Source organism: Paracidovorax citrulli (assembly GCF_900100305.1).
GTDB lineage: Bacteria > Pseudomonadota > Gammaproteobacteria > Burkholderiales > Burkholderiaceae_C > Paracidovorax > Paracidovorax citrulli.
Map to the genome: position 1 here is coordinate 1 of NZ_FNEY01000037.1, position 43,822 is coordinate 43,822.

Consider the following 43,822-nt stretch of genomic DNA (forward strand, 5'->3'; position numbering starts at 1 on the left):
AACATCGGCGTACGCATCGAGCGCGTCATGACCGACAACGGCTCTGGCTACAAAAACGCCTTCCGCGCGGCCTGCGAGGAATTGGGCATCCGCCACATCCGCACGCGGCCCTATACGCCCAAGACCAACGGCAAGGCCGAGCGATTCGTACAGACCAGCCTGCGGGAGTGGGCCTATGCCAGACCCTACGAAAGCTCAGCCCAACGCACGGCTGCCCTGCAGCCCTTCATTGACGGCTACAACTGGTGCCGGCCACACTCCGCGCTCGGCCATCAGCCTCCCATCACACGCATTCCGGGTGTGAACAACCTCGTGAGACTCAACATCTAGGCCTGCCTGGTCGAACGCGATGGACGCGCCGGCATCACGCGACCATGCCGCCATCGACATGCACGTCGGCGCCGACGCCATCGAACATCGGCGTGTCGGTCGGTCCCGGGCTGAGCGTGTTCCGCAGCCCGGGCAGGCTGAGATGCACGGTACTCAGCGTGCCATTGCGGACAGCCGAGTGGGCGCAGTGTGGCTCAGGGTCTGCAGGCCTTCAGGCTACATGTAGCGCCCATCACTCCCACTCCATCATCAACAGGCCTCCTAAGCCCGCATGGTTAAAGGGATTGGCTGTGATCGACATAGGGCATTACCGTCGCTTTTTACCGTCAGAAGCGCACATTTTTTGCTGGCGCGGGAGATGGAGCGATTTGCGAGGCGTCGACTCTTTCGACTCTATTGTCAATCACCCCTCATCCTAATTTAGGAACCGGTAGCCCACCAAGCACATGCTCACTCAACGGCACATTTAGCTCTGCGGTGCCCTATCCGAAAGACGAGCGTAAACTTGGCTACCCAACCACTTGGACACCAGCTCCCGCATCTCTGGCTTGCCCATGTAATCAGTGAACAGCTCCTCATTCAACTCCATGCGCTCGATAAATAGTGACTCAAGGACCTGCCGAAATACGAGCTGGAACTTGTCCAGAGAGTTGACCTCTGCTGCCTTCTGTAGGGACTCGTTCTGGCTTGCAGCTTCGGTGATCTGATCGAAAAACAATTGATCTGCCTCATTTAACTCGCCGCCGAAGCGCTGATTGATGATGTCGATCAGGCGTGACAGCGAAACGGGCTCCTCACGCACCATGCCTGAGCCCACCTCTCGCGGGCCGTCAAGCGGTTTGGCATAGCCCTCATTGAGGCTAATCGAGCCTTCGCTGATTTTCTGCAAGCGGTAGTAATCGAGTTCGACTTCCTCGTCGAACTGATAGCCCGGCCCGCTCTTGCGCTTGGGCAACTTCAGCGCGAGATGGCGCAGGTAGGTGAAGAGTTTTTCCAGATCGCTGTCCTGATAGGGAATCACCTGGCTCAGGAAACCGTACAGATTGCGAAAGGCCTGCAACTTGCTGCGCCACAACTCCGCTTCGTCTTCTTCGGTGTTCTGCAACCGCACAAAGCGCGCGACCGCCAGATCAAGAGTCGCATTCATCAGCTTATGGTCACCAGGGCTCTGGCGGCGCTTAGGCGCAAAGAACACATGCGCAAACTCGACAATCTCCGTTTGCAGGTAAATGCCCGAGGCATCCAGTTCGGCCTTCACCTCGTAGAGCTTGTCTGGATCTACCTGCTCGCCCATCACCGAGCCGTCGTAGTATTGACGGAAGGCCTCCTGGATTTCGTCGGGATCGTTGACGAAATCGAGCACGAAGGTATCGTCCTTGAGTGGGTGGGTTCGGTTCAAGCGCGACAAGGTCTGAACGGCTTGAATGCCCGCCAACCGTTTGTCCACGTACATGGTGTGCAACAACGGCTGGTCGAAGCCGGTCTGGTATTTCTCGGCCACCAGCAGCACGCGGAATTCCGGTTTGGCGAAGGTGTCTGGCAGTTCCTTCTCCTTCAGGCCGCCATTCATCTCGACTTCCGTGTATGACTTCTCCGGAATCTTGTCGTCTTCCACCGTGCCCGAGAACGCCACCAGGCTCTTGATGGGGTAGCCCTTCTCCTGAATGTAGCGGTCGAACTCCTGCTTGTAGCGCACCGCTTCCAGTCGCGAGCCGGTCACCACCATCGCCTTGGCATGGCCGCCGATCTTGTGCCGCGTGAAGTGTTGGAAATGCTCGACCATCACCTCGGTCTTCTGGCCAATGTTGTGCGGATGCAGCCGCATGAAACGGGCCAACGCCTTGGCCGCCTTCTTGCGCTCGACGTTGGGGTCGTCCTCGGCCTTCTTGATCAGCTTGTAGTAGGTCTTGTAGGTGACGTAGCTCTTGAGCACATCCTCGATAAAGCCCTCCTCGATGGCCTGGCGCATGGTGTAGCGGTGGAAGGGCTCGCCGCCCCGGCCAAAGATCGCCAATGTCTTGTGTTTGGGCGTGGCGGTGAAAGCGAAAAAGCTCATGTTCGGTTGATGGCCCCTCTTGGCCATGGAACGGAACAGTCGCTCCAGTTCGACTTCGCCTTCCTCCTCGGCCATCTCTTGTGCCTTGCGGCGCAGCTCGGCACCGCCCAGCACACCTTTCAACTCCGAGGCCGTCTCGCCCGATTGCGAACTGTGCGCCTCGTCGATGATTACAGCGTACTTGCGCGTGGGCAGATGGCTCTTGCTGCCTTCGCCACGCTCCTCACTAAGCTTGGCTAGTTGCCCGGACACGAACGGAAATTTTTGCAGCGTGGTGATGATGATTGGCACGCCGGCTTCCAGCGCTTCGGCGAGCTGGCGCGAGTCCTCATCGATCTTCTGCACAACGCCCTGGCGGTGGTCAAACTGGTAGATGGTGTTCTGCAACTGGCGGTCGAGCACCACCCGGTCGGTGATGACCACCACGCTGTCAAACAGTCGCTCGTCGCGCTCGTTGTGCAGGCTGGACAGACGGTGCGCCAGCCAGGCAATCGTGTTGCTCTTGCCGCTGCCGGCCGAATGCTCGACCAAGTAGTTATGCCCCGCGCCCTCGCTGGCGGCGGCCGCCACCATCCGGCGCACAGCCTGCAACTGGTGATAACGCGGAAAGATCAGGCTTTCCTTGCGCACCTTCTTACCGACGTTAGTGGTCTTTTCTTCCACATCGAGATGCAGGAAACGGGCGAGCAGGTCGAGCAGGCTGTCGCGCTGTAGCACCTCTTCCCACAGGTAGGCTGTCTTGTAGTTGCGCCCTTCACGATCGGGCGGGTTACCGGCGCCACCGTCCATGCCCCGGTTGAACGGCAGGAAGTAAGTGGACGAACCGGCCAGGCGAGTGGCCATGTGTGCTTCTTCAGTATCTACAGCGAAGTGCACCAGCGCGCGCTTGGTGAACTCGAAGATTGGTTCACGCGGATCGCGGTCGTGGCGATACTGGTGGATGGCATTCGCTGCCGTCTGGCCGCTCAAGGGGTTCTTGAGTTCCAGCGTCACCACCGGAATGCCGTTGACCGACAACACTACATCCAGAGACTTCTCAGACTTCGGGCTGAAATGCAATTGGCGGGTCAGACCCAGCCGGTTGGCCTGGTAGCGCGCCTCCAGTTCCGGGTTCAGGCCGTGGGCGGGGCGAAAGAAGGCTATCCGCAGCGTGCGCCCGAAGCATTTGAAACCGTGGCGCAGCGTGGCCAGGGCGCCATGGGTATCCAGCCACTTGCATAGCGACTCCAGCACGCGCGCACCGGTCTGCTCGCCGTGCAGGGCTTCTAGCTTCTCCCACACCTTGCCCTGGGTGGCACGGATGAAGGCCAGTGCCTCATCGAGGAAAATCGCGCGCTCGCGGTCGAAGCCTTTGACGTCGACCCGCGTATATCCTTCACTCAGCAAGACCGCCTCGATGGCGGTTTCGAATGCGACTTCACTGGTGCGCTTCATACGGCGGTCCTCGCTTGTTTCTTTCGTAGCCAATAGACGACCACCTGTGCGAACTCGGGCAGGTCGCCGGATTCGCTGCCATCCCACTTGGGTAGCTCACGCGCCGGATCAACGCGACGGCCGTCTTGCAGGCGCTGCTGAAACGCAGCGAGCACCGCCTTGCGATTGCTCACCAGGCGCGGCAGGTTCGGGTTGAGCACCGCGGTGAGGGCTTCTTCGATGGCGGCATCGTCTGCCTTGATGGTGCCATCGCCTAAAAAGCGAATCTTGTACTCGATGGGGTGCGCCGGGTCGCATACGCTGAAGCAAAGGCCGTCATTGCCCTTGCGCGTATCGCAATGCTGCTCGCGCTCGGGACGGCCGTGCCCGCCCAGACAGGCGCCGTGCAGATTGCCAAAATCGAGCTGCCGCCCGGGGTGGCTGGCCTGACATTGCCAGTGCTCGATCTTCATGCCCTCGGGCGTGGCCCGGATGCGCGACTGGCAGTAGCAGCACAGGCCGCGCTGCTCGGCCACCAGCGCCTGCTGCAAAGTCGCCTTGTCGGCGTAATTGTCGTAGTCGGCATGCGGCTGCTGGCGATGCTGTGTCAAGGTCGCGGGCTCCGGCCCCTTCTGGATGGTCCGCATCTACTCGGCGCCCTCCAGAAAGCGGATCAGCGAACTGGCCCGGGTCAGCTCGGGCTCGTCCTCGCCCAGCTTGCGTTCGAGGGCCGCAATGGCGGCACGCGCCGCGTCGAAACGCTCCTGGTCGATCAGTTCGAAAAGCGCCTTCAGCTCACCGTCCACCTGCCGGTTTCGCACCGGGGCGCCCATGAACTCCTGCAGGATGCGGTTGGCGTCCATGCCATAGGCCTCGGCGGGCACGGTTACACCCACTTTGCCGTTCACGAATTCGAGGAAGCGCACACAGCGCGCCGGCACCTCGCCCAGCACCAGGGGCGAATGGGTCGTCACCACGAGCTGGCAGGCCTTGAAGATGTCTCGCAGGCGCTGCAGGACATCGCGCTGCCACTTGGGATGCAGGTGCAGCTCGATCTCGTCGATCAACACCAGCCCCACGCCCTCGGCGATGGGGTTGTCACTCTCTGGGTTGGCGATGGCCAAGCGTCGGGTGAGATCGAACACCAGGGCCAGCAGGCCGCGTTCGCCATCGGAAAGCTGGTGCAGATAGAAGGGCTGGCCGCGTTTGTCCACCACGAAGCCAAGTCGCGGTTGTTCCTGGATGCGCAGGTTGCCGAACTCGGGCAGGAGTTCAACCACCACGGCGCGCAATGCGTCCAGCACCTTGAACCGGCGCGGTTCATTGGCCGCGCCCAGCTTCTCCTGGGTGCGAAACCAGTGCATGAACTCGCGCAGCTCTACTTCGCGGTCGTGCAGGGCGCGGCCATAGGCGATGGACGGGTAGAAGGGCGTGGCCTCCGGCAGGCTGCGCGGCTGGCCGGGCAACTGGCGCTTGGGCGAGAAATACACCGCCAATGGCGGATGGGAAGCATTCTTCAGGATCGCTAGCGCGGCGCGGGTTTCCTTGATGCCAACCTCCAGCTCACCGGTCAGCGTGCGGGTGCTCAGCGCGTGGGCGAAATCGGTGTCGTCGGTGGCAGCTTTGGCCTGCCGCAGCAGCATGAAGCGGTCGCCCTTATCGTCCGTCGCGCGCAAGCGCTGCACGCCGGCATTGATGATCTGCCCGTCGATCTGGATGCGTGCGGACACCTCCAGCGAGCCCTTGTCACCGTGGATGTCGTCATCGGTGAAGTACAGCGGCGCCGAACGCGAGGGCGTGAACTCCGGCATTGCCCGTGACAGCAGCACCGTCAGCGCATGCAGCACGGTGGACTTTCCTACGCCGTTGACACCCGCGATCAGCGTCACATCCGGCTCGAAAGCGATGTCGAGCTGCTCGAAGCCGCCGCAGTGCGCGAGGGATAGGGATTCCAGCTTCATCCGGCTAGCTCCTCCAGCGGAATCTGGCCGGTAACTCCGGCCGTGATCAGCGCCGCGCGGCGTTCGATAAGCAGGCGCAGCGAGTCTCGCAGTTCGCCGCGGAGCGTCTCAAGCCGCGAATGCCTGACTGCCAGGAAATTTTGGATTGCGAGCTGCTCGCTTACCGGTGGCAAGGGAACGGGAAGCTCCTTGATGTTCGATCCAGATATGGATGCAAGATTGGTCGACCGCTTAGCGCGGCTCTCGAAATAGCGCTTTGCCTGGATCGTCGATGTCCAAAGCGCGAGCCAATCGGAATCAACAGAATGTGGCCGGACAGCAAAGACGTGGTTCTGATGGAGGCAAGGCGAAATCTCGTCTCGCCAAACACAGCCCCTGCCGAGCTTGTCGATGTCACCCCCCTCGTTCATCAACACATCGCCATATACCAGAAGGTTCGATGCGGCCTCTGAGGCGGGCACCTCAACTGTCAGTACGTCGTCCAGCTTAAGGTACCCATCCTGTACGTTTGCGACACGTAGGTAGGGGTACTCCAACAATTCGCCGGAGTACTGCTTGCCCAGTGTCAATCCACCTCGAACCTCGGCAAGCTGCTTTAGGCGTTGCAAACCCCAATGCACCGGAATCTCGCCCAACCATTCCTGGCCGGAGGGTTTGAGCGGGGCGTTGGGGTCAAGGCCGCGGGTGACGACACGGCTGATGAGAGCGGCGCGCTTTTCTTCCAGTAGCGCCAGCATACGCTCCTTCTCGGCGATCAGTCCGTCGATGCCGGCGGTTTCGCGGTCGAGGTAGTTGGCGATGAGGCGCTGTTCTTCGAGTGGTGGAACTTTGACTTCCAGCGATCCGATGAAATCCCAGTTGGCACGCGGCATTTTGGCGCCGAAGGTTGACGCATCAACGGCACCAACGAAATCTGGCGTCAAGATGGAGTAGAGCAGGAAGCGTGGTTCGAGAAGCTCCGAAGGCCGCATGACGAGCAACTCGGTCGAGCCGACACCATCACGCGGTGCGTGACACGCCTTGGCCAAATAAGGGCGAAGTTTGCAAAACAGCACATCGCCTTCCCTGAATATATTGGCAAGCCCCGCGCTTTGGTCGGCGGGCTCGTCATCCCGCTTCGATTCGACCTCGATGATCCTGCCCGTCCACGATTCGATGTTTTCAAGGCCAAGGTAGCCGGGATGGTCGGAACCGGCGGACATGCGTTCGTTTCGTAAAGGTGCAACGAATTTCAAGCGTGCCAATCGCCACACTTCAGGATCGACTCGCACAGTCGATGTGTTCACTCCGTCACCTCCCGCAGCAAATCGAGAATCCGCTTCTCAACTTCCGCAAGCTCCGCATCGATCTCATGCAGCGGGCGTGGCGGCTGGTACTGGAAGAACACGCGGTTGAAGTTAATCTCGTAGCCCACCTTGCCGATGCCGCCGTCCTGCTCGTCCAGCGTGGCGCGGTCGATCCAGGCATCCGGCACGTAGGTCCGCACCTCGCGCAGCACGTAGCTGACGATGTCCTCTTTCAGCGGGATGTTCTCGGCATCCTTGAGCGCCGGGTCAGGCACGTACTCGATGTGTTTTCCCTTGCCGTCGGCGTGCAGGCCCAGCAACTCGTACAGATCATCCTTGCAGAGGTCGGCGGGGAGCGTCTGCCCGGGGAACAGAGCGGCACAGTCGAGCGGCTCGATCTTGTGGTGCTTGTCGACGACGGGCGCGGCCTCGGGATCGACCACGGTGAAGCAGTCGCGGAAGATCTTCTTTTGCGCGGTGCCCTTGGCGCCCTTGGCCCAGCCATCGATGTTGTCGGGCAGGGCCTTAAATACCTGCTGCACGGCGCCCCAGGCCTGGTTCCAGTCCAGCAGCGGCTCGGTGCCGAGGTCTTCCTGCACAGCCTGCAGCGCGTCGAACAGCTCGGGGCAGACATTGAGGAAGCGCTCGCGCGTCTCATCGGTGATCTGGAAGCGCAGGCGCAGCGGGCGCAGCACTGTGATGCGGCGGTACCCGAAGTCGGCGTTGTCGAAGACGCGGCTGGTCTTGCTGTCTTCCAGCGCGCCGTGTTCGCGGGTGACGTCATCAAGCGCAGCCTGGTCGAGGTAGCGGCGCTTGTCGCCCAGGCTGCGCTTCATTGGTGTGTAGCGTTCGCGGGCGTCGATGAGCTGGATCTTGCTCTTGCGGTGCGAGGCCTTGCGATTGGTGACCACCCAGATGAAGGTGCCGATACCCGTGTTGTAGAACATCTGCTCGGGCAAGGCGACGATGGCCTCCAACTGGTCACGCTCGATGATCCAGCGGCGGATGTCGCTCTCGCCGCTGCCCGCACCGCCGGTGAACAGCGGCGAGCCATTGAAGACGACGGCCGTTCGCGAGCCAGGCTTGTCGCGGCTTCCAGGCTTGTACTCCTGGAACTTGCTCATCATGTAGAGCAGGAACAACAGGGCGCCGTCGTTGATGCGTGGCAGCTTGCCGCTGTAGCCACGGAAGTTAGGCCAGCGGTCGATGACCTTCTTCTCAGCCTTCCAGTCCACGCCGAAGGGCGGGTTGGCCAGCAGGTAGTCGAAGCGCTGCTCCGGAAAGGGGTCGTCGGTGAGGGTGTTGCCCAGCACCACTTGGCCGTCCTTGTGGCCTTTGATCAAGAGATCGGAGGCGGCCACGGCATAGGAGCGTGGGTTGTAGTCCTGCCCGAAGACCTTGACCGTGGCCTGCTCGTTGTGGGCGCGAATCCAGTTCTGCGCCTCGGCCAGCATGCCGCCGGTACCGCAGGCCGGGTCGCAGATGGTGACGATGACGCCGGCCTGGGTGAGCACGCTAGTGTCGGGCTCCAGCAGCAGGTTGACCATGAGCTGGATCACTTCGCGCGGAGTGAAGTGATCGCCCGCCGTTTCGTTGGCGGCTTCGTTGAAGCGCCGGATCAGGTCTTCGAACACCAGCCCCATGGTGATGTTGTCCACCCGCTTGGGGTGCAGGTCGATCTCGGCGAACTGGGACACCACCTGGTAGAGACGGTTGGACTCTTCGAGCTTCTCGATCTCCTTGTCGAACTCGAAGCGTTCGAAGATCTTGCGGACGTTCTCTGAGAAGCCGGCGATGTAGTCGGCCAAGTGGCGACCGATGTTATCGGGGTCGCCCTTGAGCTTTTGGAAGTCAAGCTGGCTGTGGTTATGAAAACCCAGCGGGGTGCCGCCCTCATCCTTGGCCAGGTTGTTGAGGATGGCGTCGATGTTCGGGATGTTCTTCGCCCTGAGCGGCTCGTAGCGCTTGAGCACGGCCTCCTTGCTCGGTGCCAGTACGGCATCGAAGCGACGCAGCACCGTGAGCGGCAGCATGACGCGCTCGTACTGCGGCGGACGATAGGGGCCACGCAGCAGGTCGGCTACCGACCAGATGAAATTGGCGAGTTGCTGAAAGTTAACGCTCATTGTTATTGAACCATCTTCTTTTTTGGTTAGGCCGGCCAGTACAGCCGCTTCAACGGCACGATCCGTTTGGTTTCAGCGTCGGTCCCGTCGTAGTGCTCAATCAGCGCCCGCACTACGTGGTCCAGCGTCCACATCGCCAACGGAATGGAGGCGCGGTCAGCTTCGTACAGAGCGTCCTTACTGAAACCGCCCGTGCTGACATACAGCCCGCGATCATCCTTGTGGCGGCCGCCGAGGAAGCTACGAATCTCCTGGCTACCCATCTGTCCCTTGCGATGCTTGACCTCTACGACGATGCGCGGGTGCTCGAAGCCGAAGCCATCCGGGGAGGCCACGATGTCCTTCCCACGGTCGGAGCCGGGCGGCGAGACCTGGGTCTTGTAGCCCATGGCGCGCAGGATGCCGGCGACCAATTGCTGCATGTCGTCCCAGTCCAGTTCGTTGACCCGGTCCTTGATGCGTTCCAGCGCCTGAGACTCGATGTCGGCCAGCGGATCGGCGATGACTTCCTCGGCCTCCTCTTCCACTGTTGGTGCCGGTTTACCCTTCAGTGCGGCCAGCACTTCGGCTGCCGCGCTGGGCGGTACCTCAAAGAGGGTCAGGGTCGAACCCAGGCTGTTTTTGCTGCTCGTGCCCAAGTTATCGCGCGGCAGTTCCTGCGCTTGCCACTGCACCTTGCGCACCAGGGGCATGCCTTGCTCGGCCCACTCAGGGTGGTACTCGGCTGGTCCAGTGACATTGCCGATTGAGTACAGGCGATTGGCGGGCGAATAGGTGATGACCCAGTCACCCTCCTCAATGTCGTTGACGAAGCGCCAGACCTGGGATGCGCCCGAAACCACCGTGCCTTGTTTTGCCAGGGGCTCGGCGGACTGGTACAGGGCGATCAACTGCTTGCGCCCGACACCGGGCTTGGCATGTGCCGCCAACTGGTTCCAGCCCACGGCAGCTACGCCGCGTTCCCGAAAAGCGTCGTACAGGCTGCCGCCTTCACCGCGCACCATCCACATTCTGGTCATCGTGTTCCCTCTAATATTCACCCCCATCAATCCAACACGACCATGAATTCAGTCGCCAGTGCAGTCGGTTGGACATCTCTGACATTGCGCTGCAACGAGACCAGACCGTAATCCGCCATCAGACGCAAGGTACGGGACAAATTTGGAACCTTTCGACCGCTGAGCTCCGCCAATTCTGTTAGTGACTTCGGCTGCTTCTCGTGAATTAGGCGCAGCAAGCGTCGGTTGTCATCTGAGAGCACGGCAGCAAGAGACGCCAACGAACTGAACCAAATCTGCGGCGTTTCGTCCCTTGGTCGATGAGGATGCGCGCCATCTGGTCGTTGAATGCCGACGATGCACCGTTTCATGATGAGTCCCGAGATATGCGTCCAGTTCATTGTATCAGTATGTGATAATCATCGTCGACTTCAAGAATCCCCCTGCCCTGCCCTCGCCAGGCTTCACTTGCCCGGCAGTCTTTTGAATCCCCGATCCCCCGCGATGAACGCCTCCAGCATGTGCGGAATCAACGCCATTGCATCGACAGCCTCGCCATACGCCTGCGCGTGCAGCGAGGCGTAGCGGTCGAGGTCGGCTTTCAGGCTGGCCGGGCAGGCAAAGGTCAGCTTGACGTTTTCGGTGTTGGGCAGCGGCCCGAGCCGTAGCGCAAGCAGTCAAGGGTCAACGACGGCCGCCAGGACGCAAGCGCCATCGGCGCGCTGCCCTTGACGGCGAGCCGTGGCACCATGAAGGGAACAGCAAGGCCGCCTCCCCTCGCCCCTCCAAATACGTCGGCTTTTGGGCAAGTGCGCAGCACGCGCAGGCCCGCGAGGGCCGGAGAGGTCAGGGTTCAAAGTCGGATGGCCGCGATTCGGCACGAAGCACGGGACGCAGCCTGCGGGCCCGGCGGCGGAACGCCGCGACGAGAGAAGGCCGCGGAGATTCACTGCACAGCGAATAAGGCCAGCAGAGCGAATGTGCGTACCAGAACACGACCGGCTTCGCCCCAACAGGTTGTACCGATCACCCGCGATAGCCACCATGGGCACCAACGCATCCGATCAAGGTCACTGCCATGCCGCCCTCTTCGCTTCCCGCCTCGGACAGACTTTCATCCTTGCCCCATCCGTGCGTGCCCGGCTACGACAACGTCCCCCAGTTCCCGGTGAAGGCGCCCTTGCCTTTCCGCCGTACCATTCGCCGTCACGAGCTGCACCAAATCGTGCCCCTGGCCGAGACGACGATCTACGAAATGGAACAGCGCGGCGAATTCCCACGCCGCTTCCGCCTCACCGCCCGTTGCGTCGTCTGGGACCTGGAAGAAGTCGAAGCCTGGATCGAAGACCGCAAGCAAGCCTCTCGATCAGCGAAGACCAACTCGTCCAGCGGACCGGACGTGAGGCTGCGCCGGCACCGCCCTGTTCGATGATGAAGTCACCATCAAATGCCTACAGCGGCTACGCGGTATCCACTCGGATCAGCACAGCCCCGGGCAGCGCTTGTGCCAGCTGCGCCGTTGCAAGCGTGACCGCAGCATCGCGGTCGCTCGCCTCCCTGCTGAAAGCCAGACCGACATGACCTGGCCGTCCCCAGCCGCCCGTGGCATCGGCGCAGTCGCTGCCCGCCACTTGGCGAAGGACATCCTCCTGCGACCCCATGCCCGAGCCCAGTGCATAGACCAGTGTGAAATCGTGAACCATCGCGTCAGCTTCCTTCGTTATCTGGCACCGGCGATCCGCGCCAGCGTCTCGTCAAGCTGCTGGCGATCTGCCGCGCTCTTGGCCTCCGTGCGCTGAGCCAAGTTGTGAAGCTTGCGTCGCACACCTGGCAACTCGGCCGCATGAGCCAGTCCGATCAAACTGAAATCCGGCTTCTCATCCTCGACGGATTGCAGGAAGGCTCGCGACGGTCCATCCAGCCACTGCGCTACGCGCGCCAACAGGCGTTCGCGGCTCTCCAGCAGGGCCGCCACGCTGACAGGCTCGGACGTCATGCCCTTGAAATGGGCCTCGAAGGTGGCCTCGAAATCCCCCGTGACGCGCGGCGCCAGCATCTCCCAGGCTGGCTTGGGGCTGCACGTCAGGTACACGAGGAAGGTGCGCCAGAGCACTTCGTCCGCTCGTTCGTCTTGCAGCAGCAGGCCCACATCGAAAAGATCGCGCGGATGCTGGCGCGACAGCGCAGCCGCCAGCTTGCCCGCATAGAGGTCGGCGAACGCCAGCACCTGCACCTCGGCAAAGCCGAAGGCCTCTTCGACCCGTGGCCGCACGACCATGGTTCGCACCGGATGCACCGTGCCACGCATGACCGGCGTCGTTTCGATCTGCACGCGCGCGCGGCCGCGACTGGCCACCAAGCGATTCACCGCCCCACCCTCGCCCGCCGAGGTCTGCACCTGCAATTGCAGAGGCCGGGCGCGCAACGCGTCGGCCAGACGTCCGAGTGCTTCGGCGATCAGCTTCGCATCCTCGGCGTAGTCGTGCACCGGCAACCAGGCCAGATCAATGTCTACCGACAGGCGCGGCAGATCGTGCTCGAACAGGTTGATGGCCGTACCTCCCTTGAGCGCGAAGCGCGGCTCCTGCGCCAGCACCGGCAGGATCTCGACCAGCAGCCGCACCCTGTCCGTGTAGCGCCCGTCCCAATGGTCAAGCCAAGTGCTCATCGAGGTCTCCCGGCAAGGTGATCTGATAGGTCGGATGCAGGCGCCCGCCGGGCACCAGCGCGCGTTTGCCACGGCCGAGATCAACGCCCTCCAGGGGCACGTGCGACAGCCACGCATGCCGATGGCGCTCGGCCAGGGCCAGGAACAGCCGCTTCGCCTTGATGCTGCGACAGTGGCGCAACAGCAGGCCGACCCGCTGCGGCCGCAGCGTGGTCATGGCCTGCATCAGCGCATCGGCCTCGTAGACCCCTGCCGCATCCGACACGCTGTCGCACAGTTCCAGCATGGCCCGCTCGGGCGTCGAGCAGACCAGCGCATTGGTCCCAGGTGCTGCTGAATGCCAAGCTAGGCCCGCTTCCGACAACGCCTTCTCGGAGACTTCCGCAGTGACAGGCACGGCCGGGAGATCGAGCGGACCCTTGCCCTGGTACTCGAAGCGTTGCTCCAGCGAAAGCTTGTCCACCCAGCCCGGCAGTTGCTGTGGCCCATACAGCGTGATCGTCCCGGCATCGCCCAGGCGCAGGTAGTGCTCGTGGCCCTGCAGGCCGAGCGCGAAGCGTCCCCCGACGTGCAGCGGCATGCCCTCGCCGACCTGCAGGCTGCGGACCACACCATCCCATTGCAGCCGCCCGCCTCTGCGCATGTAGACACCACGCGCCGGCGACACCAGCCAGCCGCTGCCCACATAGCGCGCCACAAGGCTATTGGAGTAGCCGTGCGCCCGGAGCCAGCGGCTGGACACTAGGTGAGTATCGCCCAGCTCGGCCAGCAAACGGTTCAGCTTTCCTGAATTTTGAGCATCCATAGTGCTCAAAATAACAGATTTATAAACCTTCACCAAGATAGGCCAGTTTGACAAGGGCCACAAAGAATCACTCAGAGTGATCTTTTCGCCATGCCAGCAAACCTTGCACTCGTCGCCGACAGGAGTCTCGATACGGTCATCATGCGGCCCTCCCTTCACAAAGCCGCGCTGAGAACCGGGACCGATGTGTTCTCCGGCAGCAGCTTCGGCACATGGGTGCGCCCGTCGATCCAGGCATCGACCATGTCCGCCCACTCCTGCAGCATGTGCCGCCGCTGCTCAGCGTACTCGGCCTTGTTGTAGATCGAGCGCGAGGAGCGCCCTTCCTCGTGTGCCAGGCACTTCTCGATCCAGTCGCCGTTGAAGCCCACTTCGTTGAGCAGCGTCGAGCCCGTGCGGCGAAGGTCATGCACCGTGAAAGGCCCCAACGGCAGGCCTGCAGCCTGGGCTCGCGACACGATGAGCTGGGTCACGCGGTTCAAGGTCGCATGCGACATGCAACGGGTCGGCTCGTAGCGCGAGGGCAACACGAACTTCGAGCCCGCCGCGCAGGTGTGCAACGCCACCAGGATGTCCATGGCCTGCCGTGACAGATAGACCACATGTGGATTGCGCCCCTTCATCCGCTGCTTCGGAATCGTCCAGGTCGCGTTCTCGAAGTCGATCTCGCTCCAGGTGGCCTCGATCAGTTCGCTCTTGCGCACCAAGGTCAGCAGGACCATGCGCAGTGCCAAGCGGATCGTCGGGTATGTCGCAATGGACTCCAACTGTTGGAACGCCAAGCGGATCTCGGTCGGCGACAGCGCCCGGTCTTTCGGCACGAAGGTGGCGATCAAGGCGGCCGCCACGTCGTTGGCCGGGTTGTCCACCCTCTCCCCATGCAGGATGGCAAAGGCATAGACCTGCTTCACGATGTCGCGGACATGCCATAGCGACCAATGGTCAGGGTCTCACGGCGCCCGTTGAGACGGTAATCGTAGCGGAAGGTGACGGTACCGGCGGGCGATACCGTCACGTACATCCCATCCCGATCAGAAGCCTTATAAGTCAAGGACTTAGGCTTCAGGTTGCGCAGTGCTGTGTCGAGGTTTTCCTCCTGTTTCGTGACGGCTTTTACCGTCAGGGGTCAGGAGACCCGTCGATGCCCGGAAAGCCGCATGAACCAAGCTTTCCAGGGGAGTGTTTTACGTCAAAGACCGGTTTGGTCTCAATAGTAAACGGGAGGGTCTTAATCAGACCCCCGGTTCTTACCGTCAGCTCTACCGTCAACCCGTTTTGCTGGCCGTCGATAGCCACCGATAGCTGTCGTGACGTATTTTCTTTTAAATCAACACGTTACGTCGGCTTTTCGATAACTGGCGATAGTCCCCGAAGGACCCGATTTCACTCCCACTCGATCGTCGCCGGCGGCTTGCTCGACACGTCGTACGTCACCCGGTTGATCCCGCGGACTTCATTGATGATCCTTCCCGACACCTTCTTGAGCAGCGCGTATGGCAGCTCGGCCCAGTCGGCGGTCATGAAATCGCTGGTCTGCACGGCGCGCAGGGCGACGACGTAGTCGTAGGTGCGGCCGTCGCCCATCACGCCGACGCTCTTCACGGGCAGGAAGACGGTGAAGGCCTGGCTGGTGAGGTCATACCAGGTCTTGCCGGTTTCGGCGTCCACGTGGTTGCGCAGTTCCTCGATGAAGATCGCGTCGGCGCGGCGCAGCAGGTCGGCGTATTCCTTCTTCACCTCACCCAGGATGCGCACGCCCAGGCCGGGGCCGGGGAAGGGATGGCGATAGACCATGTCGTGCGGCAGGCCGAGGGCCACGCCCAGTTCGCGCACTTCGTCCTTGAACAGGTCGCGCAGGGGCTCCAGCAGCTTGAGACCGAGCTGTTCCGGCAGGCCGCCGACGTTGTGGTGGCTCTTGATGGTGACGGCCTTCTTGCTCTTGGCGCCGCCGGATTCGATCACGTCCGGGTAGATGGTGCCCTGGGCCAGGAAGGTGGCGCCCTTCTCCTTCCTCGATGCGCCCGAGGCGGTGAGCTTGGCGGCCTCGGCCTTGAAGACGTCCACGAACAGGCGGCCGATGATCTTGCGCTTCTGCTCGGGGTCGCTCACGCCGGCCAGTTCGCGCAGGAAGAGCTCGCTCGCATCCACCCGCACGACCTTGGCGTGCAGCTTGCCCACGAACATGTCCATCACCATGTCGCCCTCGTTCAGGCGCAGCAGGCCGTGATCGACGAACACGCAGGTGAGCTGGTCGCCGATGGCGCGGTGGATGAGCGCGGCGGCCACGCTGGAATCCACGCCACCCGAGAGGCCGAGGATGACTTCCTCGTCGCCCACCTGGGCGCGGATGGATTCCACGGCCTCGGCGATGTGGTCCTTCATGACCCAGTCCGGCTGCACGCCGCAGATGCCGAGCACGAAGCGGTCGAGCAGCGCGCGGCCCTGCACGGTGTGCGTCACCTCCGGGTGGAACTGCACGGCGTAGAAGCGGCGCGCCTCGTCGGCCATGCCGGCGATCGGGCAGCTGGGCGTGGAGGCCATGAGTTTGAAGCCGGGCGGCATCTCGGCGACCTTGTCGCCATGGCTCATCCAGACCTTGAGCATGCCGTGGCCTTCGGCGGTGGTGAAGTCGGCGATGTCTTTCAGCAGCGCCGTGTGGCCGTGGGCACGCACTTCGGCGTAACCGAATTCGCGCTTGTGGCCGCCCTCGACCTTGCCGCCGAGCTGCTGCGCCATGGTCTGCATGCCATAGCAGATGCCCAGCACGGGCACGCCCAGTTCGAACACGGCCTGCGGCGCGCGGTCGGTGGTCTCCTCGTACACGCTGGCGTGGCTGCCCGAGAGGATCACGCCCTTGAGCGAGCCGTCGGCGGCGTATTCGCGCACCCAGGCGTCGCTCACGTCGCAGGGATGCACCTCGCAGTACACATGGGCCTCGCGCACGCGGCGCGCGATGAGCTGGGTGACCTGGGAGCCGAAGTCGAGGATGAGGATCTTCTGGTGTTGCATGGTGGTCGGGAGAGAACGGTGAGCGGAAAGAGAAAGGGTGGGAAATCGCGAGGGATCAGAACGTGGACAGGTCGAGCAGCGCCACGCCGGTCCGCGCGGCGGCCCCGGCCTGCGCGGCATCGAACGTGGCAAGCGGCAGACGCAGCGAGCGCGCGAGCCAGACATAGGCGGCGTCATAGACCGGCAGGCCGGTATCGAGCGCGACATCCAGCACGGCCTTGTGCTGCGCCGGAGCCAGCTCGTGCAGTTCCACGCGGTGGCGGATGGCTTCGAGCACGGACCAGAGACCTTCGACGGAGCCTGCGGGAATGCGGCCGGCATGCACGCCGCTCGCGATCAGGTTGCCGCATTCCCACTGCCAGAGATTGGGCGCCTGGGGCTCGACCTCGTCGCGGCGGATGCGGGCATAGAGGCGCCGCGTGTGATCGCTGGCTGCATCGGGCAGGAGCCAGGCGGCGGTCACGGAAGCATCGAGCACGAAGGCGGTGGTCATGCGGTGCTCCGTCCGCTGCGGCGCAGGGCCGGCGCCGCCGTGTCCTGGGTCGCGGCACGGATGCTGGCATGCAGCGCATCGATCTGCCCCAGCTCGCGTGCGATCTGCTCGTCCGTGATCACGGGCCGGCGCCGCACCGGCAGCATGCGCACCACCTCCTTGCCATGGCGGGTGATGCGCACCTCCTCGCCCTGCTCCACCGCCTCGATGAGCGCGGAAAAGCGGGTCTTGGCTTCGTAGATGCCGACGGTCTGCATGCGCAAAGGGTTCCGGAAAAAGAAAAGTCTGGCCTGAACAAGAATTCAGACCAGACTTTATCAAACAGACCAGACCCTGGCAATCAGACCAGAATAGCGACGACCTCAGAATTCGTCATGGCGCCCAAAGCCCCCGCGGCCCCATGCGCAGGCAGCCGTGCAAGGGCCGCCCCGCCGCACCGGCTGCGTCAGCGCCTCAGGGGTTGTACTTAATCAGCCCGGTAGTTCGGCGCTTCCTTGGTGATCTGCACGTCGTGCACGTGGCTTTCGCGGATGCCGGCCGTGGTGATCTCGACGAACTCCGCCTTGTTGTTCATCTCCTCGATGGTGGCGCAGCCGCAGTAGCCCATGGAAGCACGCACGCCGCCGGCCATCTGGAACACGATCGAGACCATCGAGCCCTTGTAGGGCACGCGGCCTTCGATACCTTCGGGCACCAGCTTGTCGGCGTTCGGATTGCCGGTGCTGGATTCCTGGAAGTAGCGGTCGGCCGAGCCCTGCTGCATGGCACCGATGGAGCCCATGCCGCGGTAGCTCTTGTAGCTGCGGCCCTGGAACAGGATGACCTCGCCTGGCGCCTCTTCGGTGCCGGCGAACATGCCGCCCATCATCACGGTGCTCGCGCCCGCGGCCAGCGCCTTGGCGATGTCGCCCGAATAGCGGATGCCGCCGTCGGCGATCAGCGGCACGCCCGTGCCCTGGAGGGCCGTGGCCACGCTGTCGATGGCCATGATCTGCGGCACGCCCACGCCCGCGACGATGCGGGTGGTGCAGATGGAGCCGGGGCCGATGCCGACCTTGACGCCGTCGGCACCGGCCTCGACCAGCGCGAGCGCCGCCGCGCCGGTGGCGATGTTGCCGCCGATCACGTCCACCTGCGGGTAGTTCTGCTTGACCCAGCGCACGCGGTCGATCACGCCCTTGCTGTGGCCGTGGGCCGTGTCCACCACGATCGCATCGACGCCGGCCTTCACCAGCGCCTCGACACGCTCCTCGGTGCCCTCGCCCACGCCGACGGCCGCGCCCACGCGCAGGCGGCCGTTGCTGTCGCGCGCCGCGTTGGGGAAGCTGGTCTGCTTGGTGATGTCCTTGACGGTGATCAGGCCCTTGAGCTCGAAGGCGTCGTTGATAACGAGCAGGCGCTCGAGCTTGTGCTTGTTGAGCAGCGCCTTGGCCTCGGAGGCGGTCGCGCCCTCCTTCACCGTGATGAGCTTCTCGCGCGGCGTCATGATGTCGCGCACCTTGACGTCGTAGCGGGTCTCGAAGCGCAGGTCGCGGCCGGTGACGATGCCGACCACCTTGCCCGCGTCGCACACCGGGAAGCCCGAGATGCCGAGCTGCTCGGACAGCTGGAGCACCTGCAGCACCGTGTGCTCGGGGGTGATGACGACGGGGTCGCGCACCACGCCGGATTCATAGCGCTTGACCTTGGCGACATGGGCCGCCTGCTCCTGCGCCGTGAGGTTCTTGTGCACGATGCCGATGCCGCCCTCCTGCGCGATGGCGATGGCCAGGCGCGCCTCGGTGACGGTGTCCATGGCGGCGGACACGAGGGGAAGGTTCAGGGAGATATTGCGGGAGAGTCGCGTCGCGAGGGACGTGTCCTTGGGCAGGACCTGGGAGTACGCCGGCACCAGCAACACATCGTCGAAGGTGAGCGCTTTTCCTAGAAGGCGCATGAGATTCGCTCCAAAAAAACGATTGTACCCGCCGGGCCGCTTCCACCGCCGCGCCGGGTCTTGCCGGTCCCATGGCGCGGCCGGGGGGCGGGCGCTACACTGGCCGCATGAAACTCCACCGGCTTCTCGTGCTCGCCTGCGCCTGCTCCTGGGCGCTGGGGGCTTCGGCGCAATGGCAATGGATCGACAAGGACGGCCGCAAGGTGTTCAGCGACCGTCCGCCCCCGACCGACGTGCCCGCGAATAACATCCTCAAGCAGCCGGGGGGCGCCCCGCCGCCGCCCCGCGCGCAGGCGGCCAATGCCGCAGCCGACGCGCCCGGCACACCGGCATCCGCCGCGGGCGCGCCGCGGCTGCCGGCCTCCGACCCGGAACTGCAGCAGCGCAAGGCGCAGGCAGAGGCCGCCGAGGCCGCCCGCAAGAAGGCCGGCGAGGAACGCCAGGCCAAGGCCCGTGCCGAGAACTGCCAGCGCGCGCGCCAGCAGCAGGCCATGCTGTCGTCGGGCCAGCTCGTGAGCCAGGTGAATGCCCAGGGTGAGCGCGCCTTCATGGACGATGCGACCCGCGCCGCGGAATTGCGCCGGGCTGAAACGGTCATCGCCTCCGACTGCGCACGCTGAAGCCGGCCTTCGTGCCTGCGGCAACTCCGGGTTCTCAATACCCGGCCTTGGCACCCGGGCGGCGCGCGGCGAACAGCCCCGTGGCCCGTGTCCCCTGGCGCGCGAAGCGCTCGCGCCGCGCCTTCTTGGGATCGACCCGCAGCGGGCGGTACCACTCCACGCGGTCGCCGTCCTGCAGCACGCGGTCCAACGCGACGGGGCGGCCCCAGATGCCGCAGGTGACCGATCCATCCTCCGGGCCGCCGCAGGCCGCGAGCGCATCGCGCACCGTGGCGCCGGCAGGCAATTCCATGGCCGCCTCCTGCACCTCGCGCGGCCCGGGCGACCACGCGACGGTCACCGCCACGCGGCCTGCGCCGGTGCCGGCAGCGCCGCCGGTCTCAGCCATAGACCTGCTCCGCGCGCTGGATGAAGGCGTCCACCATGCTGCCCGCGATGCGGTCGAACACCGGGCCCACCAGGGCGGCCAGCGCGATGTTGTCGAAACCGTAGTTGAGCTGCAGCTCCACCTTGCAGGCCCGCTGGCTGCCGTCGCCCACGGGGTGGAAGCGCCAGTCGCCGTCGAGCTGCGAGAAAGGCCCTTTCACCAGCCGCATCTGCACGCGCCGGCCGGGCTCGTGCAGGTTTCGCGTGACGAAGGACTTGCGCAGGCCGCTGAAGGCGATGCCCACTTCGGCGGTCATGCCGTGCTCGTCCTGCTCCAGCACCCGAGCATGGTCGCACCAGGGCAGGAATTGGGGGTACTGGGCCACGTCGGTGACGAGGGCGAACATCTCTTCGGGGCTGTACCAGATCAGGACGGACTTGTTGACGTTTTTCATGGGCGGACGGGCATGGCGGGCCGTGGCGGGACGGAGCACTAGAATCCCCGGATAGCGCACGGCCGATCGTCCGATTGTAGGGAGGGCTTTCAAACGCCTCCATGTGCCGCATCTGATTCCCCATGGCCAAGAAACCCGAGACCCTGTCCCGCATCGCCGACAACAAGAAGGCGGCCTTCAACTATTTCTTCGAGGAACGCCACGAGGCGGGCATGGTGCTGCACGGCTGGGAGGTCAAGGCCCTGCGCGAGGGCAAGGTGCAGCTCACCGACGGCTACGTGGTGATCCGCGAAGGCGAGCTCTACCTGATCGGCTGCCAGATCAATCCCCTGAAGACGGCCTCCACCCACGTGAGTCCGGATGCGGTCCGCACCAAGAAGCTGCTGCTGCACAAGGACGAGATCAAGCGCCTTACGGCCAAGGTGGAGCAGAAGGGCTACACGCTGGTGCCGTTGAACCTGCACTGGACCAATGGCCGCGCCAAGTGCGAGATCGCGCTCGCCAAGGGCAAGGCCGAGCACGACAAGCGCGACACCATCAAGGAGCGCGAGGGCAAGCGCGAGGTGGAGCGCGCCATGAAGAGCCGCCACCGCTGACGCGGCAGGAAATTTTTTCGGGCGGCGCGGAATAAATCCGCCGCGCCCGGTGTTCATTCCATCACGGGCCCGGCATGTCGCCGCCGCCCGTGCCTACAGGAGCAATCACCGATGACCCGAATCTCCACTCTCTTGGCCGCCTCCGCCCTGGCCCTGGCGCTCGCCGGCTGCGCCTCCATGTCGCCCATGCCCGGCGGCGTCGCCGAGAAGAACGGCGCCCTCGTGGGCCCGAACGGCATGACTCTCTACACGTTCGACCGCGATCCGGCCGGCGGCGGCAAGTCGGTCTGCAACGGCCCCTGCGCGAAGAACTGGCCTCCGCTGCTGGCCGGCAGCGAGACGCCCACGGGCGAATTCAGCGTGGTGCAGCGCGACGACGGCGCCCGCCAGCTGGCCTACAAGGGCAAGCCGCTCTACTACTGGGTCAAGGACGTCCAGCCCGGCGACCGTACCGGCGACGGCGTGAACCAGGTCTGGCGCACCGCCAAGCCCTGACCCGCCCCCGAAGCCGCCCGCATGGACGACATCGCGCCGCACCTGCCGGGCCTGCGGCGCTACGCGCGGGCGCTGACGGGCAATGCCTGGGCGGCGGACGATCTGGTACAGGACACGCTCGAACGCGCCTGCCGGAAATGGCTGCTGTGGCGCCCGGGCAGCGACCTGCGCGCATGGCTGTTCACGCTCATGCATCGGGTGTACCTGAACCAGTTGCGCGCGATGCCGGCGCAGCCCCCGCTGGATCTGGAAACGGTACAGGACCACCTGCAGGCGCCGCCCGCGCGCACGGACGAGGCGCTGGACCTGGACCGCTGCCTGCAGCGCCTGCCTGCCGACCAGCGCGCGGTGCTGCTGCTGGTGACGCTCGAAGACATGGATTACGCCGCCGCCGCGAAGGTGCTGGACGTGCCGGTGGGCACGGTGATGTCACGGCTTTCGCGCGCCCGGCAGCGGCTGCGCGAACTGATGGAACCGCAGGCCCGCGCACCCGGCGCGGCGCCGGAGACACGGCAGCCGCCTTCCCCGCCTGGAGCGCCGCGGCTGCGGCGGCTGAAATGACGATGGACCGCAGGCCATGACCGACCCGCGCACCCCCTGCCCCGACGGCGCTCTGCATCGCGCCCCATCCGGTGCCCCGGATACCGGTCTGGATGACGACCGCCTGCACGCGCTGGTGGATGGCCGTCTCCCGGACGACGAAGCACAGGCGCTGCGCCGCCGGCTGGCGGACGACCCTTGCACCCGGGAGCGCGTGCGAGCCTGGGAAGCCCAGCGTGCGCAGCTGCGCGCGCTGCATGCGGACTGGACGCAGGCGCCGGTTCCACCGCCGCTCCTGCAGGCGGCGCGGGCCTTGCGCAACCGCCGCCTGCAGGTGGCGCGGGCCTGGCGCATGGCCGGTCTTGCGGCCTCGCTGGCGCTCGCCTTCGGGCTGGGGTGGACGCTGCACGGCACGGTTTCGCCCGGCGATCCGGCCTCCGCCACGCTGGCACGCTCGGCACCCTCGCCATTGCCGCCGACCCAGCGTTTCGCGCTGCAGGCCGCCGCGGCCCACGCGGTGTACCAGCCCGAGCAGCGCCATCCGGTGGAGGTCGGCGCAGCACAGCAGGAACATCTGGTGCAGTGGCTCTCCAAACGCCTGGGCAAGCCGCTGCGCATTCCCGACCTGCAGCCCCAGGGCTATGAACTGGTGGGCGGGCGCCTGCTGCCGGGCGATGCGGGACCGGGCGGCGCCACCGGCGCGCGGGCGCAGTTCATGTACCAGAACGCCGCGGGGCAGCGCGTCACGCTGTACCTCGGCGCGCTGCCCGCGGCCCCCGCGGAAACCGCCTTCCGTTACGAAGGCGACGGCCCCGTGCCCAGCTTCTACTGGGTGGAGGACGGCTTCGGCTACGCGTTGAGCGGCCCGCTGCCCCGCGAGGCGCTGCTGGCCATCGCCACGGCCGTCCATCCGCAGTTGTGATTCACCGCAGGCCGGCCAGCGGATGGGAATGCGCGGGCCAGGGACTGTCGAAGAAAGGCTGCCACATCGCGGGCGTGACGTCCTCGATGCGCGCCGGGTTCCAGCGGGGCGCATGGTCTTTGTCCACCGCGAGCGCGCGGATGCCCTCCACCGTCTCGCTCTGGCCGGGCCGCAGGTAAAAGCAGTGGCGCACCATGTCGCGCTCCATGCGCAGGTCGGCGGCCAGGTCCATGTCCCGCGCGCGCCGGATCTGCTCCAGCACCACGTGCAGCATCAGCGGTGACCGCTTGCGCAGCGTGGTCACCGTGGCGCGTGCCCAGTCGCTGCCGTCGGCCTCCAGCGCCGCGACAATGGCCGGCACGCTCTCCCGGCCGAAGGCCGCGTCGATGCGCGCGCGGTCGGCCGTGGCGGCGGGCGTGGGCGGGGTGAAATGCGTGGCCACCCAGCGTTCGATGGCGGCGCCATCGTCGAAACGCTGCGTGGCCAGCCCGTCCCAGACGCCGTGCTGGGCCTCGGCGGGCATGCAGCCGTCGGCCAGGCCCAGCGCCACCGCATCGCCCGCGCCAATGGTGTCGCCCGTCAGCGCCAGCCACTCGCCCGTGCGGCCGGGGCAGCGCGACAGGAAGTAGCCGCCGCCCACGTCCGGGAACAGGCCGATGGCCGTCTCGGGCATCGCCATCTTCGTGCGCTCCGTGACGATGCGCAGGCTGCCGCCCTGGCTGATGCCCATGCCGCCGCCCATGACGATGCCGTCCATGAAGGCGATGTAGGGCTTGCCGAAGGTGTGGATCAGGTGGTTGAGGGCGTATTCCTCGGTGAAGAAGTCTTCCAGCTGCGGGTTGCCGGTGCTGCCGGCCTGGTGCAGGAAACGGATGTCCCCGCCCGCGCAGAACGCGCCGAAGGCGCCTTCCTTGTTCGTGCCGCGGATCGCCACGGCGTGCACGGCCGGGTCCGACCGCCAGCGCAGCAGCGCCTCCATCAGGTCGCGCACCATGCCCAGCGACAGGGCGTTGAGCGCGCGCGGGCGGTTCAGCGTGATGAAGCCCACCTGTCCGCGCACCTCGGCCAGCACGTCGCGTTGCGTTGCATCCATTCGATAGTCTCCTTGGAATCCTGTGTTGGAACGTGCCGGAAATTGTGCCGCAGGCCGCGCGGTGTGCCCGGTCTCCTACAGGACCTGCCCGGAGCGCTGCCTAGAATTTCCCGGCATGCCCCATCCCGCCGCGGCACCGCGGCCCTCCCCTTCCATCACGCTGCCCTGCACGCCCTCGGCCGCTGAGGGCTGCTTCGCGGCGATGCAGGCGCCGCCGCGCACCGGCCCGCAGGGAGCCCCGCCATGGAATGGCTGAGCGATCCTTCAGCCTGGGCGGGCCTGGCGACGCTGGTGGTGCTGGAGATCGTCCTCGGCATCGACAACCTCGTCTTCATCGCCATCCTGGCCGACAAGCTGCCGCCGGAGCAGCGCGACCGCGCCCGGCTGATCGGCCTGTCCCTCGCGCTCGTGCTGCGGCTGTGCCTGCTGGCCGCCGTCGCGCACCTGGTGCGCCTCACCACGCCGGTCCTGGAATGGGGCTGGCTGTCGCTGTCGTGGCGGGACATCGTCCTGCTGGCCGGCGGCGTCTTCCTGCTGTGGAAGGCCACGACCGAGTTGCACGAGCGCCTGGAAGGCGTGGACGCGACCGGGCCGGAGCGCCGCGAACATGCGGCTTTCGGGGTCGTGCTGGTGCAGATCGTGGCGCTGGATGCGGTCTTCTCGCTCGACTCGATCATCACCGCCGTGGGCATGGTGCAGCACCTGCCGGTGATGATGGCCGCCGTCGTGATCGCGATGGGCGTCATGATGGTGGCGTCGCGCGCGCTCACCGCCTTCGTCAACCGCCATCCCACGGTGGTGGTGCTGTGCCTGAGCTTCCTGCTCATGATCGGGCTCAGCCTGGTGTCCGAGGGCATGGGCTTTCACCTGCCCAAGGGCTACCTGTACGCGGCGATCGGTTTCTCCATCCTCATCGAGTTCTTCAACCAGTGGCGGCTGCGCAATATCGCGCGCCATGCCGCGCGGCTGCCGCTGCGCGAGCGCACGGCGCGCACGGTGCTGCGCCTGCTGGGGGGGCAGGATGCGGGTGCATCCGGCGGCAATTCCGCCGCCGCCAGCGCGGACGCGGCGCTCAAGGGCGCCTTCCGCCAGGAAGAGCGCAGCATGGTGCGGGGCGTGCTCTCGCTGGCCGAACGCTCCGTGCTCTCCATCATGACGCCTCGCGCCGATGTGGACTGGATCGACATCAGCCAGGACAAGCCGTCGCTCTACCGCCAGCTGCAGGCGCAGCCGCACGGGCTGTTCCCGGTCTGCGACCGGGGCGGGCTGGACGCGGTGCTCGGCGTCGGCCGCGCCAAGGACCTCATGGCCGACCTCGTCGAACGCGGCACCATCGACCGCCAGCGGAGCCTGCAGCCGCCGCTGATCGTGCCGGAAACAGTGAGCATCTTGCGCCTCATGGAGAACCTGCGCCGCTCGCGCAACCACCTGGCGCTGGTGAGCGATGAATACGGCACGATCCTGGGTCTCGTCACGCCGATGGACGTGCTGGAGGCCATCGCGGGCGAGTTCCCCGCCGCAGGGGAAGACCTGCTGGTGCAGCCAGCAGGGCCGGACCACTGGCTGGCGGACGGACTGGTGGATCTGCACACGCTCGCGCGCACGGTGCGGGTGGAGCGGCTCGCGCACAGCGCGCACGATGCCAGCACGCTGGCCGGGCTGCTGCTGGAGACTTTCGGGGAGCTGCCCGCGCCCGGCCGCGCCACGGTGCTGCACGGCCTGCGCTTCGAGGTGGTGGCCGTGCAGGGCCGGCGCATCGCTCGCGTGGACGTGCGCCGCGCAGGCAGCGCCGATCCGGCCGCTGCGGGCGCGGCATCGCCGCCCGCAGGCACCTGAGGCCCGCTCGCCGCAGGTTTTATTTCACCGCCCTGCCACTTCGCTGCAGCGGCAACACTGCGCTCCCAACGGCTCCGGAAATGAAAAACGCGCCCTGCAGGGCGCGTCGTTCCATGCGTGAAGCAAGGCCCCGGCCGGGGCCCCGATCACATGCCGCGGGCAGCGCGCTTGCGCTCGTTTTCCGTCAGGTGGCGCTTGCGCAGGCGGATGCTCTTGGGCGTGATCTCGACCAGTTCGTCGTCCTCGATGAACTCCACGCCGTATTCCAGCGTGAGGTCGATCGGGGGCGTGATCTTGATCGCATCTTCCTTGCCGGAGACGCGGAAGTTGGTCAGCTGCTTCGTGCGCGTGGCGTTCACGACGAGGTCGTTGTCGCGGCTGTGGATGCCGACGATCATGCCTTCGTACACCGGATCGTTCGCCTTCACGAACATGCGGCCGCGGTCGTCGAGCTTGCCCAGGGCGTAGGTGAAGATTTCACCGTCGTCCATGGAGATCAGCACGCCGTTCTTGCGGCCGCCGATGTCGCCCTTGTGCGGCTCGTAGCTGTCGAAGATGTTGGAGATCAGGCCCGAGCCGCGGGTCAGGTTCAGGAACTCGTTGGTGAAGCCGATCAGGCCCCGCGCCGGAATGCGGTATTCCAGGCGCACGCGGCCGCGGCCGTCCGATTCCATGTTGACCAGCTCGCCCTTGCGCTCGCCCAGCGCCTGCATCACGCCGCCCTGGTGGCCTTCCTCGATGTCGGCCGTCACCAGCTCGATCGGCTCGTGCTTCACGCCGTCGATGTCCTTGAACACCACGCGCGGCTTGGAGACGGCCAGCTCGTAGCCTTCGCGGCGCATGTTCTCCAGCAGGATGGTCAGGTGCAGTTCGCCCCGGCCCATCACTTCGAAGATGCCTTCCTCGTCGGTTTCCTTCACGCGCAGGGCCACGTTGTGCTGCAGTTCCTTCTGCAAGCGGTCCCAGAGCTGGCGGCTCGTCACGAACTTGCCTTCTCGGCCTGCCAGCGGCGAGGTGTTCACGCAGAAGTTCATGGTCAGCGTGGGCTCGTCCACCTTCAGCATGGGCAGCGGCGCGGGATTGGCCGGGTCGGTCACGGTCACGCCGATGCCGATGTCCTCGATGCCGTTGATCAGCACGATGTCGCCGGGGCCGGCGAGCGGGGTCTGCATGCGGTCCAGGCCCTGGAAGGTCAGCACCTGGTTCACACGGCCCTTCACGCTCTTGCCGTTGGGGCCTTCCATGACCAGCACGTCCTGGCCGGGCTTGAGCGTGCCCTGGCTGATGCGGCCCACGCCGATGCGGCCCACGAAGGTGGAGAAGTCCAGCGCCGAGATCTGCAGCTGCAGCGGGGCAGCCGGGTCACCCGAGTTCGGGGGCACGTGCTTCAGGATGGTGTTGAACAGGGCCGACATGTCGGGGCCCCACTGCTCGCCCGGCGCGCCCTCTTCCAGCGACGACCAGCCGTTGATGCCCGAGGCGTACACCACGGGGAAGTCGAGCTGCTCGTCGGTGGCGCCCAGCTTGTCGAACAGGTCGAACGCGGCGTTCACGACCTTGTCGGGGTTGGCGCCCGGCTTGTCCACCTTGTTCACCACCAGGATGGGCCGCAGGCCGAGGGCCAGGGCCTTCTTGGTCACGAAGCGCGTCTGGGGCATGGGGCCTTCCTGCGCGTCGATCAGCAGCACCACGCTGTCCACCATCGAGAGTGCACGCTCCACTTCGCCGCCGAAGTCCGCGTGGCCCGGGGTGTCCACGATGTTGATGTGCGTGCCTTCCCAGCTCACGGCGCAGTTCTTGGCCAGGATGGTGATGCCGCGCTCTTTTTCGATCGCGTTGTTGTCCATCACGGTATCGACGACCTTCTCGTGGTCGGCGAAGGTGCCGGACTGGCGCAGCAGCTGGTCCACCATGGTGGTCTTGCCATGGTCAACGTGCGCGATGATGGCGATGTTGCGGATTTGTTTGCTCATAGAGTGGGTTCCAATGTGCCGCGCTCTGCCCGCGGCGTGCTTTCCAGAATCTGTGCGATCTCCTGGGGGCTCAGGAGGCGCTCGGGGATGAGTTCGCCGGCCGCCACCCGGCCGACGCCCAGCAGGGCGCGGGGATGCTGGCCGAACACCGCCACGGCGGGCGCGTCGGGCCAGGGGCCGCGGCGGCGCATGCCGGAGAGGAATCGCGCCGTATTGTCATGGTCCAGCGTGACAGATGCATGCCCCGCGAGTAGCGTTTCCACCGGCTGCACGCAGGCCATGCGCCCGGCCTCGTCCAGCGCTTCGAGCGCGGCGAGCGTGATGCAGCGCTCCACGCCCAGCCCGCCGGTGTCGATACGGCGCAGGAAGACGAGGTGCGCGCCGCAACCCAGTGCGGCGCCCACGTCCTCGCCCAGCGTGCGGATGTAGGTGCCCTTGCTGCAGGTCACGACCATGCGCACGGCAGGCTCGCCGCCCTGGTCCGCTGCCAGCGACAGTTCCAGCGCATGGATCACCACGTCGCGCGCCTCGCGCTCGACGGCGATGCCCGCGCGGGCGTATTCGTACAGCGCCTTGCCATCCTTCTTGAGGGCGCTGTGCATCGGCGGCAACTGCCGGATGGGGCCGGTGAACTGCCGCTGCACCTCGGCCAGGCGCGCGGCGGCGAGCTGCGAGGCATCCACCTCCCGGCGCTCCACCACGTCGCCTTCCGCGTCGCCCGTGGTCGTGGTCACGCCGAGCCGGGCGACGGCCTCGTAGGTCTTGGGCGCATCGAGCTGCAGCTGGCTGAACTTGGTGGCCGCGCCGAAGCACAGCGGCAGCACGCCAGAGGCCAGAGGATCGAGCGTGCCGGTGTGGCCGGCCTTTTCGGCGCGCAGCAGCCACTTGGCCTTCTGCAACGCATCGTTGCTGGAAAGGCCAAGGGGCTTGTCGAGCAGAAGCACTCCGTGCACCGGGCGCCGCTGCACCCGGATGCGGGGAGCGCGTGCGGTCATGCTTCGTCGTCGTCTTTGGAACGGGAAGCCACGGCGCGCGCGATCAGTGCATTCATGTCCGAAGCACGTTCGGTGGTGCGGTCGAACATGAAGTGCAGCGTCGGCACGGTGTGGATGTGCAGGCGCTTGAACAGGCCGTTGCGCAGGAAGCCCGCGGCCTGGTTCAGCGCATCCTGCGTCGCGTCGGCGTCGCCCACGAGCACGCTGAAGAACACCTTCGCATGCGCGTAGTCGGGCGTCACTTCCACGGCCTGCAGCGTGACCATGCCGATGCGCGGGTCCTTCAACTCGCGGATCAGCTCGGTCAGATCGCGCTGGATCTGGTCCGCGACCTTGAAGCCGCGGTTGGGCGTGGAGGATTTTTTAGCAGCCATATCGTTGCCCCTATCGCGTCGCGCACCCTCGAGGGGAAAGGCGCGAAGCGACTCAGGGGGTGCATCACAAGGTCCTTGCGATTTCCTTGATCTCGAAGAACTCCAGCTGATCACCTTCCTTGATGTCGCTGTAGTTCTTGAGCTTGATACCGCACTCGAAGCCTTCCTTGACTTCCTTGACGTCGTCCTTGAGGCGGCGCACCGACTCGACTTCGCCAGTGTAGATGACCACGTTGTCGCGCAGCAGGCGGAAGCGGCAGTTGCGCGTGACCTGGCCCGACGTGACGTAGGAACCGGCCACCGTGCCGATCTTCGAGGCCACGAACACCGTTCGGATCTCGGCGGTACCGATCTCCTCTTCGCGCTGCTCGGGCGCCAGCATGCCGGACATGGCCGCCTTCAGCTCGTCCACCGCGTCGTAGATGATGTTGTAGTAGTGCAGGTCCACGTCGTTGGCCTCGGCCGTCTTGCGCGCGCCGGCATCGGCGCGCACGTTGAAGCCGATCACGATCGCCTTGGAGGCGATGGCCAGGTTGACGTCGCTTTCGCTGATGCCGCCCACGCCCGCATACACGAGCTGCACTCGGATCTCGTCGGTCGAGAGCTTGAGCAGCGAGGCGGCCAGCGCTTCCTGCGAACCCTGCACGTCGGCCTTGATGATGATGGGCAGGTTCTTCACCTCGCCCGCCGTCATGTCGGCGAACACGTTCTCCAGCTTCGCAGCCTGCTGCTTGGCCAGCTTGGTGTTGCGGAACTTGCCGGCGCGGTAGGTCGCGATCTCGCGGGCACGGCGCTCGTCGGAGAGCACCATGAACTCGTCGCCGGCCTGCGGCACGTCGGACAGGCCCTGGATCTCCACCGGGATGGAAGGACCTGCGGACTTGGTCGCCTTGCCGTTCTCGTCCAGCATGGCGCGCACGCGGCCGGAGGTCTGGCCCGCCAGCACCACGTCGCCCACCTTCAGCGTGCCGGACTGGACCAGCACCGTGGCCACGGGGCCGCGGCCCTTGTCCAGCTGCGCTTCGATGACCAGGCCCTTGGCCATGGCTTCGACGGGCGCCTTGAGTTCCAGCACTTCGGCCTGCAGCAGCACCTGTTCGAGCAGGTCGTCGATGCCCATGCCGGTCTTGGACGACACGGGCACGAAGGGCGACTCGCCGCCGTACTCTTCGGGCACGACTTCCTGGGCCACCAGTTCCTGCTTGACGCGGTCGGGGTTGGCATCGGGCTTGTCGGCCTTCGTGATGGCCACGACGATGGGAACGCCGGCCGCCTTCGCGTGCTTGATGGCTTCCTTGGTCTGCGGCATCACGCCGTCGTCGGCCGCCACCACCAGGATGACGATGTCGGTCGCCTGCGCACCGCGGGCACGCATGGCCGTGAAGGCCTCGTGGCCGGGGGTGTCCAGGAAGGTGACGATGCCGCGCGGCGTCTCGACGTGGTAGGCGCCGATGTGCTGCGTGATGCCGCCGGCCTCGCCCGCCGCCACCTTGGCGCGGCGGATGTAGTCCAGCAGCGAGGTCTTGCCGTGGTCCACGTGGCCCATGACGGTGACCACGGGAGCGCGCGGCAGTGCCTCGGCCTGCTGGCCGGACACATCCTCGTCGGTGAATGCTTCCGGATCGTCCAGCGCGGCCACGACGGCCTTGTGGCCCATTTCCTCGACCACGATCATGGCCGTGTCCTGGTCCAGCGGCTGGTTGATGGTGACCATCTGGCCCATCTTCATCAGCGACTTGATGACCTCGGACGCCTTGATCGACATCTTGTGCGCCAGTTCGGCCACCGTGATGGTCTCGGGCACGTGCACTTCGATGACGCGGGCCTCTACCGGTGCCGCCTGCTGGTGCGACTGCTCGTCGCGGTCGTTGCGGCGGCCGCGCGGTCCGCTGCGCCAGTTGTTGCGGCCCACGCCGCCGCTGGCGTCACCGCGGGTCTTGATTTCCTTCTTTTTGGCAGGATCGCCCGCCCAGCTCGACGAGAGCTTGGCCGACTTCACTTCCTTGCCGCCGCCGGCCGGCGCACCGGCCGCGGGACGCGCGCCCGGCGTGGCCGCGGGCTTGTGCAGCGTGCCCTTCTTGGCATCGGCCGCGGTCGCGGGCTTCGCCGCAGGCTTGGGCTCCTCGGGCTTCTTGGCGACCAGCACCTTCTTGGGCGCGGCCATCATGGCGCGGATGGCTTCCGCCTCGGCGAGGGCCTTGCGGCGGCGCTCGTCCAGGTCCGCGGCGCGCGCGGACTCCTCGGCCGCACGGGCCTTGGACTCGGCTTCCGCCTTGGCGCGGGCCTCGGCCTGCGCAGCGGCGCGCGCGGCGGCCTCGGCGGCGGCCTCGCGGGATGCCTCCTCGCGCACGGCGGATTCCTGGGCCTTCTTCTCGGCCTGCTGGGCGGCATAGGCGGCTGCGCGCTCTTCGGCTTCGCGCTCGCGGCGCTCACGCTCCTCGCGCTCGCGGCGGGCTGCGCTCAGCTCTTCCTCCTGGTGCCGGATCAGCTCGGCCTGGTGGCGTGCCTCCTCCTCGCGGCGGGCCAGATCCTGGTCCTCCGCGGAAGGCGCGGACACTTCGGGCGCCGCGCCCTGGCCCTCGCCCTCGACCACGTCATCACGCTTGATGAAGGTGCGCTTCTTGCGCACTTCCACCTGGATGGTGCGCGCCTTGCCCGTGGCATCGGCCTGCTTGATCTCGCTGGTGGACTTCTTGGTCAGCGTGATCTTCCTGCGGTCGCCCGTGGCGGTGCCGTGGCTGGCCTGCAGGAAAGCGAGCAGCTTCTGCTTGTCCGATTCGGTCAGGGCATCGGACGGGGCGGCCTTGGACACGCCAGCGGACTTGAGCTGGTCGAGCAGGGTTTCCGGCGATTTCTTGAGTTCGCTGGCGAACTCGGCGACAGTGTTACTGGACATATTCGGTTCGTACCTCCCCTGACCCTTACTCTTGCCCCGCGAACCAGTGTTCGCGCGCCTTCATGATCAAGGCCTTGGCTTCTTCCTCAGACTGGCCGGTCAGGGCGGTCAGTTCGTCGATGGCCAGGTCGGCCAGATCATCACGGGTATGGACACCGCCCTCGGCCAGCTTGCCGATGAGCTCGGACGTCATCCCGTCCAGGTCCCGCAGGTTCTGCGAGACGCCTTCCACGCTTTCCTCGCGGGCGATCTCCATGGTCAGGAGGGCATCCTTGGCGCGGGCGCGCAGTTCGTTCACCGTGTCCTCGTCGAAGCTCTCGATCTCGAGCATCTCCTGCAGCGGCACGTAGGCCACTTCCTCGAGGCTGGAGAAGCCTTCCTCGATGAGGATGTTGGCGATTTCCTCGTCCACGTCGAGCTTCTCCATGAACAGGCGGCGGGACGCATCGGTCTCGTTGGCCTGCTTCTGGGCGGACTCGGCCGCATCCATGATGTTGATCTTCCAGCCCGTCAGGTCGGAAGCGAGGCGCACGTTCTGGCCGCCGCGGCCGATGGCGATCGCGAGGTTCTCCTCGTCCACCACCACGTCCATGGCGTGCTTTTCCTCATCGACCACGATGGAGGACACGTTGGCCGGCGCCAGCGCGCCGATCACGAACTGCGCCGGGTCCTCGGACCACAGCACGATGTCCACGCGCTCGCCGGCCAGCTCGTTGGTCACGGCGTTGACGCGCGTGCCGCGCACGCCGACGCAGGTGCCGATGGGGTCCACGCGCTTGTCGTGCGACAGCACGGCGATCTTGGCGCGGCTGCCGGGGTCGCGGGCGCAGCTCTTGATCTCCAGCAGGCCCTGTTCGATCTCGGGCACCTCGTTGCGGAAGAGCTCGATCATGAACTCGGGCGCGGAGCGCGAGAGGATGATGGGCGCGCCGCGCAGCGTGAGGTCCACCTCCATGATCATCGCCCGCACGCGGTCGCCGTTGCGCAGGTTTTCCTTGGGGATCATCTCGCTGCGGCGCAGGCGGCCTTCGACGCGGCCGGACTCGACGATGATGTCGCCCTTGTCCATGCGCTTGACCGTGCCGGTGAAGATCTTCTCGCCGCGCGACATGAAGTCGTTGAGCAGCATCTCGCGCTCGGCGTCGCGGATCTTCTGCAGGATGACCTGCTTGGCGGCCATGGCGCCGATGCGGCCGATGGGCAGGGACTCGATGCCTTCCTCGATGTACTCGCCGACCTCGATGTCGGCGATGCGCTCCTGCGCGTCCATCAGCAGTTCCTCGGCGTCCGGGTTCTGCAGGCCGGCGTCGTCGGGCACGACGAGCCAGCGGCGGAAAGTCTCGTAGTTGCCGCTGTCGCGGTCGATCGCCACGCGGATGTCCACCTCGCCCGGGTAGAGCTTCTTGGTGGCCTGGGCCAGTGCCAGCTCCACGGCGCCGAACACCACGTCGCGCTCCACGTTCTTCTCGCGCGAAATGGCTTCAACCAACATCAACAGTTCGCGATTCATCGACGACTCTCCTATTTTTCAATCCCTTGAAGGCCCGCGCCCTGCGCGGCCGCCCTTGCTTCGAATCCGCTGCGGCCCGATTCAGTCCGGGGCCGGCCCGCCTTTCGGCCCGCGTCCCTTGAAATCCACGATCGGCGCCAGCCGGGCGTCGCGCAGCTCGTCGAGCGTGAAGCCCAGGGCCTGCAGCGGCGCGGGCACCCGCTTCTTGCTGACCTTCTGGCCAGGCTTCGGGGGAGGCTCGTCGCTCCAGACGATCTGCCAGCCTCCGGTCTCGGCGCGCTCGAGCGTGCCGCGGAATTTCTTGCGGTTGGCGTTGACCTGGCCTGCGGCGGCATCGCCGATGGGCGCCTTGAGCGTGATGTCGATCACCTCGCCGGCGAAGCGCTGGAAATCCTGTTCATGGCGCAGCGGGCGGTCGATGCCCGGCGAGGAGACCTCGAGGCGCTTGTAGTCCACGCCATCGACCTCCAGCGCGAACTGCAGCTGGCGCGTGACCTTCTCGCAGTCCTCGACCGTCACGAATGCCTCGGGGCCGGCCGGAGCGGCGGCATCGGAGGCGGCGCCTTCCACGGGCGGCTGCCAGGGCAGATCGATGGTGATGCGCAGCAGCCCGCCGGCGGAGCGCTCGATCTCCACCAGGTCGTAACCCAGGCCCGCGACGGTTTGTTCGACGATCTGCTGCAATGCCACGTGTCGTTCAGCTCTGTTCCAGAAGTGCAAAAAACCCGATAACCGCCGAGGAATCTCCCCCGACAGCTTCGAGCTCGAAGAAAAGCGAACGGCCAAAAAAAACGGGCGGTGGGGACCCGCCCGTTTGGCCGTGAAGCCCTTATTGTAGCCTGTTACGCGTTGCTTTGCCAAGCCGGCGGCATGCAATTTGCATTGCAGGCGTGCCAGAAACGTGGCGGCGCAGCGTCAGCTTCCGGCCGCAGCGCGCGCCTGGCGGATGCGCTCGAATACCGCCTGTGCCTGGGCGTCCACCGGAGGTGCATCCCCCTCCTCCCGCAGGGCGGCGAGCATGCGCGCGAGCACGCCCGCCTGGGGCAGCACGGGGCCGAGGAAGCGCGCATGGGTGCCGTCGGCCACGAGCACGGTGGGGAAAGTCTCCACATCGAGGTCACCGGCCAGGTCTTCCTCGTCCTCCACGTCCACCCACTCGAAGCGGACCTCCGGATGGGCGGCACGCAGCGCCTCGAAGACGGCGCCGTACTCACGGCAGACGCCACACCAGGCGGCGCACAGGCAGACCACCCACCAGCCCGGGGCCGTGGGGGGGCCGCCGGCGGAAGGCGGTGCTGGTGGAGAAATGGTGTCCGGCATGGATTTTTTCAACAGGCTTGGAAAAAGAGGCGCAAGGGACGGAGGACGGGAAGGAAGGGGCCGACTCAGCGCCCCCGGCGCTCCCGTGCTCGGTACACGTCGATGGTACCCACCCCGGGCGCGCGGTTGCCCCAGGCGTTGCGCACGAAAGTGGCCACGGCGGCCACGTCGTCGTCGCCCAGCACCTGGGTGAAGGGCGGCATGCCGTGGGGCCGCGGATTCCCGGGCGTCACCGGAGGATAGCCGCCCTGGAGGATGGTGCGCACCACGTTCACCGGCGATTCGAGCAGCACCGCGCGGTTGGCGGCCAGTGGAGGGAATGCCCCCGGTCGGCCCTGCCCGCCGTCGCCGTGGCACTGCGCGCAGTGGCGGGCATAGACCGCCCCGCCCCGCTCCATCACGGGCCGGGACGGCGGCGGCGATGCCGCGGGCGCGGGACCTTCCGGCGCGGGCAGCGCGCGCAGGTAGGTGGCAATGGCGCGCAGGTCCGCGTCGTCCAGGTACTGTGTGCTGCGGAAGACCACCTCGGCCATGGGCCCGGTCACCGTACCGCGCGGCGCGGTGCCGTCGCGCAGCAGGGCGACCACCTCGTCCACGGGCCAGTCGGCCACGCCGGCCTCGCGCACCGTGTCCAGGGCCGGCGCATACCAGTTCTGCACGGGGATGAGCCCGCCGCGCAGGGCACCGGCATCGCGCGTGGCGCCCAGGGCATTGCGCGGGCTGTGGCAGGCCGCGCAATGCCCCAGGCCCTGCACGAGGTAGCGGCCGCGGTTCCAGTCGGCCGGCCGGTCCGGCTCGGGCGCGAGGCCACCGGGCCGGAAGAACAGCGCCCGCCACACGGCGAGCGCGGCCTGGGTGCCGTAGGGAAAGCCGAGCGCGTGCGGGCGAGCGGCCTGGCGCACCGGCGGCAGGCTGTGCAGATAGGCGTGGATCGCGTCGGCATCCTCCCGCGTCACATGCGTGTAGCTGGGATACGGAAATGCGGGATAGAGCAGCCGCCCGTCCCGCGAGCGTCCATGGTGCAGGGCGCGCCAGAAGGCGGCATCCGACCAGCGTCCCAGCCCGGTGTCGGGGTCGGGCGTGAGGTTGGTGCTGTACACCGTGCCGAACGGCGTCTCGATGCCGCGGCCGCCCGCGAACGGGGCGCCGCCCGGCTCGGTATGGCAGGCCATGCAATTGCCGGCCCGGGCCAGGTATTCGCCCCGTGCGATGGCCTGCGGCGTGGCGGGCCCGGGCGGGCCGTCGTCCTGCGGCAGCGGGGCTTCGCCCCAGCGGTTGAGCATGGCCACGAGCACCGCGCAGGCCGCCAGGCCGGCCAGCAAGGCCATACCTGCGAGCGCAGGCCAGCGCCGCCAGAAGCTCCGTGCACGCAATGGCGGCCCGCTCATGGCGTGCTCCCCCTGGCGGACACGTCCACGCCGCCGCAGGGCATGGGCAACGGGCCGGCGGGTGCGTCCGCGGGCTTGCCGCTGCCGGCCACCGGCTGGGCGGCGAGCCAGGCCGAGATGGCGCTCACATCCTCGGCCGTGAGCTGCCGCGCCACGCGGGCCATGCAATCGGGCGCCTGCGAGCGGCGCTGGCCGGTCTGCCAGGCGCCGATCTGGCTGTTGAGGTAGTCGCGCGGCAGGCCGACGAGCGCAGGGATGGCCGGCTGCACGCCGGTCATGGCGCCGCCGTGGCATTGGACGCAGGCGGGTATGCCGCGGCGGGCATCGCCCTCGCGCACCAGCCGGCGGCCCCGCTCCAGCGTCGCCGGGGGGGCCTGGGGCGGAGGCGGCGCGGCGTAGGGAAGGTCCAGCGCGGAGAAATGCCGGGCGATCTCGCGCAGATAGTCGTCCGTCATGTGCTCGAGCAGGTAGGACATCTGCGGATAGCTCCGGCGCCCGTCGCGGAAGTTCAGGAGCTGGTGGTACAGGTAGCCCGCGGGTTTGCCGGCGATGCGCGGAAAGTAGCCCTGCTGGGTCGCCCGCCCTTCCCGGCCGTGGCAGGCCGTGCAGGCGATGACCCGGTCGGCCATGCCGGCGGCCGGCGCCTGCGCCTGCGTGGCGGGCACCGGGGCACTGGCGGGTGCCTGCGCTGCGGCAGGGCCGGCGCCGCCCGACAGAGCCGCCAGCGCCACGGCCGCCGCCCGGCACCCTGCCCTCCCCACCCGCCCGGCCCGGAGCCGGGCCGTGCAACGGTGCAGCAGGAAAGAAAGGAATGCAGGCCAGGGCGGGCCTGGGGGTAAGGGTGGCATGGGGGTTTTGTCTCTTCGTTCGTCGCAAGGGCGGGGCGCCCTGCCCCGCCACTCTACGCACCCCCGGCCGGCACGTACAGCCCGCCGCGTCACACCGCCGCACTCCCCGACAGCATCCGCCCCGGCGCAAAGGCGTCCCGGGGCGCCCGGTGGCGTTCAGGGCAGGATGTTGGCCGCCCGCGCCCTGGCCACGATCGCGTCGGCGTCGCGGCGCAGCAGCAGGCGCTGCGCCACCAGCCCGTCGGCGGCACGGGACACGGCGGCCACGTATCCCGCCTGCGAGCCGTACAGTTCCTCCAGCGACGGCCGCCCGTCGCCGGCGGCCAGGCGCGCCGCGCGTGTCTTGTGGAACGGGATGAAGCTGCCCGTGAGGTTCGCGAGATCAACGATGCCGGGCGTGGCCACCTCGTTGAACTCGATGCTCGTGCCCAGCGGCGCCTGGGCCTCCACGCTCTGGATGCCGGCCTGCGCCAGCCCCGTCGCCGGATCCACCTGCGGCACCAGGATGGCGTAGTCACGCCCCACCACCCGCGGAGGCAGCACCGTGGCGATGCCCGACTCGTCCTGTGGAACGTACTGCGGCCCGAAGTCCAGCAGGGTAAAGCCGTTGTAGCGCGCCTGGTAACGGAATTCCGGAATCGGTGCCCGCACGCCGCCCGCGCTCCAGGTCAGCCCCTTCATGGCCGGATAGGCGACCTGGGCCGGACGCACCAGCGTGCCGTCCGCGATGCGGGGCACCTGGCTGGCCGGCGGCTCGGCGCCGCGCACCACCCAGTCCTCCAGCGCGGGGAACAGGGCCCGGAAGGTGTCGTTGAAATGCACCACGGTGCCGGCGGGATAGACGGTGCGCGAAGGCGCGTAGCTGATGCTTTCCACCCCGCCCGCCCCGCCGTGCTGCGTGCTCGCGTAGTAGTAGATGCGCGCATTGGCGGGCTGGGCGATGTCGCGCTGGCCCCGCGCATCGGTGAGCACGGGCGAGCCCTGCAGTTGCCAGAACTCGGTGCCCGACAGGCCCAGGAAGAAGCGCGGGCAGGTGCCGGTCGCGCTGCAGCGGCGCATCACCCCGCCCTCGCGGCCGCTCACCGCATCCACGTAATCCGCCGCCAGGCCGCGCGGCGCCGTCTGCCCGAAGGCCGTATGGTCGGTGCGCAGGCCACCACCGCCGCCGGGCACGGCGAAGCGGGTGTTCACGTTGGTCTGCCGCGCCGCCACATGGGCGTAGATGCCGTCGAACACCATGCCCCCATCCAGCCGCTGGTTGAAACCCAGGTGCAGGAAGGTCTTCATCGCATTGCCCGACTGGGACGTGCCCTGTCCGATCACGTGCGTGATGCGGCCCGCCAGCGGATTGGCCCGGCCGTCCGCGTCGGCGGCCCTGCCGCGGAAAAAGCCCACGGTATCGCGCAGCGCAGCGAGCCCCACGCCCATGACCTTCGGATCCTTGGCCACATAGACCAGTTCGTACAGATACTGCGGATCGAACCCGCCGCGCAGGCAGACACTGGCGGGGCTGGGCGTGCCGGGGAACGGGTTGGCCCCGGTATCGCAGGCGGCGAACTTCCAGTCCGCAGCCGGTATGGCTTCGCGCGGATCGGTCTCGTTGCGGCGGCGCGTGAGCGAATAGCCCGGCTGCGTGTTGTCCAGTGCCGCGGGCTCGTAGGGAATCATGGTGCCATTGAAGACGCCTCCGGGCAGCGCCATGGCCGCGACCGCGGCGGTGGGCACCAGCTCCGTGCGGTACGGGCCGGTGATGCTGCTGCCGTCGGCATTGCGGGCCACGGGCACGGTGGCCGTGAGCCGCGCGGGCGAACTCTTGGGCACGTCGCCCTGCCATGCGGAATAGAGAAAGGTATAGCCCCGCTCGAAATACACCGCGTCGCCCGGCACGGCCGCCGGATTGGGCAGCGTGAGGATGTTGCCGCGGTTGGGTGCGTCGTAGCGCAGCACGCCCCCGGCCTTGGACATGTCCTTGGGCTTGAGCAGCACGAAGTCGGCGCTGTATTCCACCATGCCGCGGCTGTTGCGCGGCGCGAGCTGCAGATCCTGGATCACGGCATTGCGCGGATCCGCCGGATCGATTTCGCCCTGTACCGTGCCCGACACCTTTTCATACGCGCCCACGCTGCCGTAGCTGCCCGGAAAGTCTTCCGTGGCAGCGATGGTGAAGCGCAGCTTCGGCGCACCGTCCGCCAGCGTCGATGAACCGCCGCCGCCACATGCGGTCAGCAGCGCGGTGGCCGCGAGCGCCGCGGCGGCGGCCGCGGGGAATGGGCGCCGCGGACGGGCGCGCCGGGAAATGGCTCCGGGAAAATGCATGGCGATGTCTCCAGTGTGGTCGTTGTGGAATGCGCAAGCCGCCGCCAGGAACGCCGGACTCCGGGGCGCGACCGCCCCTGGCGATGCGCGACGCCATGCGTTCCGGGCACGAAGCGACCTGTGGGGACTGCCGGGCGGCCAGCCCGGCGCATCAGGGGGGCGCGGGGCCTATTCCGGATCGATGCCGGCGGCCTTGATCACCTTGCCCCACTTCTGCGTCTCGGCCGCCTGGAAGCGGGCCAGCTCGGCCGACGTGGTGGTCCAGGGCTCGGAGCCGGCGGTTTCGTAGAACGACTTCGCCGCGGCGCTCTGCGTGGCGGCGGTCAGCAGCTCGTTCAGCCGCGACACCACGGGCGCCGGTGTTCCGGCAGGCACGTACGCCGCGAACCAGTAGCCCATGTCGTAGCCCTTGACGCCCGCCTCTTCCAGGGTCGGCACGTCCGGCAGCTGCGCGCTGCGCTTCTGCGTGGAATAGCCCAGCGCGCGCAGCTTGCCCGACTTGACCTGCGGCACGCCTGTGGAGGTGTCGGTGATCATCATGTCGATCTGCCCGCCCAGCAGGTCGGTGATGGCGAGCGGATTGCTCTTGTAGGGCACGTGCAGGATGTCCACGCCGGCCAGCTGCTTGAGCATTTCACCGGCCATGCGGCTGGAGGAGCTGCCGCTGCCGAAGCTCAACTTGCCCGGGTTCTTCTTCGCGGCGGCCAGCAGGTCGGCCACGCTGCGGTAGGGCGCGCCGGCGTTCACGACGAGCACCTGCCCGCCCTTGCCGAGGCCCGTGACGGGCACGAAATCCTTCACCGGGTCGTAAGGCAGCTTGCGGTACAGGTGCTCGTTGGCCGCATGGGTGGTGTTCGTCGTGATGAGCACCGTGTAGCCGTCCGCCGGCGCCTTGGCGACCGCCTGGGCGGCGATCATGCCGCTCGCGCCGGCCTTGTTGTCCACGACCACGGCCTGCTTCGTATCGGTGGTGATCGCCTGCCCCAGGGCGCGCGCGAGCTGGTCGGTGGCGCTGCCGGCGGCGAAAGGCACCACGAAGGTGAGCGGCTTGGACGGATAGGCGGCCGGCTGGGCAGATACGGATGCGGCCGGGCCGAGCAGGGCAAAGGCGGCGGCCAGGGCCAGGCGGCGGCGCGACGGGCGGAAGGCGGAATAGTTCATGGTGGCGTTGTCTCCTTGTGGATTTATGTGGGAAGGTGCGGGCGCTCCGCCGTCAGGGCGGGCCGGCCAGGTGCTGCGCGAGCACGGCGGGCACCTGCACGGGCAGGTCCAGCAGCAGGTACGCAAGCGCCTTGCCGTGGCTGTCGAGATTGAGCGAATCGTTCACGCCGCCGTCGAGCACGTCGTCGATCACGAAGTTCATCGCGTGCAGTTGCGGCAGCAGGTAGCGGCGCACGCGGCTCGGCCGGCGCCGGTCGAACCGGCGCGCCACGGCGTCTTCGGTCACCTGCTCCACCAGCACGTCCCAGAGCGCCGGATGCCAGGCGATCACGCTGATGTTCGAGCGGTTGCCCTTGTCGCCCGTGCGCCCGTGCGCGAGCCGGTAGAGCGGCACGGCGATGCGCTCGCCGGAAACCGCCTTGGCGGCCGAATGCGGAAAATCCATCGCGTCCGTCCTTTCAGTCCAGGAAGCGGTGCCCGGTCGGTACCGCTTCGCGCGGCACCAGGCACGACACCATGCCCAGGCGTGGCCGCATGGCAGTGCGCACGCCGCCGCCGCCCGCCGGGCCGCAGCAATACAAGGCCGTGACCTCCCGCACCAGCCGCCGGGCCGCCGCAGGGTCGCGGTGCTGCAGCGCTGCGCGCAGGCGCACGTCGCGGGCGTTGCCCGGGGGCTCCTGGTCCAGCCAGCGGCTGGCGTCGTCCCCGAACACGCTGGTCACGCCGATCAGGTCCAGGCGCAGCGGCGCCACGCCGGCCAGGCGCTCGCGCAGTGTCTCGCCCGCCAGCCGCGCCCGGGCCTCGGCCCGTGGGCCGGCGTAGGAGATCTCGCCCTCGGCGAACCAGCCGGCCTCGAAGCACACGTTCACCTTCAGGGCCGCCGGCCGCTGGTGCCCGCGCACGCCCTCGAGCCGCACGCGGCCCGGGGCGATCTCGCGCACCGTCGCGGCGGTGATGTCCGCCACCACGTCGGGGGTGAGGTAGGCCGCCGGATCGTGCAGCTCGTACAGCAGTTGCTCCTTCACCGTGCGCTCGTCGATGCGCCCGCCCGTGCCCTCCGGCTTGGACAGGGTGCAGTGGCCGTCGGCATCGATCTCGGCGATGGGATAGCCCAGTTGCGCCATGCCGGGCACGTCCTTGTAGCCTGGATCGGCGAAATATCCGCCGGTGACCTGCGCGCCGCATTCCAGCAGATGCCCGGCCATGGTGGCGCGGGCCAGGCGGTCCCAGTCGTCCAGCCTCCAGCCGAAATGCGCCAAAGCGGGCCCGACGACGAGGGAGGGATCGGCCACCCGCCCGCACACGACGACGTCCGCACCCGCCCGCAGCGCCCCGGCGATCGGCTCCGCGCCGATGTAGGCATTGGCGCTCACCACCGGCTCGGCGGGCAGCGCGCTGCCCAGGGCACCGGACAGCAGTGGTTGGTGGCCCGGACCGCTCAGGTCGTCGCCATGCACCACGGCCACGCGCGGACACCGCAGGCCAAGCTCCGTGGCCAGCTGGTGGATGCGGCGCGCGGCACCTTCCGGGTTCGCGGCGCCGAAATTGCTCACGATGCGGATCCCGTGCTCCAGGCAGAGCGCGAGCACCGGACGCAGCAGCTCGTCGAGCAGCGGTTCGAAGCCGGCCTGCGGGTCCGTCCTGCGGGCCAGTTGCGCAAGCGCCAGCGTGCGCTCCGCGAGCGTCTCGAAGATGAGCACGGCCGGGCCGCCACCGCCGATCAGCGCCTGCACCACGGGCAGCGCGGCATCGGTGCGGTCGCCCGAAAAACCGGCTGCGCAGCCGATGCGCAAGATGTCTCCATTCGCCATGCGTTGTGGTCTCCTGGGTCCAATGTAGGCGCCATGGCTTGTTTCGTGAAATAGATTGTTAAGATGGATTCATCTGTTTTTCCGATCAATCCACCGGCCGCATCCACCACGCCGCCCGCCCCCAGCCATGCATCTTTCCAGTCGCCACATCGACGCGTTCCTGGCCCTGGCGCAGGAGCGCAGCTTCACGCGCGCGGCGGGCCTGTGCCACCTCTCGCAGCCGGCGTTCAGCGCCCTGGTGCGCTCGCTGGAAGATGGCCTGGGACTGCGCCTGTTCGACCGCAGCACGCGCCATGTGGAGCTGACGCCGGAAGGCCTGCAGTTCCTGGATTCCGCGCGGCGCCTGCGCGTGGAGATCGACAGCGCGATCGGCAGGGCGCGAGACGCTGCGCAACTGCGGCGCGGCCGGGTGTCCCTGGCGCTGCTACCGTCGCTGGCCGCCGGCTGGCTGCCCGGGCTCCTGGCCGGCTTCCGGGCCGACCATCCGCAGATCGAACTCGACATCGCCGACGTGCTGTCCGAGCCCTGCATCGAGCGCGTGGCGTCGGGCCGCGCGGACTTCGCGCTGGCGGCCATCCGGGCCGACACGCCCTCCCTGCAGGCCGAACCGTTCTGCAGCGACAGCTTCCATCTCGTATGCCGCGCCGACCATCCGCTCGCGAAACGCCGCCCCCGCGGCGGCCTGCAGGTGCAGGATCTCGCGCCCTGGCCGTTCGTGCACCTCGCGCGCACCAGCAGCGTGCGGCAATACCTCGAGGCCGCCATCCATCCCCACGCCATGAACACACTGATGGAGGTCGAGCAGCTCGCCACCGTCATGGGCATGGTGCGCGCGGGCATCGGCATCAGCGTGGTGCCCACGCTCACGCTCTTCCATTTCTCGCAGCCCGGCCTCGTGACTCGGCCGCTGTCGCTGCCGTCCCTTACCCGGCAGATCTTCCTCGTGCGCCGGCGCGACCGCGACCTGTCCATCGCCGCGCGGGAGCTCTACCGCAGGGTGATGGAAAACCGCCCAAGGGCGTAAGGAGGGAAATAGACCGTCCCGCGGGCACTAGCTGTTGAGTCTCACGAGGTTGTTCACACCCGGAATGCGTGTGATGGGAGGCTGATGGCCGAGCGCGGAGTGTGGCCGGCACCAGTTGTAGCCGTCAATGAAGGGCTGCAGGGCAGCCGTGCGTTGGGCTGAGCTTTCGTAGGGTCTGGCATAGGCCCACTCCCGCAGGCTG

General features: G+C 66.9%; 41 protein-coding genes and 1 pseudogene. 9 read left to right on the forward strand and 33 right to left on the reverse strand.

Features of this window, described 5'->3' with window-relative positions:
• On the forward strand, positions 1–330 hold a 330-nt coding region (locus tag BLR99_RS19365), incomplete at its 5' end, for an integrase core domain-containing protein (RefSeq protein WP_139160183.1).
• 466 nt (positions 331–796) lie between these two features.
• Here the strand turns inward: BLR99_RS19365 and BLR99_RS19370 are convergent.
• The 8 genes from BLR99_RS19370 to BLR99_RS19405 form a co-directional block, all read right to left on the reverse strand.
• Positions 797–3,820 (reverse strand): type I restriction endonuclease subunit R, encoded by a 3,024-nt coding sequence (locus tag BLR99_RS19370; RefSeq protein ID WP_011796414.1) that lies wholly within the window; start codon positions 3,818–3,820, stop codon positions 797–799.
• Positions 3,817–4,446 carry an HNH endonuclease family protein gene (locus BLR99_RS19375; RefSeq protein ID WP_011796415.1) on the reverse strand — a complete coding sequence of 210 codons (630 nt, stop codon included), beginning with the start codon at positions 4,444–4,446 and terminating at the stop codon, positions 3,817–3,819. The genes BLR99_RS19370 and BLR99_RS19375 overlap by 4 nt, the downstream gene beginning before the upstream one ends.
• Positions 4,447–5,760, reverse strand: a complete 1,314-nt coding sequence (locus BLR99_RS19380) for an AAA family ATPase (protein ID WP_011796416.1) — start codon at positions 5,758–5,760, stop codon at positions 4,447–4,449. It abuts the gene before it with no gap.
• A complete protein-coding gene (locus BLR99_RS19385; protein WP_017437978.1) occupies positions 5,757–6,962 on the reverse strand; it encodes a restriction endonuclease subunit S in 1,206 nt (401 codons plus the stop codon). Before BLR99_RS19385 ends, BLR99_RS19380 begins: the two co-directional genes overlap by 4 nt.
• Before the next feature lie 80 nt (positions 6,963–7,042).
• Positions 7,043–9,172, reverse strand: coding sequence for a type I restriction-modification system subunit M (locus tag BLR99_RS19390; protein WP_011796418.1), 2,130 nt, complete (start codon positions 9,170–9,172; stop codon positions 7,043–7,045).
• Between the two features lie 26 nt (positions 9,173–9,198).
• Positions 9,199–10,191, reverse strand: a complete 993-nt coding sequence (locus BLR99_RS19395) for a restriction endonuclease (protein ID WP_011796419.1) — start codon at positions 10,189–10,191, stop codon at positions 9,199–9,201.
• A gap of 26 nt (positions 10,192–10,217) precedes the next feature.
• Positions 10,218–10,541, reverse strand: a complete 324-nt coding sequence (locus tag BLR99_RS23560; RefSeq protein WP_011796420.1) for an HVO_A0114 family putative DNA-binding protein — start codon at positions 10,539–10,541, stop codon at positions 10,218–10,220.
• 93 nt (positions 10,542–10,634) lie between these two features.
• Positions 10,635–10,847 carry a DUF2274 domain-containing protein gene (locus BLR99_RS19405; RefSeq protein WP_074687444.1) on the reverse strand — a complete coding sequence of 71 codons (213 nt, stop codon included), beginning with the start codon at positions 10,845–10,847 and terminating at the stop codon, positions 10,635–10,637.
• A 401-nt stretch (positions 10,848–11,248) separates the two neighbouring features.
• Between BLR99_RS19405 and BLR99_RS19410 the strand changes: the two genes are divergently transcribed.
• Positions 11,249–11,602: a helix-turn-helix transcriptional regulator gene (locus BLR99_RS19410; RefSeq protein WP_011796421.1), complete on the forward strand. Its 354-nt coding sequence runs from the start codon at positions 11,249–11,251 to the stop codon at positions 11,600–11,602.
• A gap of 28 nt (positions 11,603–11,630) precedes the next feature.
• Here the strand turns inward: BLR99_RS19410 and BLR99_RS19415 are convergent, their stop codons facing one another.
• From BLR99_RS19415 to guaB, 8 genes and pseudogenes are all read right to left on the reverse strand, one after another.
• A complete protein-coding gene (locus BLR99_RS19415; RefSeq protein WP_011796422.1) occupies positions 11,631–11,873 on the reverse strand; it encodes a hypothetical protein in 243 nt (80 codons plus the stop codon).
• Between the two features lie 17 nt (positions 11,874–11,890).
• Positions 11,891–12,838, reverse strand: coding sequence for a nucleotidyl transferase AbiEii/AbiGii toxin family protein (locus tag BLR99_RS19420; protein ID WP_074687443.1), 948 nt, complete (start codon positions 12,836–12,838; stop codon positions 11,891–11,893).
• Complete coding sequence (locus BLR99_RS19425) at positions 12,822–13,643, reverse strand: type IV toxin-antitoxin system AbiEi family antitoxin domain-containing protein (protein ID WP_011796424.1); 822 nt, start codon at positions 13,641–13,643, stop codon at positions 12,822–12,824. The genes BLR99_RS19420 and BLR99_RS19425 overlap by 17 nt, the downstream gene beginning before the upstream one ends.
• A 155-nt stretch (positions 13,644–13,798) precedes the next feature.
• Positions 13,799–14,766: pseudogene (locus BLR99_RS19430) on the reverse strand (tyrosine-type recombinase/integrase).
• A gap of 260 nt (positions 14,767–15,026) precedes the next feature.
• Positions 15,027–16,652 carry a glutamine-hydrolyzing GMP synthase gene (guaA, locus tag BLR99_RS19435; RefSeq protein WP_011796426.1) on the reverse strand — a complete coding sequence of 542 codons (1,626 nt, stop codon included), beginning with the start codon at positions 16,650–16,652 and terminating at the stop codon, positions 15,027–15,029.
• A 55-nt stretch (positions 16,653–16,707) separates the two neighbouring features.
• Positions 16,708–17,145, reverse strand: coding sequence for a type II toxin-antitoxin system VapC family toxin (locus BLR99_RS19440; RefSeq protein WP_011796427.1), 438 nt, complete (start codon positions 17,143–17,145; stop codon positions 16,708–16,710).
• Positions 17,142–17,402 (reverse strand): type II toxin-antitoxin system Phd/YefM family antitoxin, encoded by a 261-nt coding sequence (locus BLR99_RS19445; protein WP_011796428.1) that lies wholly within the window; start codon positions 17,400–17,402, stop codon positions 17,142–17,144. The genes BLR99_RS19440 and BLR99_RS19445 overlap by 4 nt, the downstream gene beginning before the upstream one ends.
• Positions 17,403–17,611: 209 nt before the next feature.
• Complete coding sequence (gene guaB / locus BLR99_RS19450; RefSeq protein WP_011796429.1) at positions 17,612–19,081, reverse strand: IMP dehydrogenase; 1,470 nt, start codon at positions 19,079–19,081, stop codon at positions 17,612–17,614.
• A 107-nt stretch (positions 19,082–19,188) separates the two neighbouring features.
• Between guaB and BLR99_RS19455 the strand changes: the two genes are divergently transcribed.
• Entirely contained in the window at positions 19,189–19,701 is a 513-nt protein-coding gene (locus BLR99_RS19455) for a DUF4124 domain-containing protein (protein ID WP_041828081.1), read from the forward strand.
• A 34-nt stretch (positions 19,702–19,735) separates the two neighbouring features.
• On the opposite strand, the gene BLR99_RS19460 is transcribed toward BLR99_RS19455, so the two are convergent.
• Positions 19,736–20,089 carry an RnfH family protein gene (locus BLR99_RS19460; RefSeq protein WP_011796431.1) on the reverse strand — a complete coding sequence of 118 codons (354 nt, stop codon included), beginning with the start codon at positions 20,087–20,089 and terminating at the stop codon, positions 19,736–19,738.
• The gene (locus BLR99_RS19465; RefSeq protein WP_041827525.1) at positions 20,082–20,522 is read right to left on the reverse strand and encodes a type II toxin-antitoxin system RatA family toxin; all 441 of its coding nucleotides are present in this window, start codon (positions 20,520–20,522) and stop codon (positions 20,082–20,084) included. Before BLR99_RS19465 ends, BLR99_RS19460 begins: the two co-directional genes overlap by 8 nt.
• Before the next feature lie 122 nt (positions 20,523–20,644).
• On the opposite strand from BLR99_RS19465, the gene smpB reads away from it, so the two are divergent.
• The 4 genes from smpB (at position 20,645) to BLR99_RS19485 (ending at position 23,075) form a co-directional block, all read left to right on the forward strand.
• Entirely contained in the window at positions 20,645–21,118 is a 474-nt protein-coding gene (smpB, locus tag BLR99_RS19470; RefSeq protein ID WP_011796433.1) for an SsrA-binding protein SmpB, read from the forward strand.
• A 111-nt stretch (positions 21,119–21,229) separates the two neighbouring features.
• On the forward strand, positions 21,230–21,613 hold the full coding sequence (locus tag BLR99_RS19475) for a COG4315 family predicted lipoprotein (protein ID WP_011796434.1): 384 nt from the start codon (positions 21,230–21,232) through the stop codon (positions 21,611–21,613).
• A 21-nt stretch (positions 21,614–21,634) separates the two neighbouring features.
• A complete protein-coding gene (locus BLR99_RS19480) occupies positions 21,635–22,174 on the forward strand; it encodes an RNA polymerase sigma factor (RefSeq protein WP_011796435.1) in 540 nt (179 codons plus the stop codon).
• A gap of 16 nt (positions 22,175–22,190) precedes the next feature.
• Positions 22,191–23,075 carry an anti-sigma factor family protein gene (locus BLR99_RS19485; protein WP_011796436.1) on the forward strand — a complete coding sequence of 295 codons (885 nt, stop codon included), beginning with the start codon at positions 22,191–22,193 and terminating at the stop codon, positions 23,073–23,075.
• Between the two features lies 1 nt (position 23,076).
• Here BLR99_RS19485 and BLR99_RS19490 read toward each other — a convergent pair whose 3' ends face one another.
• Complete coding sequence (locus BLR99_RS19490) at positions 23,077–24,168, reverse strand: enoyl-CoA hydratase/isomerase family protein (RefSeq protein ID WP_011796437.1); 1,092 nt, start codon at positions 24,166–24,168, stop codon at positions 23,077–23,079.
• Positions 24,169–24,411: 243 nt separating this feature from the next.
• Here BLR99_RS19490 and BLR99_RS19495 point away from each other — a divergent pair, with 243 nt between their 5' ends.
• On the forward strand, positions 24,412–26,004 hold the full coding sequence (locus BLR99_RS19495) for a TerC family protein (protein ID WP_011796438.1): 1,593 nt from the start codon (positions 24,412–24,414) through the stop codon (positions 26,002–26,004).
• A gap of 146 nt (positions 26,005–26,150) precedes the next feature.
• On the opposite strand, the gene typA is transcribed toward BLR99_RS19495, so the two are convergent.
• The 13 genes from typA to BLR99_RS19560 all read right to left on the reverse strand — a co-directional run bounded on the left by typA (position 26,151) and on the right by BLR99_RS19560 (position 42,596).
• Complete coding sequence (gene typA / locus BLR99_RS19500; RefSeq protein ID WP_011796439.1) at positions 26,151–27,977, reverse strand: translational GTPase TypA; 1,827 nt, start codon at positions 27,975–27,977, stop codon at positions 26,151–26,153.
• The gene (gene truB, locus BLR99_RS19505; protein WP_011796440.1) at positions 27,974–28,972 is read right to left on the reverse strand and encodes a tRNA pseudouridine(55) synthase TruB; all 999 of its coding nucleotides are present in this window, start codon (positions 28,970–28,972) and stop codon (positions 27,974–27,976) included. The genes typA and truB overlap by 4 nt, the downstream gene beginning before the upstream one ends.
• Entirely contained in the window at positions 28,969–29,346 is a 378-nt protein-coding gene (gene rbfA, locus BLR99_RS19510) for a 30S ribosome-binding factor RbfA (protein WP_011796441.1), read from the reverse strand. Before rbfA ends, truB begins: the two co-directional genes overlap by 4 nt.
• 64 nt (positions 29,347–29,410) lie before the next feature.
• Positions 29,411–32,242: a translation initiation factor IF-2 gene (gene infB, locus BLR99_RS19515; RefSeq protein ID WP_011796442.1), complete on the reverse strand. Its 2,832-nt coding sequence runs from the start codon at positions 32,240–32,242 to the stop codon at positions 29,411–29,413.
• A gap of 25 nt (positions 32,243–32,267) precedes the next feature.
• Positions 32,268–33,752 carry a transcription termination factor NusA gene (nusA, locus tag BLR99_RS19520; RefSeq protein WP_011796443.1) on the reverse strand — a complete coding sequence of 495 codons (1,485 nt, stop codon included), beginning with the start codon at positions 33,750–33,752 and terminating at the stop codon, positions 32,268–32,270.
• Positions 33,753–33,833: 81 nt separating this feature from the next.
• On the reverse strand, positions 33,834–34,442 hold the full coding sequence (gene rimP / locus BLR99_RS19525; RefSeq protein ID WP_011796444.1) for a ribosome maturation factor RimP: 609 nt from the start codon (positions 34,440–34,442) through the stop codon (positions 33,834–33,836).
• A gap of 225 nt (positions 34,443–34,667) precedes the next feature.
• Entirely contained in the window at positions 34,668–35,072 is a 405-nt protein-coding gene (locus BLR99_RS19530) for a thioredoxin family protein (protein WP_011796445.1), read from the reverse strand.
• A gap of 65 nt (positions 35,073–35,137) precedes the next feature.
• A complete protein-coding gene (locus BLR99_RS19535) occupies positions 35,138–36,460 on the reverse strand; it encodes a cytochrome c (protein ID WP_011796446.1) in 1,323 nt (440 codons plus the stop codon).
• A complete protein-coding gene (locus BLR99_RS19540) occupies positions 36,457–37,089 on the reverse strand; it encodes a c-type cytochrome (RefSeq protein WP_041828083.1) in 633 nt (210 codons plus the stop codon). Before BLR99_RS19540 ends, BLR99_RS19535 begins: the two co-directional genes overlap by 4 nt.
• Before the next feature lie 375 nt (positions 37,090–37,464).
• The gene (locus BLR99_RS19545) at positions 37,465–39,624 is read right to left on the reverse strand and encodes an alpha/beta hydrolase domain-containing protein (RefSeq protein ID WP_046060071.1); all 2,160 of its coding nucleotides are present in this window, start codon (positions 39,622–39,624) and stop codon (positions 37,465–37,467) included.
• Positions 39,625–39,792: 168 nt separating this feature from the next.
• Positions 39,793–40,785 carry a Bug family tripartite tricarboxylate transporter substrate binding protein gene (locus tag BLR99_RS19550; protein WP_011796449.1) on the reverse strand — a complete coding sequence of 331 codons (993 nt, stop codon included), beginning with the start codon at positions 40,783–40,785 and terminating at the stop codon, positions 39,793–39,795.
• A 52-nt stretch (positions 40,786–40,837) separates the two neighbouring features.
• Positions 40,838–41,230, reverse strand: coding sequence for an AtuA-related protein (locus BLR99_RS19555; RefSeq protein WP_011796450.1), 393 nt, complete (start codon positions 41,228–41,230; stop codon positions 40,838–40,840).
• A 13-nt stretch (positions 41,231–41,243) separates the two neighbouring features.
• Positions 41,244–42,596, reverse strand: coding sequence for an acyclic terpene utilization AtuA family protein (locus tag BLR99_RS19560; RefSeq protein ID WP_011796451.1), 1,353 nt, complete (start codon positions 42,594–42,596; stop codon positions 41,244–41,246).
• Between the two features lie 127 nt (positions 42,597–42,723).
• Between BLR99_RS19560 and BLR99_RS19565 the strand changes: the two genes are divergently transcribed.
• Complete coding sequence (locus BLR99_RS19565) at positions 42,724–43,620, forward strand: LysR family transcriptional regulator (protein ID WP_011796452.1); 897 nt, start codon at positions 42,724–42,726, stop codon at positions 43,618–43,620.
• A gap of 27 nt (positions 43,621–43,647) precedes the next feature.
• Here BLR99_RS19565 and BLR99_RS19570 read toward each other — a convergent pair.
• Positions 43,648–43,822, reverse strand: a 175-nt coding sequence (locus BLR99_RS19570; protein ID WP_139160184.1) for an integrase core domain-containing protein, incomplete at its 5' end; no start/stop codon positions are given.

Bases quoted from the DNA above. Each gene is read 5' to 3' on its own strand.
- BLR99_RS19370 (WP_011796414.1), bottom strand. From the start codon at position 3,820: ATGAAGCGCACCAGTGAAGTCGCATTCGAAACCGCCATCGAGGCGGTC.
- BLR99_RS19445 (WP_011796428.1), bottom strand. From the start codon at position 17,402: ATGCAGACCGTCGGCATCTACGAAGCCAAGACCCGCTTTTCCGCGCTC.
- BLR99_RS19395 (WP_011796419.1), bottom strand. From the start codon at position 10,191: ATGACCAGAATGTGGATGGTGCGCGGTGAAGGCGGCAGCCTGTACGAC.
- BLR99_RS19380 (WP_011796416.1), bottom strand. From the start codon at position 5,760: ATGAAGCTGGAATCCCTATCCCTCGCGCACTGCGGCGGCTTCGAGCAG.
- BLR99_RS19375 (WP_011796415.1), bottom strand. From the start codon at position 4,446: ATGCGGACCATCCAGAAGGGGCCGGAGCCCGCGACCTTGACACAGCAT.
- BLR99_RS19440 (WP_011796427.1), bottom strand. From the start codon at position 17,145: ATGACCACCGCCTTCGTGCTCGATGCTTCCGTGACCGCCGCCTGGCTC.
- BLR99_RS19385 (WP_017437978.1), bottom strand. From the start codon at position 6,962: ATGTCCGCCGGTTCCGACCATCCCGGCTACCTTGGCCTTGAAAACATC.
- BLR99_RS23560 (WP_011796420.1), bottom strand. From the start codon at position 10,541: ATGAAACGGTGCATCGTCGGCATTCAACGACCAGATGGCGCGCATCCT.
- infB (WP_011796442.1), bottom strand. From the start codon at position 32,242: ATGTCCAGTAACACTGTCGCCGAGTTCGCCAGCGAACTCAAGAAATCG.
- BLR99_RS19565 (WP_011796452.1), top strand. From the start codon at position 42,724: ATGCATCTTTCCAGTCGCCACATCGACGCGTTCCTGGCCCTGGCGCAG.
- BLR99_RS19460 (WP_011796431.1), bottom strand. From the start codon at position 20,089: ATGGCTGAGACCGGCGGCGCTGCCGGCACCGGCGCAGGCCGCGTGGCG.
- BLR99_RS19495 (WP_011796438.1), top strand. From the start codon at position 24,412: ATGGAATGGCTGAGCGATCCTTCAGCCTGGGCGGGCCTGGCGACGCTG.
- BLR99_RS19475 (WP_011796434.1), top strand. From the start codon at position 21,230: ATGACCCGAATCTCCACTCTCTTGGCCGCCTCCGCCCTGGCCCTGGCG.
- BLR99_RS19425 (WP_011796424.1), bottom strand. From the start codon at position 13,643: ATGGATGCTCAAAATTCAGGAAAGCTGAACCGTTTGCTGGCCGAGCTG.
- BLR99_RS19455 (WP_041828081.1), top strand. From the start codon at position 19,189: ATGAAACTCCACCGGCTTCTCGTGCTCGCCTGCGCCTGCTCCTGGGCG.
- BLR99_RS19535 (WP_011796446.1), bottom strand. From the start codon at position 36,460: ATGAGCGGGCCGCCATTGCGTGCACGGAGCTTCTGGCGGCGCTGGCCT.
- BLR99_RS19410 (WP_011796421.1), top strand. From the start codon at position 11,249: ATGCCGCCCTCTTCGCTTCCCGCCTCGGACAGACTTTCATCCTTGCCC.
- rbfA (WP_011796441.1), bottom strand. From the start codon at position 29,346: ATGGCTGCTAAAAAATCCTCCACGCCCAACCGCGGCTTCAAGGTCGCG.
- BLR99_RS19415 (WP_011796422.1), bottom strand. From the start codon at position 11,873: ATGGTTCACGATTTCACACTGGTCTATGCACTGGGCTCGGGCATGGGG.
- BLR99_RS19560 (WP_011796451.1), bottom strand. From the start codon at position 42,596: ATGGCGAATGGAGACATCTTGCGCATCGGCTGCGCAGCCGGTTTTTCG.
- BLR99_RS19485 (WP_011796436.1), top strand. From the start codon at position 22,191: ATGACCGACCCGCGCACCCCCTGCCCCGACGGCGCTCTGCATCGCGCC.
- BLR99_RS19530 (WP_011796445.1), bottom strand. From the start codon at position 35,072: ATGCCGGACACCATTTCTCCACCAGCACCGCCTTCCGCCGGCGGCCCC.
- typA (WP_011796439.1), bottom strand. From the start codon at position 27,977: ATGAGCAAACAAATCCGCAACATCGCCATCATCGCGCACGTTGACCAT.
- BLR99_RS19555 (WP_011796450.1), bottom strand. From the start codon at position 41,230: ATGGATTTTCCGCATTCGGCCGCCAAGGCGGTTTCCGGCGAGCGCATC.
- smpB (WP_011796433.1), top strand. From the start codon at position 20,645: ATGGCCAAGAAACCCGAGACCCTGTCCCGCATCGCCGACAACAAGAAG.
- truB (WP_011796440.1), bottom strand. From the start codon at position 28,972: ATGACCGCACGCGCTCCCCGCATCCGGGTGCAGCGGCGCCCGGTGCAC.
- nusA (WP_011796443.1), bottom strand. From the start codon at position 33,752: ATGAATCGCGAACTGTTGATGTTGGTTGAAGCCATTTCGCGCGAGAAG.
- BLR99_RS19480 (WP_011796435.1), top strand. From the start codon at position 21,635: ATGGACGACATCGCGCCGCACCTGCCGGGCCTGCGGCGCTACGCGCGG.
- BLR99_RS19540 (WP_041828083.1), bottom strand. From the start codon at position 37,089: ATGGCCGACCGGGTCATCGCCTGCACGGCCTGCCACGGCCGGGAAGGG.
- BLR99_RS19490 (WP_011796437.1), bottom strand. From the start codon at position 24,168: ATGGATGCAACGCAACGCGACGTGCTGGCCGAGGTGCGCGGACAGGTG.
- guaA (WP_011796426.1), bottom strand. From the start codon at position 16,652: ATGCAACACCAGAAGATCCTCATCCTCGACTTCGGCTCCCAGGTCACC.
- guaB (WP_011796429.1), bottom strand. From the start codon at position 19,081: ATGCGCCTTCTAGGAAAAGCGCTCACCTTCGACGATGTGTTGCTGGTG.
- BLR99_RS19550 (WP_011796449.1), bottom strand. From the start codon at position 40,785: ATGAACTATTCCGCCTTCCGCCCGTCGCGCCGCCGCCTGGCCCTGGCC.
- BLR99_RS19465 (WP_041827525.1), bottom strand. From the start codon at position 20,522: ATGAAAAACGTCAACAAGTCCGTCCTGATCTGGTACAGCCCCGAAGAG.
- BLR99_RS19420 (WP_074687443.1), bottom strand. From the start codon at position 12,838: ATGAGCACTTGGCTTGACCATTGGGACGGGCGCTACACGGACAGGGTG.
- BLR99_RS19545 (WP_046060071.1), bottom strand. From the start codon at position 39,624: ATGCATTTTCCCGGAGCCATTTCCCGGCGCGCCCGTCCGCGGCGCCCA.
- BLR99_RS19390 (WP_011796418.1), bottom strand. From the start codon at position 9,172: ATGAGCGTTAACTTTCAGCAACTCGCCAATTTCATCTGGTCGGTAGCC.